Source organism: Methanosarcina sp. DH2 (genome assembly GCF_020804225.1).
Classification (GTDB): domain Archaea; phylum Halobacteriota; class Methanosarcinia; order Methanosarcinales; family Methanosarcinaceae; genus Methanosarcina.
Genome location: NZ_WJBI01000021.1, coordinates 1 through 57,671 on the forward strand (window position 1 = coordinate 1; position 57,671 = coordinate 57,671).

The window sequence follows — 57,671 nt, forward strand, 5'->3', positions numbered from 1 at the left end:
CTGTTGATGGAGCAAATCGTCACGATAAAAAGCTTGTAAAAGAGACTTTAGATGCCATTATTTTTGAAAGAACTTCTCCAGATGATGTTATTCAGAATATGTGTATGGATAAAGGATATGATTTTCCTGATATCAGAGAACTGGTTAAAGAATATGGTTACACTGCCCATATCAAAAGCCGTGGGGAGGAAAAAGTAAGAATAGAGATACCAGGTTTTAGGGCAAGGAGGTGGGTTGTCGAAAGGACACATTCCTGGATAAACAGATTCAGAAGACTGCTTATAAGATGGGAAAAGAAAATTGAGAATTACCTTGCTATGCTACATTTAGCATGCGCATGGATAACACTCAGAGCAGCAGGACTTTTCGGATAGGTTCTTAGTGCCTATCCGAAAAGTCAGTAATGCATGCTGGAAAGCCATAATAGGTCTATGATATCAGAGTACCAGTTGCGGTTTTGCATATTACCTAATGTAAAAGTTACAGCACGTAACCACTTTTCGGATAGGCTCTTAATCTACCATCTGGTTGATTTTGTTGTAAAAATCTACTATTAAATTTGCTGCCTCGCTTTCCGTGTTTAGCTGGAAAGTTCGGATTTGTTTTCCCAGTGGCTTTTCCAGGATAACGCCTGAACCGATCAAAGGTGTGATAACCCTTGATACGCTAGAATTAGACAATCCGGTTTCTTCGGCTATTCCTGAAAGGTAAGTTGGTTCACTTTGTTGTTCGATCAGGTTCTTAAGGACTGTCATCTGTGCGGTTTTTCCAAATATTTTTTCCATTGAATCCATTGGTATCATCTCAGAGGTGGCTATTCTCTATAAGTGGTTCTCAGTTACAATAACTACCTGCGGTTATAAACTTCTTTCCTTATTGGACAGAATAGATGATCTGTACAAAATCCCCTCAATATTTGGAGATTCTGTTCTATCGAGAATGTGTTTAATCCCTCTGACTTAGTCTCAAATGCGTAAGTCGTATATGTCATAACTTTTAACTCTCACAATGAAATTCTATGGAGATTTAACATGAGAAGCGATATCATCAAAAAGGGACCGGAACGAGCTCCCAACCGTTCACTCCTGAAAGCGACTGGCGTCACAGATTCGGAAATGAAAAAACCATTCATTGCAGTCGTCAATTCCTGGAACGATATAATTCCTGGCCATATGCACCTGAATAAACTTGCTGAGGCTGTAAAGGCTGGAATCAGGAATGCTGGAGGGGTTCCTTTTGAATTTCATACTGTAGGAGTTTGCGATGGGATCGCAATGGGACACGAAGGTATGAAATACTCTCTTCCTAGCAGGGAAATTATTGAAGACACAATCGAATTGATGGTCAGAGCCCACCAGTTTGACGGTATGGTCCTTATCCCCACATGTGACAAGATCGTGCCAGGACACCTTATGGCAGCAGGAAGGCTTGACATTCCTGCAATTGTTGTAACCGGAGGACCGATGCTCCCCGGATATGTTGATGACGATTACAGGGATTTGATTTCAGTTTCCGAAGGGGTGGGAGCTCATAGCGCAGGTAAAATTTCAGATGACGACCTTAACAGGCTTGAAAACTTTTCCTGTGCAGGAGCAGGGTCCTGTGCAGGAATGTTTACTGCGAATACCATGGCATGCATGACCGAAGCTCTCGGGCTGAGCCTTCCTGGCTGTGCAACTGCCCATGCGGTGGATGCAAAAAAGACGCGCATTGCCAAGGAATCAGGAGAGCGAATTGTGGAAATGGTCAGGGAGAACCTCACCCCGAAAAAGATTGTTACTCAAAGATCCTTTGAGAATGCCATAACGGTGGATATGGCAATCGGAGGGAGCACGAACAGTACTCTCCACCTTCCTGCTCTTGCCCATGAATTCGGACTAAAACTTCCTCTTGAAGCCTTTGACGAACTGAGCAGGACAACTCCCCATCTTATTTCCCTCAGGCCTGGCGGCCCTAATTTCATGCTGCACTTTGACAGGGCAGGCGGAGTTCAGGCAATTATGCAGAGACTTTCTCCTAAACTCCATCTGGAACAGCTTACTGTTAATGGCAACACTATCGGAGAAAACCTGAACGAGCTGGATCTTGTCAACCCGAAGCTCAATAAAGAGATTATTGCAACTCTTGAAAACCCAATTCATGCCCAGGGAGGAATTGCAGTCTTAAAAGGCAGCCTTGCACCTGATGGCTCGGTTGTAAAACAGGCTGCAGTTGATCCGGGGATGCATGTTCATACAGGTCCTGCCAGGGTTTATGACGGCGAAGAAGATGCTATGCAAAGTATTCTTGCAGGTGATGTGAAACCTGGAGACATTGTAATTGTAAGATACGAAGGTCCAAAAGGCGGCCCCGGAATGAGGGAAATGCTTGCAGCTACAGCCGCACTTGGAGGTATGGGACTTCTAGAATCGGTAGCCCTGATCACTGATGGACGCTTCTCCGGAGGGACTCGAGGGCCGTGCATAGGGCATGTTTCTCCTGAAGCCAGTGAAGGAGGGCCAATTGCTCTTGTAAAAGATGGTGATATGATCGAAATCAATATCCCTGAAAGAGCCCTGAACCTTAAGATTTCTGAAGGAGAACTTAAGCAGCGAAAAGCTGCATTTGTGCCTCCGAAAACAGAAATCACAGGTTACCTTGCCAGGTACCAGCGTTCTGTCCACTCCGCAAATACGGGCGGGATAGTGGACTAAGTTTTTATGGACTAAGTTTTTATGGACTAAGTTTTTATAGACAAGTTTTTATGGACAAAGTTTTTAGTAATTTGTTTTGAAGTCTGTATTTATGGAGGATTTTTCCTCTATTATTTTCTTTAATTTTATTCATTTCAAGCATTTTGGGGACTTTCATCCAGGATGTCGTCCAGAAATGTATCGAATTTAATGCCGAAGGCTAGAATAAGAATATGTATAACAATCCTAAAAGGCCTTCTAGCAAATTAGTCTCAAGGCTTGAAGTTAGGTCTTAAGTATCTGGACAAGCCTTCGTTCAGGATTGCGAAGAATGGCGCAGTGCGTATTTCTGCCAAAGCTTAGAAACGAAAGTATCCCAAATACAGGCAAACATTTTAAAAAGTAGATTAGGAAGTTGGAACTTCCCATGATTCTTATTATTCAGACTTAATCTACCTTGTTATTCAGACTTAATCTACTTTGTTATTCAGGTTTAATCTACCAGCTGGTTGATTTTATTGTAAAAATCTACTATTAAATTTGCTGCCTCGCTTTCCGTGTTTAGCTGGAAAGTTCGGATTTGTTTTCCGAGTGGTTTTTCCAGGATAACGCCTGACTCGACCAGGGGTGTGATAACCCTTGATACGCTGGAGTGAGACAAGCCGGTTGCTTCAGCTATTCCTGACAGGTAGGTTGGTTCGTTCTGATTTTCGATCAGGTTCTTAAGGACTGTCATCTGTGCGGTTTTTCCAAAAATTTTTTCAAGTGGATCCATTGATATCATCTCAGAGGTGGCTGTTATCTGTAAGTAAGTTCAGTCCCAATAACTGTCTACGGTTAATAAACTTATCTCTTTATTGAAATAGATAAGAGATATGTCTCTGCATAAATCATCGAAATCTTTTTATTTTTAACTTCTTGTGGTAGTATGAGATCTTTTTTCTCAGTTTTCCAGGCTATCTTAACTAGAAAGCTTACTACTTCGTGGCATCCTTGAGTGTTATTCTCTTGTTTGCGATTTTCACTAAATAACCCCAATTAGGCTTTATACTTACCCCTTTTTTGGATCAGCAGGTCTTCCCTTGTGCCCCTCAAAAAATCTGCAGTATTCATCAGGACACTGTTCCTCAGGGCACTCACGGATATACCGCATTATATCGTCCATTTTTGCACTGGCCAGGGATACGGATGTATCCGCGCCTCCGTAATAGATTCGAATTTCATCGTTCACCACGACCCAGCCACAGGGAAAAACAACATCATTAACGTCGCCGCTGCGTTCATACGTCTCGTGAGGTCCGAAAACCCATCCTTCTGACCTGCGGAGCACTTTCGTGGGATCTTTGAGATCAAGAAGAGCAAGCCCGAGCCGGTAACTTATTTTAGGCGTTGTCTGGCGTACTCCGTGATACATAATTAGCCAGCCCTCAGGTGTACGGATCGGCTGCGGGGATAAACCTATCTTGTGGGCATCCCACCATCCTCCCTCCCGGGCATACAGAAGGACCTCGTGCCATCCCCATGATTTCATATCTGTAGAAAAGGATATCCAGATATTTGCCTTCTTACTGTGGACAGTAGGCGCAGGCCTGTGTATCAGTGCCCATTTGCCATTAAATCTTGCAGGGAAGATAGCAGCATCTTTGTTATCAGGAGGCAGGGCAGGCCCTACTCTGTCAAACTTACGGAAATCCTCTGTAAGAGCAAGAGCTGGTAAGGGACCCGAATCCGAAAAAGCAGTATATGCTACAGCCCACTTTTCCAGCTCATCTATGTAAGTTATACGCGGATCTTCAATTCCATATATCTCTTCAGGATAGTTTACAGGTTCTGGAGTAAAGGTAGGTTCAGTGTCAATTTCCCAGCCATCGATTCCATTATTACTCCTGGCTACCGTAAAATGAGAAAAGCCTCTGTGATCTTCAACTCGCACCAGTAACAGAGTTTTACCATCAACTATCGCAGCTGCAGGGTTAAATACCGAATTAGCCTTATATGGCCAATCTCCTATGGTAAGTATAGGATTTCTTTTATATCTTACAAACAGTTCTCCATGGTTTTTCCAGGTCATATTGCTCCCTTACCCCCTTCTAAACTGTGTTTCCCTCATTCCCTTCCAGATAAATTATTCCCTCATCTACTTGTAGATAAGATTATTCTCTCATTGAACCCGTTTCAAAGGCCATATGTGTAATTTATAGTTTACACACAATTAGTTACAGTTTACACACAATTATTTACAATTTACACACAATTACTTTTTCAGGGCTTGATTCCAAGTACATCCTCTACGTATGCCCTGAGAATTTCCGCAACGCTCCATGCCTGGGCAATAGTACCGCCGGGAGAGTGAGGGTAGTCGCCATCAAACACCTCAGAAATGGTGCCTATGCCTGCGGTATCGAGATGTGAATCAAAGCCCTCGAGAAGGGCTCGCATATATTCAAGACTGCTGTTTGAATTACCATGGATTTTCAGGTAAGCTTTCACATAGGCTCCGAGGAGCCAGGGCCAGACTGTCCCGTTGTGATAGGCTGTATCCCTGTTCATGGCGTCTCCGCGATACTGTCCTTTATATAGGGGATGGTCACTCGAGAGACTTTTGAGTCCGAAGGGAGTTAGAAGATCTTTTTCAACCCTGTCTACAATCGCTTTTTCTTTTTCAGGAGAGAGCATAGTATAAGGGAGCGATACGGCAAAGATCTGGTTAGGACGGATTGCAGGATCTTTAACCTGGTTTCCTGCCTCATCCCGGTATATGAGGTCAAAGAGACAGTCAATTTCCGGGTTCCAGAAAGAATCCTCAAAATTCGAAGCTACCCCGGCTGCAAGAGTCTCATATGAGGAAATATCTTCGCCGAGAAGAGTACCCAGGTAAGAAGCTGTTTTCAGGGCATTATACCAGAGAGCATTTACCTCACAGGCTTTACCCGCTCTTGGGGTCACTGCCCATTCCCCGATTTTAGCGTCCATCCAGGTTAGCTGAGGGCCCTGCTGGATAAGATAATCAGAATCCATGCCGATTCCAAAATCCGTGCCCTGGCAGTAATTGTCTAGAATCTCACCTACGGTATCCCAGATATCCGAGAGGAAAAGGAAGTCCTGTGTATATGCAAAATAGCGGTCCAGGGCATGAATAAACCAGAGGGGAGCATCCACTGTATTGTAAACCGGGTCTCCTCCGAAAGCCGGGAAAGTATTGGGGATTAAGCCTCTACGGCAGTACCTGGCAAAATTGTTGAGAGCGGACCTTGCCTCCTCGAAACGGTAAGGAATTAAAAACAGACCAGGCAGAGAGATCATTGCATCCCTTCCCCAGTCAGAGTACCAGTGATATCCTGCAATCACTGTGTTTTCACCTGTAGAACGATTTTTCACTACAAAAGCGTCAGTCGCCCTGAGAAGCTTAAGAGCAAAAGGCTCGATAAGCTTTGAATCGAGAGCAAGAAGATTCTGGCGGTTTGCTTCCCTTATATAGAGCTTATCAACCTGCTCGAGAGTAAGGGAAGAAACATCTCCTGTTGAAGCAGCAATAAAAAAACGGGAAGTGCCCGGTTTGAGTTCACTTTCAAAATAACCTGGATTAAAGATATCTTCCTGGAAGTTAAGTCCCCTTTGCCTCTCAGTGTCATACTCCAGGTTATAGTGCCACACGGGCTCAGGGTGATACTGGAGATTAGATGAAAGTGAGAAAGTAAAACCGTTGGAGCTTGCCAGTTCCACTCCCGCCTGGCCAGCTTTCTGGAAAAAGGAAATGTACGCAGAGCGAGCAGTGAGATTAAAGTCTCTTGAGCTTACCAGAGGGAAAATCCTTAGCAAAGCCCCCTCTTTTCGGGATGTAATTTCATAGAGAACAAAGGTTGTGTTACTGTTATGAACCATGAAGACTTTTTTCTTTACGATAAAATCACCGGGTTGGTAAACCCAGTGAGGAAACGGGTTACGAACGAATTCAGAAAGGTAATTGAAGCCCGCAGGAGAAATAACTTCCGGATATTTATGGACCGCGAGTTTATAAATCTCTTCATTGACAGAGATTTCCTCATCAAGGGAAGAAAGCACCAGAAGCCTCCCCGGAGAATTCTCCGGAGCTGCTACAAGCAGTCCGTGGTAAGTCCTTGTTCCTGCCCCTATAACTGTGGAGGAAGCATATCCTCCAAGCCCGTTTCCTATAACCCACTCTCTTTTTATTCCTTCCTCATATGTTGAAAGAAAATCTGCTCCAAGACTAGCCCCACCCATATATATTTGATTAGGGTTGATTTATTAAATAGCTGTACGTTCGGAAAAAAACTATTATATCCGCAACTATTGGCTCATTTTGACATACTTGCGAATTATATATTCATCTTCGTATAAATTTAATTTATGAGATCTATACAGTGAGGAAAAAGCCACAAATTATGATCTGGCGATAGAAATCCTGAGATTTTCATTCACCACATCAACTGCATTGCAGGTTACAAATGTACTTCAGGTGCGTTTTCATGATACATTATGGCTAGCAGTGATATAACGATGAAGTTACCTTTGCAACTTGTGCAGGTCATTTTTCGAGAGATTTTGCCTCCTTTCTGAGAGAGATCCAGGTCGAAGCTGACCCGTCTTAATAATCGCTCACTCCTTGATGAAAGCGAGCAGGTCCTTATTGACCTGGTCCTTGAGAGTCGAGGACAGGCCGTGCGGTGCACCTGGATATATTTTGAGCGTGGAGCCTTTAATCATCTTGGACGAAGCCAGGGACGAAGCGCCGATCGGCACAATCTGGTCGTCGTCGCCGTGGATAATGAGCGTAGGAATGTCGAACTTCTTGAGATCTTCAGTGAAATCGGTCTCTGAGAAGGCTTTGATACAGTCGATGACGCCTTTGAAACCGGCCTGCATCCCCTGAAGCCAGAACGAGTCCCTCAGGCCTTGTGATACCCTCGCACCCGGCCTGTTGGCACCGTAGAACTGCGTGGGAAGGTCCTTGAAGAATTGCGAGCGGTCGGCGAGGACACTGGCACGGATACCGTCGAAGACCTCGATCGGCAAGCCGCCAGGGTTGGTAGCTGTTTTAAGCATCAGCGGCGGCACCGCGCCGATCAGCACGGCTTTGGCTATACGTTTCGTGCCGTGACGGCCTATATAGCGGGCAACTTCGCCACCTCCGGTGGAGTGACCGATAAGGATCACATTCTTCAGATCGAGCTTTTCGATCAGCGTCGCAAGGTCGTCGGCGTAAGTGTCCATGTCGTTGCCATTCCAGGGCTGGCTCGATCGGCCATGCCCGCGACGGTCATGGGCTATGCAGCGGTATCCGTGGGAAGCCAGAAAAACCATCTGGTCTTCCCATGCGTCCGCACTCAAAGGCCATCCATGGCTGAAGATTATTGGCTGTCCGTTCCCCCAGTCCTTATAATAGATTTTCGTGTCGTCTTTGGTCGTAATCGTAGTCATGTGATGTGCTCCTTTTTCCGGTTATCAATAGTGCACTCTTTTCCATCTGATTTGTTTATTTCTTCTACAAATGCTCTGGTTGCTGGTTCGAGAAGTCGATTGTTTGATTCATGGATAAGTCCTCCCAGATGGTAATCTGACAATCTGACAACCCAGACCACTGAAAACCCGAACCAGTTTCTATCCGGTTATTATATTACCTGATTGCTTAGAATTTTGCCGTGGTATTTGCAGCATCCGTTATCAGCCTGGAAATAATACATAGATTATTGAGAAAGATATAAATCAAGTAGAATAAAATGTCCTTATTACTAATAATTTTAGGAAGTGCAAATAATATAAATTAAAAAAATGTTTGCCCTTCTACTCTTATAATCTTTACGAGCTGCCTTCAGAAATTCTGTTCCGGAGCAAAACTTTAATAGCTGTCGGGAGAATCTTTTCCATTAATATTTTGCATTTTTAATAAAAATTTTGGGGAGATCTAAAAGGATTTTTCAAGGGGAATTGAAAAGCATGACAGAAAACAGGACATATACATATCTGAACCCGAAAGTGGCCCTTATGGGAGCTGGCTGCGTAAAAGAAATCGGCAGGCACGCAAAAGATTTTGGGGCTACAAAAGCCCTGATAGTTTCAGGCAAAAGCAGGCATGGGGAAGAGCTTGCACGAGACATCTATTATATCCTTGAAGATGCAGGCCTGGAAGCGACAATCTTTGCAGGAGCAGACCCGAACCCGACTGATACTTCAGTTATGGAAGGAGCAGACATTTACAGAAAAGAAGACTGTAATATGATAATTGCTGTCGGAGGGGGAAGCCCTATGGATTGTGCAAAGGCAGTTGGCATTGTAGTATATAATGGTGGAATGATTAATGATTACGAAGGCGTGGGGAAAGTTACGAAAGGGATTCCTCCGCTCATTACGGTAAACACGACTGCGGGTACTGCAAGTGAGATGACGAGTTTTACAATTATTACGGACACAGACAGACACATCAAAATGGCAATTGTTGACCCGCGAATTACACCCGATGTAGCAGTTAACGACCCTGAACTGATGGTTAGTATGCCACCAGCGCTGACAGCTGCAACAGGGATGGACGCTCTGACCCATGCGGTTGAAGCTTATGTTTCCACGATGGCTACCCCTACAACCGATGCGGCTGCTATCAAGGCAATCGAGCTTATCTCAAAATACTTGCCGGAAGCCGTCGCCCATGGGGAAGATATAAGAACAAGGGACATGATGGCACACGCCGAATATCTTGCAGGCATTGCTTTCAATAACGCAAGCCTCGGTTACGTGCACTCCATGGCTCACCAGCTCGGAGGCTTTTATAACCTTCCGCATGGAGTCTGCAACGCAATCCTCCTGCCATATGTGGAGATGTACAACAAGCAGGTCTGCCCCGAGCGTTTTTCTGATATCGCAAAGGCAATGGGGGAAAAAGTCGAGGGATTGAGCCCGGATACAGCCGCAGATAAAGCAATAGATGCCATCAAAAAGCTTGCATCAGACATTGGAATCCCCTCCGGCTTAAAAGAGCTGGGGGCAAGGGAAGAAGACCTTGAACTTCTGGCTGAAAATGCCATGCAGGACATTTGCCGCCTGACTAATCCCAGAGAGCTTTCAAAAGAGGATATCGTTGAGATTTACAGGAAAGCTATGTGAAAAATATCTGAAAAGAGCAACTGAAATCGAAAACTCAAATTGCTGATAGTGGATATCGTTGACAGCAGACATTAATATAAAGGCCAGTCTTTCAGCAGCCTGGTTCGTGATTTGTTTCCCCTTGATGAAAGGTGAACCATTATTAACTTTCCAGATTCTATGATAGGATTAATAAGCCATTTCTTCAAGGAAGGTATCAAGACTGCATAAACATAGGGAGTGATTTTTGATGAGATTATTTGGGGGCCGTGGGGGCCATGAGGAGGAGAAAGGACATGTCTATAAAATGCATGAAAAACTCGTTTCCATCGGAGACGATTACTGGATAGAAGACGAAACCGGAGAGCGAGCATTCCATGTTGATGGAAAGGCGCTCCGCATTCGCAACACTCTCATTTTCAAAGATCTGCGTGGAAATGACCTTTATAAAATTCAGGAAAAATTACTCAGGATCAGGGATACAATGGACATCAAAAAAGCAGATGATGGCCTGGCTGCAACAGTTAAAAAAGATCTCATTAATATTTTGCGGGATAAATGGAAAGTTGAAATTCCAGACGGGCCTGATATGGAAATCCGCGGCAATATTCTGGATCACGAGTATGAGATTGAGTCTGAAGGGAGGAAAATTGCAGACATCTCAAAAAAATGGTTCCGAATAAGAGATACCTATGGAGTGGAGATTGAGCCCGGACAGGACAATGCGCTTATCCTGGCAATTGCGGCTGCGCTTGATCAGATGGCACACGATTGAGTTAGTTCACCTTAGAAGAACATCACAGCAAAACACGAACTAAACTGGCTAAGACAGCCTGGAAAGAGACTGTACAAATATTGGCGAATAGCCGGGTGGCGAGTGTTAAGAGAAGCTTTATTTCCACACGAGCACTAGTAAACGGATCATAAAAAAATGATTAGGAAAGTACTATGAATACAAATAGTCATTCAACACCAGCCAGAATTCTGCTCTACGGTACCGCTGCGGTTATTCTAACTATCGGTATGCAGCAGATAGCAACTATACTCGTGCCCATTTTTTTCTCGATTTTCGCCTTTCTAATTTTTTCCCCTCTCGTCCACTGGCTCCAGAAAAAAGGGGTTCCTAGCACTGTTAGCGTCGGTCTGGCTATCCTTTTTTTCATTGTTGTTGCCATGGGCACCGGGTTTCTGGTTATAGGATCTTTACTTCAGCTCAGCAGCCGTATCCCAAACTATGAAACCCAGTTAATGGAAACTCTGGAAAACCTTTCAATATATCTACCATCCGTCGGATTCTCTGTAGAATCAATCCTGCGTAATGTGGGAGCATTTGCTTTCAGTCTTACAGCGGGAATTCTTACCGGAGTTTTAGATGCCGGGACAACAACCGGGCTTATCATTGTCACGACAACGTTTTTGCTACTGGATGCTGCCGGAGCCCCGAAAAAGGTGCAGAAGGAGGCTGAAAAACAGTCTCTCCTGCTATCGCAGACCACCGAATTTGGCAGAAGCCTTGTGAACTACATTGTCATACGGACTGAAACCAATCTGATAGGAGGTATCGGGACTGCCGTACTTCTCCTTATCGGGGGCATTGATTTTGCAATTCTCTGGGGTTTCCTGACATTCCTGCTCGGTTATATTCCCTACCTGGGTTTTATTCTGGCTGCTCTTCCTCCAATGCTCCTTGCACTTTTTAAATACGGAGTTCTAGGAGCACTGGCTGTCCTTGTCGGCATCTCGCTCGTCAACGCTCTTGTAGAAAATGTCCTTTTTCCCTCCCTTGCAGGAAAAGGCCTTAAGTTATCTCCGTCTGTCGTGTTTCTCTCTTTATTCTACTGGTCTTATGTGCTGGGAACTCCGGGGGCATTGATTGCGGTACCTCTTACAATGGTTGTGAAGATAATCCTGGAAAGTTTCGAAGAAACGCGCTGGCTGGCGAAACTGATGGAATCAAGTGGGAGTGAGGATAAGGATGAAAAAAAAGCGGGAGAAAACGCACTTTGAAAACCCCGGAAGATGCTCCAGCAGGACCGGTATGCAAATAAGTTGATTATCCGGCATCCCGTTCACAGACTATTTTTTTGAAAAAATGATCTGGATATAGGTAAAATTACAAGTTCGTTTAAATATGGTGGTGACCATTTATTATGTACCGATAGCCACGCCTCTTTTGCTCTCAGGGGTTACAATAAGCCCTGGAACACAGCACAAAGTATCTCATCCTGCTAATGCTTCTTCCACTGAAGCTCGTCCTGTTCATCCGGGCCAAGTACAAAGAAGTTGCCAGCGGGCTCCCTACTCTTGATGGCCCAGGCTGCCTTTCCTCGCTTGTCCTTTTTGTAGCTTTCTTTGTGGTCTACATTTCCGATCTCATAGGTGTTATCGGCAGTACCGCAATTATTGCGGCAGTAGTTCTCCTGCTGACTTCATGTTTCATCGCCTATTTTCTCGGAGAGTTTCAGTGCTGCTCTTTATATTCAGCCCTGCATCCCGAAATATCTCAGGTACTTGCCATTGCCTCTCTGATTTTTATGGCAGTCAGACTGATGCTCAGCCCTGAAGGGCTCGAGCCTGTTGGTTTCTCTCCAGACAATAGTCTCATTCTACTAACCGCTGAGCTGGATCTTGTCCGACTTTATTCTCGAATGCCTCAAAGATTGAGCTGCATACTCTGTTGAGTGAAGAAAAGATTCCAGGCCGACTCCTTATTCTTGGCACGCTGCTTACAATAGTTTTGAAGTTTGTCCTGAAGAGTTTTAGTAATATGAAATAGTTGATCAGATTAATGTATCCACCGGGAAACGGAGCACGAGGTTGAGAGAGCGGAAGACAGGAAGAAGGAAATTGAAATCCTGGCGGATGAGAAGCACTCTGGAGCTATAAAGTCTGGTAAAAAGTCGATTAACCCGATCCTCGTCTTTTTACCGGCTTAATCTTAATTTTACACATGCTCATTTATATATATTCTAAATTTTATATATATTCTATATAATAACGCTGTGACTGTTTTTTGATTGTAGAGTTTCGGATAGAAAGGGGAGGAAAGCTATCGGAAGCGCATGTGGATTCCGATCTCATTTATGCGACTACCGACCGCCTTTGAAGTGCAGTACAATAAAAATGGAAAAACAGAAGTAGAACTTCGAATGGGGGAATAAATGAATGGAGGAAGCAATATATGGACCGAGGCAACTCTTAGTCATCGTATTCGGTAATCCTAACTTCCACGGTCAGATCCGGCGTGAACTTGAAGCAGTCATGAATAAAGAAATGGTCAGGCTCATTGACCTGCTGTTCGTATGGAAAGACTAAGAAGGGAATATCAAGTATATGGAAACTACACAGCTGGATGAAGAAGAAAAAATGCTTTTTGGAGCCTTTATTGGAGGACTTATCGGGTATGGAGCCGGCGGCAAAGAAGGAGCGAGGGAAGGCATGGAGGCAGGAATCCTGGCAGCAACCCAGGAAAAATACGGAATTACAGAGGAAGATATTCTGGAGATAACCGAAGCCATTCCTGAAGGTACTGCTGCTGTTCTTATTATCGAACACCTCTGGGCAAAGAGCCTGAAACAGGCGGTCCGGGATGCAGGTGGTGTACTTGTGTCCCAGGGTATGTTTACATCTGAATTGCTTATTGCAGTTGGAGAAGAACTGGCAGAAGAGGTTAAATTTGCAGAGAAGAAAAAACCGGGATCCAGGGTTGAGTCTGCGTCTGAATGGCTGCTCACTCGAATTCCTATATAAAAAAGATTTAGTACCGGAAGCTTTGCTCCAAATTATTATAGAAGAAAGTTAGCAGTAAGAGAAAGATTGGGGGATGTAAATATGAATGCAAATACCAGTTCAACACCAGCCAAAATTCTAATTTACAGCACTGCTGCAGTTCTCCTTACACTTGGCATGAGGGCGATTTCAGATATACTGTTGCCGGTTTTTTTCGCTCTTTTTGCCTTTCTAATCTTTTCCCCTCTGGTTCACTGGCTCATGAAGAAAGGGGTTCCTGGAAAAGTTAGTGTTCTTCTGGTGATCCTTCTTTTCATATTTGTTTTTGTTGGAACCGCAATTCTGTTTGCAAGCTCTTTACTCCAGCTCAGTGGCAGGATGCCAAGCTATGAAAATCAGTTGCAGGGTGTTCTGAACAGTGTTTCAACATATTTGCCTGAAGCCGGAGTTTCCCTGGAATCGATCCTGAGCGATATTGCAGCATTTGCTTTCAGAGTGTCCGGGAGCATTGTTACGGGAGCCTTAAACGCCGGATCAACAATTGTGCTCATTTTTATCACGACAACGTTTTTACTTCTGGATGCTGCAGGTGCGCCAGAAAAAGTGCAGAGGGAAGTTGAAGATCAACCAGTCTATCTTTCGCGGTTTACCGAGTTAAGCAGAACCGTCGTAAATTACATGATCCTGAGGACTGAGACCAATCTGGTTGGAGGCATTGGAGTTGCCATACTTCTCTTTATTGGAGGCATAGATTTTGCTATTCTCTGGGGCCTCTTGTTCTTCATTTTTGGTTATATCCCTTATCTGGGCTTTTATCTGGCCGCTGTTCCACCTATACTCCTTGGTCTGTTCGAATACGGGCCTATAGGGGCAGTGGGTGTCCTTGTCGCCATCACTGTTGTCAATATGCTCGTAGAAAATATCATTTTCCCATCTCTTGCTGGAAAAGGCCTTAAATTATCTCCGACGATTGTATTTCTTTCTTTATTTTACTGGTCTTATGTGCTTGGGACAGCAGGTGCGCTGATTGCCGTACCACTTACACTAGTTGTAAAGATAATTCTGGAAAGTACCGAGGGGACACGCTTGATGGCTAAACTGATGGAATCAAGTGAGGATAGAGATCAGGATGAGGAAAAAGCAGGCGAAAATGTACTCTAAAATGACCCTGCATCGCGTCCGAGATAATCAGGTCCCTGTAAGTATACTCGATAAAATATACTAACCTGTATATAATAATATACATAAAAATGGCTGTATATTATAGCATTGTTTTATTTGAACCTGCATGTGGGGGCTTGCAGGCTCTGTAAAGGGTGAGAGGGAAATAATAATATCGAAATTATCGAATGGAAAGCTTGCATACCGCTTTCCGGCGTTCTCGGACAAATGTCTGGCAAACACCTGTCTATCTTTTGTCTATCTTATCTGATCTTGTGAGAAATCCTCTGGTTAGAAATCCTTGCATCACCCGAAGAAAAAACGTTCCTGCCCTTTCTAATTTAGCTGTCAGGCTGTTGCAGGCTGACATGAAAAATAACCAGTAAATTGAACCCGTAAGCAGAAAAGGAGATTCAAGGAATGGCAACATTAACCGTTTTGAAGTTTGAAACCGCAGAAGGTGCAGAAAAAGCACTTGAGGTGGTAAAGGACTTGAGCAAGCAACATTTGATAAACCTTCATGATGCAGCAATAGTCACATGGCCTGAGGGTAAAAAGAAGCCAAAAACGGAACAGTTAACTAATTTAACCGGTGCAGGTGCACTGAGCGGCGCTTTCTGGGGCATGCTATTTGGCCTGATTTTCTTTATTCCTATATTTGGCATGGTTGTTGGGGCCACAATGGGGGCAATGACCGGTTCCATGACCGATGTCGGCATTAATGATGAGTTCATCAAGTCGATCCGCGGCAAAGTGACTGAAGGTACCTCAGCTCTCTTCTTGATGACAAGTGATGCAGTGAAGGATAAAGTAGCGGAAGCTGCCAGGGGGATGAATTTTGAACTCATTGCCTCCAACCTGTCCAAGGAAGAAGAAGATAAGCTGCGTGCTGCCTTCGAAGACGAATATTCACAGCAGTAAAACCAGGCTTGACCAGGGAGTTTACTCTCTGGTATCATTTTAATTTTTCTGAATCAATAACAATGTAAAAAGAATCAATAACAATGTAAAAAAGTTAAGTTAGTAGGCCATAATGAAGTACCTGTGACGACTCCCTTTTATGCCGGGGCTGGCCAGTAGAGTCGCATGTGGCTCAGCCCACAGATTTTCGGTCATATCCGACTGCCAGCCGGCATCCCTTTGAGTTCATGGATACAATTACGTGTAACCGTGGATGTCAGCGACAAACTGATCGGGGATAAGGAAGTTGAGAACGCATGATCATGACCCGGCAGTAAATGATAACATAGCCTGAGCATCCGGCACTGCCAGTCCTATCACAGAGAGAGAAATCATAAGGATAAACAGCTTCGAAGCGACTTTGCCAGGAGCGCAATGCGCATTGAGCCTGGTCATTCTGTCGCAAGGAGGAAGTGTTGATGACAAAAAACTACCTGCCTTCCCGCATCCATGTACTGGCAAAACCTACCGGAGCTATTTGCAACCTTGCCTGCTCTTACTGCTTTTTTCTGGACAAGGAGTTGTTCTATCCGGGCAGCAGATTCCGCATGTCAGACGAAGTGCTGGAGAACTACATCCGGCAGCTTATCGCAGCCCACCGCAGCCCTCAGGTAACTGTTGCCTGGCAGGGAGGCGAGCCCACGCTTATGGGCATTGACTTTTACCGGCGTGCAATCGAGCTGCAGGAAAAGTACAGAAAGCCAGGCATGACTTTCGAAAATACAATGCAAACTAACGGCACGCTGCTGGACGACGAATGGTGCCAGTTATTTAAGGAAAACAATTTTCTAATAGGGATCAGCATCGACGGCCCTCGTAAACTGCACGACGCCTACAGGGTGGATAAAAAAGGGGAGGGGAGCTTTGAGAGGGTCATGAATGGGCTTCGCTTCCTGCAAAAACACGGTGTGGAATATAATGTCCTGACAACAGTAAACAGGGTCAATGCCGATTATCCGCTGGAAGTCTACCGTTTCCTGAGAGATGAAGCAAAAACAGACTGGATTCAGTTTATTCCGGTTATTGAGAGGATCAATGATGAAGGGCGTACCCTTTACCAGCAAGGAGACAGAGTCTCGGACCGTTCTGTGCAGCCCGAACAATTTGGAAGTTTCCTGAGCCGCATTTTCGACGAATGGGTGAGAAATGATGTCGGAAGGGTATTCGTGCAAACTTTTGAGGCTTCTGCGCGCAGATGGCTGGGGCTGCCTTCCGGCATGTGCGTTTTTGAGGAAACATGCGGGACGGGGCTTGCCCTGGAGCATAATGGGGACCTCTATTCATGCGATCATTTTGTGGAACCGGACTACCTGCTGGGCAATATCATGGAAACAGAGATAGGCGAGCTTGCCGCTTCGGAAAAGCAGTATAGGTTCGGGCAGGACAAATGCGACACTCTCCCGCAGGTATGCCATGAATGCGATGTGCTCTTTGCCTGCAGGGGAGAATGTCCTAAAAACCGCTTCCTGACAACTTCTACCGGAGAAACCGGCCTGAACTACCTGTGCGAAGGCTGGAAAGCTTTCTTCAGGCACATCGACTTTCCGATGCAGATCCTTGCAGGCCTGATACGCAGGGATTACCCTGCACAGGAGGTGATGAGGGTCCTGGCTCTGGAGGCGGCTTTTGAAAGGGCAGGACGAAATGACCCATGTCCCTGCGGCAGCGGGCTAAAATTCAAACGCTGCCACGGCCGCGAGAAAAAAGTACCTGAAAGGAAGGACCGGAAGCAGATAAAACACAGGATTCAGCTTCAGTCTTGACCTAGTATGCGATTTCGAAAAAAACAAAGTGGGGAGTTAAGAAGAAAAAAGCCATATTTTTTATATTCAGCACCGTAAGGCTTCTTAAAATTGCTGATCGAGATATTCATTAATCAACCATCAATCAACCAATTTATCCTGGGGAATTAAGAATGGCAGAAAAGAAACCAAACATACTGGTCATTTGGGGAGATGACATCGGGGTTAGCAACCTCAGTTGCTACAGCGACGGTCTGATGGGCTACAGAACACCCAACATTGATAGGATCGCTAACGAAGGTATCAGGTTTACGGACTCTTACGGGGAGCAGAGCTGTACAGCCGGCAGGGCATCTTTTATCACAGGGCAGAGTGCCTTCCGTACGGGGCTGAGCAAAGTGGGCATGCCAGGGGCTAAGATAGGAATCCAGTCCGAGGACCCTACAATTGCCGAACTTCTGAAACCGCTGGGTTATGCCACGGGCCAGTTTGGAAAGAACCATCTTGGAGACCGGGACGACCACCTTCCCACCAACCATGGTTTTGACGAGTTCTTTGGAAACCTCTACCATCTGAATGCGGAAGAGGAACCTGAAAACCCCGACTATCCACCTGAGGAGGATTTCCCAAATTTCCGTAGGAACTATGCTCCCAGGGGTGTAATCCACAGTTATGCCGACGGACGCATCGAGGACACAGGCCCGCTGACCAGGAAACGCATGGAGGCAGTGGATCTGGAGTTTCTAAATGCAGCCATCGATTTTATCAAACGCCAGCATGAGGTGGGCAAGCCATTTTTCGTCTGGTTCAATACCACCTGGATGCACTTCAGGGTCCACATTCCGGACAGGATAAGGGGGCAATCGGGACGCTGGCAATCGGAATATCACGATGGAATGATAGAACACGACCGGCAGGTGGGAATGCTTCTGAATTTGCTGGACGAACTTGGCATCGCAGAGGATACCATCGTTGCCTACAGCACGGACAACGGCCCGCACATGAACACCTGGCCCGATGCAGCCATGACCCCGTTCAGGAACGAGAAAAACTCCTGCTGGGAAGGAGCTTTCCGCGTTCCGGAGGTAGTACGCTGGCCTGGAAAGATCCCGGCAGGCATGATTTCTAACGAGATTGTAAGCCACCTTGATTGGCTGCCAACTTTCCTTGCAGCAGCTGGAGAGCCGGATATTAAGGAAAAACTCAAAAAAGGCTACAAAGAAGGGGACAGGACTTTCACCGTGCATCTTGACGGTTACAACCTGCTTCCCTACCTTACCGGGAAGGAGAAGAAATCCCCGCGCATCGAGTTCTTTTACTTCTCGGACGACGGAGACCTGGTAGCTCTGAGGTACGACAACTGGAAAATGGTCTTTATGGAGCAGCGTGCCATCGGCACATTACAGGTCTGGGCTGAACCTTTTGTCCCGCTGCGCGTACCAAAAATATTCAACCTGCGTACAGATCCTTATGAAAGAGCGGACCAGACCTCAAATACTTACTACGATTGGCTCCTCGACCATGCCTTCTTGCTTGTGCCTGCCCAGGGTGTCGTGGGAGACTTTATGTCAACGTTTAAAGAGTTTCCTCCGCGTCAGAAAGCGGCCAGCTTTACCGTCGATCAGGTAATGGACAAGCTTTTGCAGGGAATAGGAAGCACCTGATGGTGGAGGCGAGAAGAGAACTGGTCAGGAACTTCAGGGCTGAAACCTGTTCCCTTCCTGAGATGCAGTAGCCAAATTTAGAGAAAATGGGGAGAAATATATGAACGCTGAACAGTTACGTTTGATTGAAGCCAGGGACAAGAAGGTACCCTGGCGTATGTGGGGACCTTATCTCAGTAAAAGACAATGTGGAACAGTACGGGAGGACTACAGTAAATCAGGAGATGCCTGGAACTATTTTCCTCATGACCATGCGCGTTCCCAGAATGAGTTCGAATATGAGCTTCTCGATACTGGAATCTTTGATGACGACCGATACTTTGATGTATTTGTTGAGTATGCAAAAGCTACTCTGGAAGACCTGTTGATCCGGATTACCGTCTAGAACCGCGGACCTGAGGAGACAATGCTTCATATCCTGCCCACTGTCTGGTTCCTCAACACCTGGGCCTGGGCTGAGAATGTGTCAAAACCGCTCTTACAGACTGCAGAAAGTCCGGGTGGTATGTAAATTATCCGGGCATCCCATCCAGAACTGGGAGAACGTTTTTTCTGCGCTGAAGGAGGACCGGAACTCCTTTTCACCGAAGATGAGACAAACTGCAAGGCATTTTCGGCACCTCGAATGCCCTACGCTATGTGAAAGATGCATTTCACAAGTACCTTGTGAACGGACAGGCAGGTGCGGTAAACCTGGAAAGGCAGGGACGAAATCTGCAGCCCACTACACTCTGGCCATGGGAGCCGGCAAAAGCACCGTTTTCCGCCTGCGCCTGGGAAATTCGGTTTCGGGAAAAGACAGTTTTGGAGTACGGCAGTTTGAAATGAACAGTAAGTTGCAAATACACGCAGGCTGAAACATCAGCGAAATAAAATATATAAAAGTATTCTTATAAATATTGACGAGTAAATAGATTAGAGATCGAACCGTAGAACCGCGAGCCAGGGAGTTGTCTTGCAGGTTCTGAAAGAGTGGGAGATATAAAAACAGACAGTTATCGGCTCACAACCAGAGAAGGGAGATTCACATGAACTTAACTCGTCAATTCTTAGCAGAGTTTATAGGCACTTTCTGGCTGGTTCTTGGCGGCTGTGGCAGTGCAGTTCTGGCGGCTGGCTTCCCTGAGCTTGGTATCGGCTTTGCAGGTGTTGCCCTGGCATTCGGACTGACAGTCCTGACGATGGCTTACGCAATTGGTCACATCTCGGGCTGCCACCTCAACCCCGCTGTCACAATCGGCCTGTCTATAGGCGGTCGCTTTTCCTCAAAGGACATCGGCCCATACATCGTTGCACAGCTGGCAGGAGCCATCATTGCTGCGTTCGTGCTATCGCTGATCGCAAACGGTCAGCCCGGCTTCGATCTTGTCGAAAGCGGCTTTGCGGCCAACGGTTATGGGGAATACTCACCCGGAGGGTACTCATTGTTCGCAGCGCTGGTCTGCGAGCTTGTGATGACCTTCATGTTCCTCTTCATCATTCTTGGCTCGACTGATTACCGCGCTCCATCCGGTTTCGCACCGATAGCCATCGGTCTGGGGCTGACTCTGATTCACCTGATAAGCATTCCGGTGACAAATACTTCAGTAAATCCGGCCCGCAGCACATCGCAGGCACTATTCGTCGGCGGCTGGGCAATTCAACAGCTGTGGCTGTTCTGGGTAGCGCCGATTGTTGGAGCTATTCTGGCTGGCATCGCATATCGTGCGGTCGGCAGTGACAACGAATCAGGCTTGGCAGACCGTCACTCTCAGTGAGGGTTGCAGCTCGACCTCTCGGTAAGACCGATAAAAGAGTATAAAATTTAACTGAAATGGTTAATAAAACAGTAATTTAGCGTTGATTGGAGCGGTAGCTCTACCGAGTTCCCACCCGAAAAAACTTGATACAAGTAGATTCCGTGAACAGTAGTTTTTAATCAGCGATAACTTTTCAGTAGATTTTCCAGGAAAACCCAGACCTTCTCGATAGAGGGAATGAAAATTCTTTCAGCCGGAGAATGAGGGTCTTTGATTGTTGGCCCGAAAGAAATCATTTCAATGCACTCGCATTTTGAGCCAATTACCCCGCACTCAAGTCCGGCATGCACGACCCTTATTTCCGGCTCTTTCTCAAAGGTACCAGTATAAACCTGCCTGCACTTCATAAGTAACCCGGCCTGAAGGTCAGGTTCCCAGGCAGGATATCCGCATTCATGTTCAGCCTGTGCTCCTGCCAATTTTGCAACGGTTTCCACCTTTCCTGTGACTTCAGCCAGCCTTGACATAACAGAACTGCGCTGGCTCGAGAGAATTCTTACTTCATTTTCCTCTGTTCTTACTGTTGCCAGATTGTTTGAAGTCTCAACAAGTCCCGGGATTGTGTCCGAGAGCCTGTGAACCCCATGAGGCAGCCCGAGAAGGAGCCCGAGAAGCCTCTCTTCCGTTCCTGCCGAAAAGACCTTTCCCAAAGGCAATTCTTTTCTGGCGACCTTACCTCCGGCTGTCTCAAAAATAGCTCTATTCTCAACCTCTTTAAGATCAAGGACAATTTCAGGATCTGATTCTGCATACTCATCCCTGAGAGTCTGCATAAACCCTGAGACAAAGTCTTCTGCCCGCCCTTCTTTACTCCTCAGGAGTGCAATAAATGCCTCTGCACGGTTTGGAATCGCGTTATGGACGCTCCCTCCACTGAAAAAGACTAGTCTGAGGTTGTCAGATCCGATTTTCTCCTTCAAGCCTGCCAGAAGCCGGGCAAGCAACTGAATTCCATTTGCCCTCTGCCTGTGAATCTCAACTCCGGAGTGCCCTCCTTCAAGCCCTTCAACCGAGAGCCTGAAGAACCCGAACCCACCTTCCTTTCCGTAGTCAAACAGCTCCCATTCAACAGGCAGGGTAACCCGTGAATTCTGCCCTCCTGCGCACCCTACTATAAACATTCCTTCATCCTCAGAGTCCAGGTTCAGCAGGATTCTGCCTTCAAAAAAACCTTCTTCAAGCCCGCTGGCTCCTGTAAGTCCTGTTTCCTCGTCAACCGTAAAGAGCAGCTCGAGCGGCGGATGCTCTATCTCTCCTTTCTTTCCGGCTTCTGCCAGCACAAGCCCCATTGCAATTGCAATTCCGTTGTCCGCCCCGATAGAAGTCCCATCTCCTCGCAGCCACTCCCCATCATACACACACCTGATAGGGTCTTTCGAAAAATCGTGCTCTGACTCTTTGCACTTCTCGCAGACCATATCCATATGCCCCTGCAGCACAATCCCGGGAGAGTTTTCATACCCCGGAGTAGGAGGGACTTTGATCAGGACATTGTTTGTAGCATCGGTTTTTGCTTCAAAGTTGCGGTTTCCTGCCCATTCCAGTAGCCATAAGGCAAGTTTTTCTTCATTTTTAGAACGGCGTGGGATTTTATTGATTTCTTCGAAAGTTTTAAGGATCTGTCGGGTTTTCGGGTGCATGGGGGATCAACTCAAAGATATGTCAAGGTAAAAAAATTATTATAGCCAAGATCTATGCTTTAATTAGTATTCCTTTCAGAGTTCAGTTCTTGCACTCCTATTGTTAGAACAGAGATTTAAGTGTAGTTCCGGTTTCAGTTTTTTCAGTTAATCGATTGCTATTCTTCCTGTGTTTCCAGATAAGTCTGATACTATAAAAAATTTAGAGGGTTTTCTGCCTGGCTGAAAAGCATTTCCCCTGGCCATAGAAGCCTTTTTTGAGCTCAAGTTTCTCTGGAAATAAAGTATACAGGAAATGCAATTAAGACAGAATAAAATATTACTTAAAAAATGCTATTTTCCAGTTTATTTTATCGCTTTTTACCACTTCGTCAAGTCTCTTTTTTGGTCTTTTTTGGGCAGACCGCTCTCTTTTGTCGAGTGCAACAGAAATAACAGGTATAGCGAGTACGGCTGTACTGGTCAACACCCATTTTTGATCTTATAAAGCTTTAACCGATCTTTCAGCAGGCTTCATGGAGAATAGCTCGTCTGGTTAGAAAAATAGTTTTTTGTTCCCTCCAACTAATTTTTACTCTATAATATCGGACTTCTCCGCCAGCTTGTCTGGCGGCTCTTCCCAAAAAGAAGAAAGAAGCAGACAGCAGTATAGAGAAGGAAGAAAAGAATACAAAGAAAGCAAAAAGAAGAGCCTATGAAAAAATCAAAGTTGCGGTGGCGCACCCCACTGCAAGCAACAGGGTATGTTCACACCACCGCTCCAAATTCCGTTAAAGTAGACGATAGCCCTAAAAAATTTAGTTTGAGCAGAAATTAACAACCAAAAAATGGAATTGATAAATCGTACTATCATTAACGATTACCGAGGAAGTATTCCATCCTCGCAGCAAGCTAGCGGGATATTTAACTGAAATAAACCTGGACTTAAGAAAGGAGATCTCAGGTTCAGTTTCCGGATCTACTGAGAAAACAAAAATTTAATTGGCGCTGGATAGCGCCGTCGCCTGAACTAAAAAACCTTGCTTTAGATTCACATAGGTGGTGCTGGTCTTCCAGTCATAAGATCTTCTGTGCGCTTGGCTACCTGATTCTTAAACTGTTTGATGTCTTTAGCCTGGTCGCGCTGTGCCAGCTCGCTTTTAGCTTTGCCAACTACTTCTTCACTGGGCACACCTGCTTTATTCATCTTCCACTGGAACCTGAACGTGGACCATTCATCTGCAATCTCCCTGAATCTCAGGTACTCCATGTTCTGAGGCGTAAGGTCAAGCTGCTCTTCAATTACCCGATTTACATAATCCTTGTTCGACTCAAAAACCACCAGCGGCTCGATAACATCAGCCTGTACGATATTCCTGATATCACGGCCTTCATATTTTTCAAGAAGATTGGCACATGCCTCAAAGTGGGAGATTTCCATCCTCATAAAGTCCTCCCAGATAGCTCTTATCCTGGAATCGCTTTCAGTCTGCGCGCAGGAGAAATAAACATAAGCTTCACAGAGCTGCATGAGCGCTGACTTTTCAAGCATTGTCTCCCGAGGATCGCCGAGTAATCCATACTGGGTCACATGCTCTTCTTCAACGTCAGCAATCTCGGAATAAAGCTGCCGTGCAAGTTCATCAGAATACATGTTCCCATGAGTTTTATAGAAAAGCTCGGTCTGCTGCTCACCTGCAACAATGGTGAGGCAATTCATTTTGGTTTTGATATCAGCCGTATCTTTATTATAGTGTTTTCGCATGGTGTCGTCCGGGTGGCGGTGCTCGACACTTGTGGGTCTTCCGGGCTTCACCTCTGTTTTTCCCTGTACAACAGTATCATAGTCGCCTCCTTCCAGATAATCATAGAGGCAACTGTAGCGGTAGAGGTGATCGAAGTCCTCAAGAAGAGCGAAATCCAGAGTCTGTTTTACGTATGGATCGGACTCGTTCCTTGCAAGGTTAGCAGTGAGATCGACAGCCACCTGTTCGTACCCAAGTGTAGTCTCTATAATAGTCTGATTAGCCGGATTTAACCAGTCAACCGTTTGCTGCTGCATGGAGTCAATGCGCCGTATCAAAGCCATCTGACGCTTGATCTCTGGATCGACAGTCATTCGTTCCATGGCATGGGACATAAGAACTGAGGCATTCTCAATCCCATTCATGAGAATTACGCGTGTCCTTGTGTATGCATCTACAGAGTTTCTGTCATACGGAGCTTTGACTATTTCCTTCCAGTTCATGAACTGCTCTTCTATCGGTATACTATCCATATTAAAAGGTTTAAACTGTGCCATTCCCATATCCTCCAGAATTCTTTACCAGCAGGGCTCTCTGCAGGTGGCGGGTGGTCAGAACCGGTATAATTCCAGTTGCTAAATATAGAACCTGCCAAAGAGCAAAACCGTAACCTGTTGCCATAATTGCTTCGCAGAATGCCCCACACATCTGCAATAATTCCTGCCTTAAGCTTCAACCCCGGCCGCAGGCAAGGCAACTGGCATGTAACTGGTCTTTTTTAGTTATTTTAGTGTATATTAATCTTGCTTAAATCGATTAATAGGATATATGTATAAATTTGATCTATATAAAATCCATCGTATAATAATTCCAAAATGAGTAAAGGTTTCGAGATGAGTAAACTTCAAAATAAGTAAACTTCAAAATAAGTAAACTTCAAAATAAGCAAACTTCGAGATGAGTAATATAGTTTCGATATTAGTATAATAACGAAATACTATAAAATTAACTAAAGGTACTATAACAGCGTGTTCCAGCCGGTAATGGACATGAAAACTGGGTTCTCAGGGGAAAGTAGAGCCTAAAAGGGGGAAGCAAACTTACAATGGTAGATACTTCAGATATGGTGATTTTCTGGGCTGTAGTTATGGCCCGCTTCTTGATACCGCTCACCATTCCTCGTTACCCTCTCCCCGGCGTGCTGGCATGCCTGATCCTGGACGGTATCGACCAGACGATCTTCCAGCTGTTCACGAGCCTGCCTCTTGAAGGCTATCAGAGCTACGATAAATCCCTTGATGTCTATTACCTGACCATTACGTATCTTTCGACCCTGCGCAACTGGTCGAACCTCTATGCCTTCAAGCTAAACCGCTTCCTTTTCTATTACCGTCTGGTCGGCGTCGCTGTCTTCGAACTCACACAACTACGCCCTCTGCTGCTCGTTTTCCCTAACACTTTTGAGTACTTCTTTATCTTCTATGAAACCATCCGCCTGAAATGGGATCCGAAGGTGCTGACAAAAAGCAAATTGATAACTGCTGCAGCCCTTATCTGGATTTTCGTCAAGCTGCCTCAGGAATACTGGATACACGTCGCCCAGCTGGACACCACTGACTGGATCAGGGCAAATCCTTCAAACGCCATCATACTGATCGCCTACGCAGCGTTCCTGCTCGGTATGGCCTGGTGGTTGGTCCGGGACCTTCCTCCCACCCGCCCGGGCCTGGAAATTGCCGCCACCCCCGTGGTAGCTGCCCCGGCTGTCCCACCCACGCCTAAAATAGGGAATGAACAGCGGGAACGCCTCATCGATAACTCCGTGATCGAAAAAATCGTGCTGATCTCTCTCATTACCATCATTTTCGCCCAGATACTTCCGGGCGTGCGGGCAAGCAATCTCCAGCTCGCAACAGGCATGGCTGTCCTCATCATAATAAACACAGCATTGAGCCACTGGCTTGCCAGACGTGGAACTCACTGGAAATCAATCATGAGGGAATTTGTCGTGATGTCCGCAGTAAACCTCGGTATAGTGCTTGCTTTTAATTTTCTGCTGCCCAGGTACGACGGCTCAATCAACCTCTTCAACACTCTATTTTTTGTCCTCCTCCTGACCCTGAATATAACTCTCTATGACAGGTACAAGGTTTTACATGTCAGGAACCATAAGACAGAGATAGGCAGTTGATTTTGAGCCAAAATAATTGAGACGTCAGGCGGAGAAAATATGGTCAGACAGCGAACTCTTTCAAGGGAACTGAACTACAAATATTTCTTACCCGTGAAGCTTCATTCGCTACACTGAATAGTCCCTGTCACGCTCGAATAGGGCTTAGGGATCACAGGAAATCGGAGATTTTCTGGGAGTTGCACTGCAAGTGCAACAGTATGCTGTCCTTTTCGCTCCGCTTCGCTCAAGAGGACTAAATTACGATTTCTTTTATCTGTGCAGCTTCATTCACTATACTGAGTCGTTCTTGTCACGCTCGCCTGCGAGCGGCCTTTCCCGTAAAAAAGAAGAGAAAAGGTGGAAGGAAAAACAATTAAAACCAGAAAGTTAAACAGCCAAAAACCCTTTCTGGATGCAAATAAAAAAGAACTAAAAATTTCTAAAAATTACTTATTTTGCTTTTCTCATTAGTCTCAGTTTCCTTCTGCTTTTTTCTTTTGAAGACATTCCAGACTGGCTGGCTGAGGGCTTATATTTGCTGAACTGAAAAGAAATGGTCTCGGGGTTAAGGATGAAATTTGTCTGGCTGACAGGCGAGCCAGGAACCATTCAGCATGTGAAGAGGGAACTGAAAGCTTTTCTCCTTTGTTCCGAAACAGATTAAACAGGTAATCATAGACTACCAGTGCAGAGACTACCGGTGCAGAGACTACCAGTGGCAGGGAAAATTCGCAAAAACTGATTTAAACCCTGGAGGAAAATCAAGATATTGTGACACATCCGCAGGTAATATGTTAGTGTCGTGAGGGATAAAAATATCAAAATATAAAATTAAATAGAGAATAGTACAAATTAAGTAAAGAGATTTTAAGAGCCATTTTTCAGGCTGGACAAACTGGAAACAATAACAAACCCTTTCCGATTGGGTATTTAAGAAGGGAGGCAAACTTCATAATGGTAGCTACCTCGGATATGTTGATTTTCTGGGCTGTAGTCATGGCTCGTTTTTTTATACCGCTCTCTATTCCAAAGTACCCTCTTCCCGGAATAATAGCTTCTCTGCTCCTTGACGCTGTTGACCAGACAATTTTCCAATTGTTTACGGACCTGCCTCTTGAGGGCTATCAGGGCTATGACAAGGCTCTTGATGTCTATTACCTGGCTATCACATACCTTTCAACCATGCGGAACTGGTCAAATCACTTCGCTTTTGAGGTAAATCGTTTCCTTTTCTATTACAGGCTGGTAGGAGTTGCTCTCTTCGAGTTGACCAACCTTCGTTCACTGCTACTTATCTTTCCAAACACCTTCGAGTACTTCTTTATTTTTTACGAGGCAGTCCGCATGAAATGGGACCCTAGGGTGCTTACAAAAGACAAATTAATAATTACAGCAGCCCTGATATGGATTTTCGTCAAACTGCCGCAGGAATACTGGATACATATAGCGAAAATGGATACAACCGACTGGATCAGAGCCAATCCTTCAAATGTATTCATTTTGATTGGGTGGACTGCAGTCATGATCGGCATGGCGTGGTGGCTGCTCAGAGATTTTCCTCCCATGAGATCGGGCTTCTCGATTGCTGCTCATCATGCAACTTTCAGATTTGACAGTTTACGAGCTGCCCGTGTGAAGGATAATTACACGAGTAAGAGATTTTTTGATGATTTCATACACCACGAATTGATCGAGAAGATTGTGCTGGTCTCTCTTCTTAGCATAATCTTTGCACAGATTCTTCCCGAAGTCCGGGCAAACGACGTCCAGATTGCATTCGGTATGTCTATCCTTATCATAATAAACACCGAGTTAAGCCAGTGGCTTGCCAGACGCGGGACACAATGGAGATCAATTGTGAAGGAGTTCATCGTAATGTCTATTGTAAACCTCATCCTTGTCCTGCTCTTTGATTTCCTTCTGGCAAGGTACGAGGGTTCGATCGACCTTCTTAACACTCTATTCTTCGTTCTTCTCCTTACCCTGAACGTAACTCTCTATGACAGATATCGGCGCGTGCATCTCTGGAGTCACGCGACAATAACTGAGTTTGAAGAATCAAAAAAAGGGATTGAGATTAAAAATAATTGAGATCAAAAAGGATTGAAGTTCAAAGGGATTGAAGAGGAGACCGAATGTGAGAATCTGGCAGGCCAGTAAGGTTTTATGAGAAACGGAGATCACTTTTTAAGTATTTCAGTAAAATCTAGATATAAATCTGGTTTGGCCTTGAAATAAAACTGGGAAGTTATCTGTTAAAAGGAGAGAAAAAGGGAGGCAAACTTCAAAATGCCGGACGCGTCAGATATATTTATTTTCTGGGCTGTAGTTATGGCTCGCTTCTTAATACCACTCTCTATTCCGAAATATCCTCTCCCCGGAATAATAGCTTCCCTGGTCCTTGACGCTGTTGACAGGACAATTTTCCAACTTTTTACGGGCCTGCCTCTGGATGACTACCAGGGCTATGATAAAGCCCTTGACATTTATTATCTGACCATTACATACCTTTCAACCCTTAGAGACTGGTCGAACCTTTTTGCCTTCAGATTGAGCCGTTTCCTTTTCTACTACAGGTTGGTCGGCGCAGCCCTTTTCGGGATAACACATCTGCGAGCACTGCTGTTTATCTTCCCGAATGTCTTTGAATATTTCTTCATTTTTTATGAGGCAGTCCGCCTAAAATGGAACCCGCTGGTGCTTACAAAAAATAAATTGATTATCACGGCAGCTCTGATATGGATTTTCGTCAAAGTACCGCAGGAATACTGGATACATATCGCTGAAATGAGCACAACCGATTGGGTCATGGAAAATCCCGCAAACACACTCTTCTTGATTGCCTGGGATTCGGTCCTGCTTTTTATGGTTTGGTGGCTCTTGAAGGACCTACCCCCTGCCCGGCCGGGTTTTTCATTTGCTGCAGACCCTATCCCCTCCTTCCTGTCTGACGGTGCTGAAAGTGCCAGAACAAGGGAGGAGCATAAGCAGATGAAAATAGTCAATAAACTGTTATCCGAAAAGCTCGTAACCCGTGAACTCGCCGAGAAGATCATACTTATCTCTCTCCTGAGCATCATTTTTGCCGAGGTGCTCCCAGGCGTTCGGGCAAACAGCCTCCAGGTGGCAGCCGGTGTATCTATTCTCATAGTGATTAACACCGCATTGAGCCAGTGGCTTGTCAGGCGCGGGAGGCAATGGAGGTCTATTATTCAGGAATTTGTTGTAATGTCAGTTGTAAACTTCGGTCTTGTCCTGTTCTTTGACCTCGTGCTACCCTTACTTAATGGTTCGATTGACCTTTCTAATACCTTATTTTTTGTCCTTCTCCTTACCCTGAACGTTACACTCTATGACAGGTACAGGCGCACGCATATCTGGAGCTATAACAACAAAAGGTGATTTTGCAGGTGTCAAAGACAAACAAATGAAAAATAATTTTAACTCTTGTAATGTTAGGGTACAATGGTGCAGGTGATGGTCAATCAAGAAAAAATCCATAAAAAAAGTTATAGTAATGATCCGAAAGAACGCGGCGGAGCGGTAGAACAACTGAGAAGAAGTTTTAGTTCCTTGCCAGACAAACACGCTGCCTGGGAGATCTGAACAGGCTGGCCCCGGATTAAAACATAACCTTTTACTTACTATCCCTTTCTTTCAGCTCATAATATCTATCCAGTATTTTGAGCGTATTCTCAGAAACCCGCACCTCCATATCCCTTCCGGGCCTGAAATACGCAAAATGGTGAATCTCCATTCCCGGCTCTGGATCCCCTTTCGCCCGAATCCTGAAAACCTTTGACGCATGAAACTTGAAAAGGTACCTGACATCATAAGCCCGAAGCCCGGTCTCTTCCCTGAGCTCCCGGATTGCAGCTTCGATGCTCGCTTCCCCCTTTTCCGGTTTTCCTCCGGGAAGCCTGAAGTAAGACCCCGAACTGCTCACAAGCAGGACCCCTTTTTCGGTTTCAACAATTGCCGAGCCTCTGCGGTTGTCGTATGCGCTTGGAATATTTTTGCCCCCGCTAAATAGTTGTATTTTACAGGTTTGCTACTTATGGATTGGTTTTATTTCTGAAATTATTTAAAGCTTCAATGAGGCTGGTTGTTTCCTTTCTCCTTTGTTTCCTTTCTCCTATTTTTTATCACGCCTTGACCGCTATTCATGTCCCTAATAAAATCAACACGGATTCCTATAAAATATTTTTTCGACATTTTAGCAACATATTTATGTTAATTCAGTGATGAGAACTAAAAACAAGTTCAAAAGATGATAAAAAATGGCAGGCAACAATAACGAAACTGAAAAAAGGTTATGGGACGTGGCTAACGAACTCCGGGCAAATTCCGGCTTGAAAGCCTCGGAATACTCCGTCCCTGTACTCGGGTTAATTTTTTTAAGATACGCTGAGTTCAAATTCGCTCAGGCAGAACAGGAATTAAAACTGGAGCTGGAAAACAACTCATCCAGCCGGAGAAGGAAAAACGAAATCTCAAAAGTGGATTTTCAGGCAAAAGGAGTCCTTTACCTTTCTGAAAAAGCCAGATACTCTTATTTACTGGACCTGCCGGAAAGTGAAAACACAGGAAAAGCTGTCAATGAAGCAATGGAAGCAATTGAAGCCGAAAATCCTGAACTGACCAACATCCTGCCAAAAAACTACACATCTTTTGAAAATGACCTGCTCGTTGCCCTTTTAAAAGCCTTCAAACTGCCCACGGACATCCAGGGAGATGCCTTCGGCAAGATCTACGAGTATTTCCTCGGCAAATTCGCAATGGCTGAAGGCCAGAAAGGCGGGGAGTTCTTCACCCCCATATCCCTTGTCAAATTGATTGTAGAAGTCATCGAGCCCTACCACGGAAAAATCCTTGATCCTGCCTGCGGGTCAGGCGGCATGTTTGTCCAGAGCGCCCATTTTGTTGAAAACCACCACCGAAAAGCCAGTTCCGAAATCTCTGTCTACGGCCAGGAAAAAGTAGCCGATACCGTCCGGCTCTGCAAAATGAACCTTGCAGTCCACGGGCTATCAGGGGATATTAAAGAAGGCAACACCTATTATGAAAACATTCACAATTCGGTCGATACTTTCGATTTCGTAATGGCAAATCCCCCCTTCAACGTGAAAAAAGTCGATTTTGAAAAGGTCAAAGGCGACAAAAGGCTCCCACTCGGCACCCCTTCAACTGATAACGCAAACTACCTCTGGATCCAGCACTTCTGGTCAGCCTTAAACGAAAAAGGCAGAGCCGGTTTCGTCATGGCAAACTCCGCCTCCGATGCCAGAGGCACAGAAGCTGAAATAAGAAAACAGCTCATCGAAAGTAGTGCAGTTGACGTAATGGTCTCCATCGGCTCAAACTTTTTCTACACTGTCACCCTCCCCTGCACCCTCTGGTTCCTGGACAAAGGTAAAGCCGGAACCGGCCGAAAAGATAAGATTCTCTTCATTGACGCCAGGGAGATTTTCACGCAGGTCGACCGGGCGCACAGGGAGTTTACCGCAGAGCAGATCGAAAAAATCGCAGGAATCGTCAGGAGCTACCGCGAAGAAGAAGGAAGCGAACCTTACGAGGATGTCAAGGGTTTGTGTAAGGTTGTAACTCTTGATGAGGTCAGAGAGCAGGGATATTCTCTAAATCCGGGCCGGTATGTAGGGGTTGCCGAGGCCATTGAAGAGGATTTTAATTTTACGGAGCGGTTGCAAGAGTTAAATGAAGAACTTGAAGGGCTGAATCTCGAAGCAAGGGAGCTGGAAGAAGAGATTGGTGAAAATATAGAGAAACTATTGGGGAAGAAAGTATGAGAACGTCGGAATGGAAAAGTGTAAAGTTAGGAGATGTGATAACATTCCAAAGAGGTTTTGATCTTCCAAAAGGCAAAAGAGAGAAGGGAACCATTCCAATAATATCATCTTCAGGAACTGATGGCTTTCACAACGAGTCAAAAGTTAAAGGACCCGGCGTAGTTACAGGTCGATATGGAACTTTAGGGAAGGTATTTTTTGTTGAAGAGGACTTTTGGCCACTTAATACAACTCTATATGTAAGAGACTTCAAAGAAAATGATCCAAAATTCGTAAGTTATTTTTTATCCACTCTAAACCTTGCCAATCAAAATACAGCAGGTGCGGTTCCAGGATTGAATCGTAATGCTCTCCACCTCATAAATGTAGAAGTACCAGTTATCGGAATTCAAAAAAAAATCGCTTCCATCCTCTCCAGCTACGATGACCTTATAGAAAACAACAAACGGAGAATAGAAATCCTTGAACATATGGCAAAGCTAATTTATGAGGAATGGTTCGTTAAGTTCAGGTTTCCGGGGCATGAAAATGTAAAAATGATTTCTTCTGAATTGAGGGAGATCCCAGAGGGATGGAAAATTTGTAGGGTTGGAAGCTTACTAAGTTCTCTAGAATCTGGAAGTCGACCAAAAGGTGGTGTTGGAGATCTAGGTGAAGGGATTCCAAGTATAGGGGCAGAAAATATTATTGGTCTAGGAATTTATGATTTTTCTAAAGAGAAATATGTATCTTCCGAATTTTTCAATAAAATGAAAAAAGGAATTGTAAAACATAAAGACGTACTTTTGTATAAAGATGGCGCAAAAATTGGTAGAAAAACGATGTTTTGTGATAATTTTCCTCATGGAAAATGTTGTATAAATGAGCACGTTTTTATCCTAAGGTCAAAAGATCAGAAATGTCAAAATTATCTTTATTTTTGGTTAGATCTGGATTTTATGACAGAAAACATAAAAAATCTAAATTCAAATGCAGCTCAACCTGGTATTAATCAAGAAGATGTTAAATCCTTACCAATTTTAATCCCACCCATTGAAATTATAGAGGAAATCAATAAAATACTGGAACCTATTTTGAACCAGATATTTATTCTAGCCAAAAAGAATCAAAATCTCCGCAAAACCCGCGACCTTCTTCTCCCCAAACTGATCTCAGGGGAAATAGATGTTTCTGATCTGGATATTCACATAAGAAACGAGTTTCAGGAATCATAATTCAACCTTCGAAGCCGTAGTATGCAACATGGTCTGGATTTAAGGTGGTTTGACTTAAAAAAGACTCTGCAGAATGCAGACAAAAAAGAGCTTATCAATATTATCCAGAATCTTTACAGGCTTTCCGAAGAAAACAGATGGTGTTTGCTTGCAGGAAGCATGGAGCCAGAAGCTGAGCCAGGAGTACTGGAAGCTTACCGGGAAATAATAAAAAATGAGTTTTTCCCGGAAAAGGGGCATGGGACGCTCAGGTATTCTGTAGCTGAAAAGGAGATAGACAGTTATTCAAAGGCATCAGGGGATTTTGAAGGGAAATTGGAGCTAATGCTTTTCTATGTTGAAAACGGGGTGGATTTTACCAACGAATATGGGGACATAGATGAGAAATTCTACAACAAAATTGTTGACATGCTCGAAAAGTTCTGTAATCTCTTAAAAACACCTGAAGGAAAACCCCTTTACCCCCGGTTTAAGAAGAGGCTTTTTGAAATTAGAAAAAAGTCAGAAGGGATAGGCTGGGGATTTGAGGATGACGTAGAGTTACTTGTAACAGATATCGAGGATTTTTTTGATAATCCCGCAAGAAGCCTTCATAGCCACGTATAAATATTTCCAGACCCAAAATAACCATGAGGGAATATGATCGAGACGGAGCTGCTAAAGAAAATATCGGATGACCTGGATTTCCTGAAAACAAAAATTCTCGAAATCGAGGAAAGCCTTGAGCTAATTGACAGCGAACTGCACCCTGTAAGAGAAGAATACCTTGAGAGGCTGGACGAGATCAAAAAAGAGGGAACTATTTCAGGAAGCGAATTTGAAAAGAAATTCGGGGTAAAGCTTTGAGATATTCGTATGAAATCAGCAGGCACCTTGAAAGAGATCTGGAAAAAATCCAGAAAAAAGACAAAGAGCGTTTTGAAATCCTGCTGAACAAAATGAGTGAAATCCTTGACAACCCTCACCGTTTCAAACCTTTAAGGCACGATATGAAAGGTTTGAGGCGAGTACATATTGATAAGTCATTTGTTCTCGTTTTTGAGATTGTTGAACCGGAAAATAAGGTAATATTCTGGGATTTTGCGCATCATGACGGCGTTTACAGAACGTCCTGATATTACAAAAAATCTCCTCCAGCTCATTGACGTATTTTTTGAAGAAGCACAGAGTTGCTAAACATAATTTTTTAACTTATTTTATACGTTGATTATAAGCCTTTTGTACTTGTTTTTATAATTACGGAGAATTTGTTCCAGCAGATTCTTTGTGTTCTCATTTTTAGCCAGGAAGAAGAATATAATCTCATTGTCCGAAATATATAGTGGCAAACCTGCTGTTAATTCTTTTAACTCCTGAGACCGCGTAGATAGATAATCACGATGCTTTATTCTCGGGAAATGCTGGTATATCATTATAATGGAATTCTGATCCATGCGGTTGTAAAGGCTCTTTGCCTCGCTGTACAGCAGATGTTTCTCTCTGGAACGCTGAACTTCCAATCCGATATCTGGATCTATGAAAATTAAAGATTTGATTAGCGATTCGTCAGGTATCCCACTAAAATACTTTTTTCGGACTTGTTGCTCAAAATATAGGCCTTTCTGCCCGTTGTAAATAGAAATTTTGTGGCCTGCTGAGTTAAAGTGAGACTCAATGTAACCTATACTTCTTTCATCAACTGTTACATCTTTATATTGTTCAAGGAATTTCACGAGTTCTCCATTGCCAGTGCCGGGGGAATTGCAACTCTTCGCATTACAGAAATCCCTCTTGTTTCCTTCATTGAGAGAATCATTTTTGGTCAGCATAGGGATGAAAGTTAGCTGTTGCAAATCTATCCGGTCTAGGATGTGGAGGATCAAATCGTACTTGAATAGGTCTCTCAGGTCTCCAAAGTACTGATTTTTCATAATAGGTTTTCGATGTCAAAGAAATATAAGTTTTTAGAAATTGACGCTCAAAAATAACATTAAATCAATATAATTTAAATAAACGAGTAATCTTAACAAAGGATAAGAATTTTGGAAAAGCCAGGGGAAAAATAGAAGTCGTGTTAAAAATGGTTGCCGAAATAAAAAGCAATGAGGAATTGTTGAGAAATAAATCATCAAGAGAGGAAAACGTTCCGGATGATAATGATTATAGTGAAAACTCTCTTGTAGAAAAGTCCGCAATCCTGGAATTCAAAAAGCTGGGCTACACTCCCTTAAACTGTTTCCATGAAAAGTTCGGGCTCGATGGGAAAGGGACTCTGGGGAGAAAAATACAATCAGAAGTGATTCTTTTCCGGAAACTGAGCGAGGCAATAAAAAAACTTAATCCTGACATCTGCGACGAGGCTGAAGAGCTGGCAATCCAGGAACTGGCAAAGGATAGGAGCAGGCTTAGCCCTGTAAAAGCAAATCAGGAAGTTTATTTGCTAATCAAAAACGGAGTCAAGGTCAAAGTCAGGAATGAAAAAGGGGAAATTGAAGACCAGACCGTAAAAGTTATCGACTTTGACAGTCCCGAAAACAACGACTTATTTTTAGCCTCCCAGTTCTGGATTACCGGAGAAATGAGTCCCAGACGAACTGACCTTTTAGGCTTTATAAACGGAATTCCTCTCATCTTTATCGAGCTAAAAGCTACTGGCAGACGGGTCAAAGAAGCTTTTGACGATAACCTTACGGACTATAAAGAAGCAATTCCCCAGCTTTTCTGGTACAACGCTTTCATAATCCTTTCCAACGGCAGGGAATCAAAAATCGGGACCATTACAAGTGGGTTTGAGCACTTTGGCGAATGGAAACGGGTCAACGACGAAAATGAAGCCGGAGACACTTTGCTGGACACAATGATAAAGGGCAGCTGTGAACCAAGTCGCTTCCTTGATATTCTGGAAAATTTCACTCTTTTTTCAAGCAGCGAAGGGCACCCTGTAAAGATAATTGCCAAAAATCACCAGTACCTTGGGGTCAATAACGCCATAGAATCCTTTAAGAAACAAAGAGAAAACGAAGGGAAAATAGGAGTCTTCTGGCACACTCAAGGTTCGGGAAAAAGCTATTCCATGATCTTTTTTGCACAAAAAATCATGCGGAAATTTCCGGGCAACTATACCTTTGTGGTTGTGACCGACAGGGAAGAACTGGACGAGCAGATCTACCAGAACTTCCAGAACGCAGGCGCAATAAGCGAGGTCGGTGTACAGGCCAGAAGCGGGGAACATCTCAAACAGCTGCTCACCGAAGACCACAGGCTTGTCTTTACTCTTATCCACAAATTCGGGACCAGGAAAGGCGTAAAACATCCTTTGCTTTCGGACAGGGATGACATCATAATAATTGCGGACGAAGCCCACAGGACTCAGTATGATACCCTCGCCCAGAATATGAAGGATGCCCTGCCGAATGCGGGCTTTATCGGCTTTACTGGCACGCCGTTAATAGTGGAAGAAGAAAAGACAAGAGCCACATTCGGAGATTATGTTAGCATCTACAACTTCATGCACTCCATAGAAGACGGGGCAACTGTCCCTCTTTATTATGAAAACCGTATGCCTGAAGTCCAGTTGAAAAACGATAACCTCAATGATGATATTTACCGGGAAATTGAAGAAGCCAGCCTTGATGATGACGAAGAGTCCAAGCTTGCCATAGAGTTTTCAAAAGAGTATCATATCATCGTAAGAGAGGACCGCCTTGAAACAATTGCAAAAGATATTGTGGAGCACTATGTTACACGGGGTTATACCGGAAAAGCTCTTGTCGTATCTATAGATAAGCTCACAACAGTAAAAATGTACGATAAGGTCCGGAAGTACTGGAACCAGTATATTAGTGAACTAAAGGAGCAGAAAAGAGCCACATCCAGAAGTGAAGAAGCCAAAGCTCTGGAAAAATTGATCTCCGAATTTGAAAGCGTGGACATGGCTGTCGTTGTCAGCGAAGGGCAGAATGAGATAAAAAAGTTTGAGAAAAAAGGGCTGGATATAAGGCCTCACAGAAAAAGAATGAATGAGGAAGATCTGGAAAAGATTTTCAAGGACTCAAAGAGCAAGCTCAAAATTGTTTTCGTATGCAGCAAATGGAGAGAGGGCTTCGATGTCCCCTCGCTTTCAACAATTTACCTTGACAGGCCCATGAGAGGTCACAGCCTCATGCAAACAATTGCCAGAGCTAACAGAGTCTTTGGGGAAAAGGCCGGAGGTTTTATTGTTGATTATGTCGGTATATTCGGAAACCTTGAACAGGCCCTAAAAATATACGCCTCACCCAAGTCCGAAGGAATTGAAGCCCCTATAAAGCCGAAAGAAAAACTTCTGGAAGCTCTTGAACAGAAGGTCAAAGAGATAAATAAATTCCTGTCCGGACTCTCTGTAGACTCACAAAAAATTATTAAGACAAAGTCGGGTTTTGAGAAAATAAGACTCTTGAAAAATGCCACTGATGCCATCCTCAAGAACGAGTCAACAAAAAAGAAGTTTTTAACTGAAGCTGGGACCGCCCTAAAAATATACAAATCCTTATTGCCTCACAAAAGGGCTTCAGAGTTTCTTTCACAGATGACTCTTTACGAGGAGCTGGTAAAAGAAATTCGTTCTCTAGATCCTGAAGTTGACATTTCAAGAGTGATCGACAGGATACAGGGAGTTCTTGATAAATCAATCGGGTCCAAAGAATACATTATAGAGGAGTCAAAGAAAGGTAGAATAGTTGCTCTTAAAGATATCAATTTTGATGCTCTGGCAGACAGATTTGACAAACAGCACAAGAACACTGAATTTGAATGGTTGAAAAATCTTGTCTCTTACAAACTAAGAGAAATGATTAAATTAAATAGCATCCGCCTTGATTACCAGAAGAAATTCGAAACCCTGATCGAAGAGTATAATTCAGGTTCTGCAAATGTAGACCAGTCTTACAAAGAACTGATAGAATTTGCTAAAGCGTTGAAAAAGGAAGATGAGAGGGCAATTATGGAAAATTTAACTGAAGAAGAACTCTCTCTCTTCGACAAGCTGAGAAAACCTGACCTGAACGAAAAAGAGAAGAGCCAGGTAAGGAAAGTTGCAAAAGAGCTCCTTGCTACCTTAAAAGCTGAGAAACTGGTTCTGGACTGGAGAAAAAAGCAACAGGCAGTTGCCGCAGTCAAAAAAGAAATCGAAGATGAACTGGATAGAGGGTTGCCCGAATCATATGATTTAATGACTTATGAAGAGAAATGCAGCATGGTTTTCCAGCATATCTATGATTCTTATGCAGGTGATAACCACAGTATCTATGAAGCAGTAGCCTGAGACCCGATTTTCGAATAATCTTCCGTCCATAGCCGCTATAAGTATTGATCCGATCATGAAAACTGGACGATTTGAGCCTCTTTAAACCTTTAAAGCTCGATATGAAAGGCTTGAGGCGCTTACACATTGATAAATCATTTATCTTTATTTTTGACAGAGCAAACCAGAAAATAAAATTATTATCCTGAGTTTTGTTTATCATGATGCATTAATAAAATACCTTAATCCTCTTAACCGCCCCAGGCTTTGCAATAAAAATATTACTGTTTGCAGATAATATCACTCGTGATAATTCATAAATACGGGCTTTTTATAAACTTGTTCGTCTATTAAAGGTTACTCAGTTCAACAATCTCACCTTTCGACTATGAAAAACACATTTCTGGAAAGAGCGGAAAGTATCTAAGAAAGTATTCTATCATAAACCACAAGACGACTGAAAGTCTGTAAACAGAGAAAAAAAATTAAATATGAAAAAAGCGTTTGTAAGTACATGGAGACAAAATTCAGGAATAATCTACTCTCAGCTATTGGATGGTTTATTATCTGGCTTGTTGTCAGGATGTATTTGAATATTTAAGTTCCTTAACTTATTCTACAGCACAAAAAAATCCAGAAGAGATCCGGAAGATGCGGAGCTTTAGACTCATTTATTCAATGATTCAATAATTCAATAATTCAATAATTCAATATATTAAAGAGAAGACTCTGATAAAAGGATTATAAAACAGGGTTCTGATAAGTTCACTCCAAAGAACAATGCTGTTCTGAAAAGTCATTTTTGAAATATCATCTGAAAATTCTCTAGAATAGAATTTTTCGTACTGTAAAAAGAAACCTTTGGTCTCTTTCAACAGTAATATAATAGAAATTCAACAGCAAAATAACAGAAATTACAACAATTTATTATATTCAAAATCCGATTCACCCCTCATGGCTACCTCCTGGTTTCTATCCCACAGCCTTAGAACAAAAAGTTACCTGAAACCAGAGCCTTTTTTTACTGACTCTTCATCCCTTACAAGCGACACTGCAATATCTTCTTCAATTCGGTCAAGAGTAATTTAGAAGCTTCCCACTTTCATCTCGCCAGTGTAGAGACCAGCTTTCCACTCTCATTATAGAAATATGCTGCGTCTCCGTCATTATTCCGGATGGAGCTATCCGATCTCTAATAAAGTATAGTAGCTGAGTTTGTGCATTTTTCAGTATGTGTCGCTACGGTAGTTCCAGGATCCAGCGTGTAATGGCGGAAAAGGTACCAGGTACACTCTTATAGTTTCAGATAATGGAGCTGGTATTCACGAAAAAATTGATCTGAAAAATCCAGATACAAATCCAGATCGCTCGGTCTGTAGCTTGTAAGCATTCTTGTTGATCAATTAGACGGTAAGATCGGACTAAAAGGAATGGGACTGAATTTATTATAGAGTTTGATGTAGAAGAAAAAGAAAATTAATAAAACTCCCTTTACTTTTGATATTTCCCTCCGTACAAATTATTACTCTAATCAATCTTGAGCCTGAACTATTTTTGAACCTCTGAATTTACGATAAATCCGGGTAAAGGGAAATTATATCAGATAATCAAGGATCTCTTTTTAAGGAATTTTCAACATTTATTTTGCCGGGATATATAAGCTTGATTGAATATTTTTACTTTTTGTATTATAGATAAAACATAGATTACTTATTGCAAATGATTTTCAGATTACTAGCTTAAAAATTAATATATGATAAGTTTCATAAAATATGCCTAAAAGCAAATTAACGATTGCCAGAAAGACAAAATTGCTTGGAGAGAATTCTGGCATGATATTGTTGGGGATTTGCCTGGATCATATTTACGTGAATTATGTCTTACGTGAATTCTGTCTTACGTGAATTCGGTCAGGCAAAAAGATCAGACAAAAGAGGATTTAATTGAGGTATTAATGCCTTCTTTTAAGGCAGGGTTGGGGACTTATGATTGATTATGAACGACTGAGTGCCGAAGAACTGGAAGTTCGAGTGCAGAAACGGATAGCTGAACTGAAACAAGCCAATCAAGCTTTACGCGCCGAGATCCTCGAAAGCGCATGCTCCGAAGAAGCCGTACGCAAATCGGAAGAAAAATACCGCACGTTGTTCAATTCTATTGACGAGGGCTTCTTCCTTATAGAGATAATCTTCGACGACAACGGAAAGTCGGTAGACTACCGAATTCTTGAGGCTGACCAGTCGCATGAAATGATAATAGGACTCCGTAATGTGGTAAACAAGCATGCTCATGAGCCTGTTTCTGATACAGAGGATAATTGGATCAAGAGTTTCGGCCAGGTCGCTTTAACTGGCGAGTCAGTCCGGTTCGAATATCTGGCGGAAGGTATAGACAGATTGTTTGATATTTATGCCTCGCGCATTGAGGGTGAGTACAGCCGAAAAGTCGCTGTCCTTTTCAGAGACATTACCGAGCGCAAGAAAGCCGAAAAATCATTGATAAGAAGTGAGAATGAATTCCGTACATTGGCTGAAAATTCTCCTGATGTGATTGCTCGTTTTGATAGGCAATACCGCCATTTATATGCCAATCATGCAGCTGCGGATACTTGTGATTGTTCTCAAGAAGAAATTATCGGGAAAACTCACGCTGAGATGGGCATGGACCCTGAGGAGGCAGAGTTCTGGGAAGAAAACAATAAAAAACTTTTCACTACAAGCAAACCCGAAACAATGGAATACCGGTACGTATCGCCTCAGGGAAAAGAATACTGCTTTAATACACAGGTAGTACCCAGGTTTATTGACGGCGAAGTTGCCTCTATTTTTGCTATTTCCCGTGACATTACAGACATAAAAGAAGCAGAAATTAAGCTGAAAGAAACACTCGATAATTTAGAAGAACTGGTTGAAGACCGGACTTCTCAGCTTGAAAAGGCTTACGGATCATTAAAAGAAAGTGAAAAAGGTCTTGCCGAAGCTCAAAAAATAGCACATCTTGGAAACTGGAACTGGAACATTGTAACCAATGAATTATACTGGTCTGATGAAATCTATCGTATTTTCGGGCTCAGTCCTCAGGAATTTGGGGCAACTTACGATGCATTTTTGAGTTATGTGCATTCGAAAGATCGAGATTATGTGAACAATGCCGTAAACGGAGCTTTCGATGGAAAACCTTACAGCATTGATCACAGGATTATCCTGGCAAGTGGAGAAGAACGGGTAGTCCATGAACAGGGTGAAGTTATTTTTGACGGGAATATCCCTGTCCGGATGATGGGAATCGTTCAGGACATTACCGGGAGGAAAAAAACTGAAAAAGCACTGGAGTTCGCTAATACATATAATCGCAGTCTGATTGAAGCCAGTCTGGATCCGCTGGTTACTATAGGTCCTGACGGGAAGATAACCGATGTAAATAAAGCTACCGAACTGGTTACAGGTTATAACAGAAGCGAATTGATTGGAACTGATTTTTCGGATTACTTTACGGAGCCTGAAAAAGCCAGGGAAGGATATAAGCATGTATTCCAGGAAGGATCAATTCTTGATTATGCTCTTGAAATCCAGCACAGGAGTAGAAAAACGATCCCTGTTCTGTATAATGCTTCTGTTTATCGGGGTGAAAATGGAGAAGTTATCGGTATTTTTGCTGCAGCCCGCGATGTCACCGAACTTAAAAAAGCAGAAAAGGAACTTCAACTTGCCAGCAAGTACAACCGCAGCCTGATTGAAGCCAGTCTGGACCCTCTGGTTACCATTGGTCCTGATGGAAAAATTACCGATGTAAATAAAGCTACGGAGTCTGTCACCGGATATTCCCGGAAAGAACTTATTGGCACTGACTTTTCGGACTATTTTACCGAATCTGAAAAAGCTAAGGAAGGATATAAACAGGTATTCAGGGAAGGACTGGTAAGGGATTACGCTCTGGAAATCCAGCATCGGGATGGACATACTATACCTGTTTTATATAACGCATCCGTCTATCGGGATGAAGACGGTGAGGTTATTGGGATCTTTGCTGCAGCCCGTGATATTACTGCACTTAAAAAAGCAGAAGAGAAGATTCAGACACTTGCGAATGTTGTTGAATCATCGAACGATGCTATTATAACCGAATCTCTTGATGGTATTATTACCAGCTGGAATAAAGGGGCAGAGCAGGTTTATGGTTATTTAGCTGAAGAAGTTCGGGGAAAAAACATGTCTATACTTGAACCAGACAATCTTAAAGGGGAAATAAAGCAATTATCTGACAGGATTAAACAGGGAAAAAAAGTCAAGCATCATGAAACTTTAAGGTTGAAGAAAGATGGTACAATATTAAATATTTCAGTAACTCTTTCTCCGGTTTTTGATGTATCTGGAAAACTTGTTGCTATCAGTAATATTGCAGGAGATATTACGGAAAAGAAAATCACAGAAAATCTGCTTCATGAAAAACAAATGGTTGAAGTCGCAAACCGTACCAAGAACGATTTTCTTGCAAATATGAGCCATGAGCTCAGGACCCCACTCAACTCAATAATAGGGTTCTCTGACATGCTTTATGAACAGGCATATGGAGAATTGAATAAAATACAACTGAGAGCCGTAGGAAATATTTCTAACAGCGGGAAGCATCTTCTGAACCTGATCAATGGCATCCTGGATCTTTCTAAAATAGAAGCAAACAAAATGGAGCTTAATTATAGAGAATTTGAGCTTGCTACTAAGCTTGATCTGATACGAAACGTCCTATATCCCATAGCAGATAAAAAAAATATCGAAATTAAAATCGATATGGATAGCAAGCTTACGAGAATCCGTGCAGATGAGGATAAATTTACCCGGATAATGTATAACCTTGTAGACAACGCTATAAAGTTCTCTTATGAAAATAGCCTTGTAAAAATAGGAGCAAGAAAAAAGGGAGATCTGGTTGAAATAACGGTTAAGGATACGGGAATAGGAATAAAAGCTGAAGACCAGCACAAACTTTTCAAGCCCTTCAGCCAGGTTAACTCATTCTCTTCAAAAAAATTCCAGGGCACCGGGCTTGGTCTCTCACTGGTTAAGCAGATTGTTAACCTGCATGGGGGTTATGTCTGGTTCAGGAGCGATCAGGGGAAAGGGAGCACCTTTGCTTTCGCAATTCCGATAACAACAAAGGTGAAAGTATTCGCCTGCTGTCATTAAAAGAGTAATTAGATGTCCGTATTCGGGGTGATAACGATTGGATAGCTATGCCGTTTCGAACTTTATTACTTAAAAACAGATTTTGAAGCCGAGTCTTAAAGTTTGGAATGGAAAATAATTATACATTATCTTTTAGGCACGAATTCACGTACGTTTTCTACTTTCGAACTTTCCATAAAATTGATGAGATAGCGACCGTTAATTGAATAAAATGTAAATGAATTTGCTTTTATAATTTGCTTTTATATACTCCGTATTTTTTATCGTTAAAGGTTTCTTAAATGACCATAATCGTTGCGTATTTCCTTTTATTTGTGTTGAAGATTTATCCAGAAAACTATGATATATTGCTCATCTGGACCAATATATGCTGGAATTGTTTCTGCTAACTTTTTTAAAACTTTTTCGGCGTTTTCAGGCATTCCGTACTCAAAAGTATATGGTTTTGAGTGGTACGTGTTAAAACTATGCAGTATAACTCCTATTTGCTTCTGTGAATACTTTACATCATATTTTTCCTTTATTAGCTCCAGAACTTCTCTTCTAGTCAAGTAATCCTTTTTTCTAATAATGTTCTTAATTCTTTTATTTGCTCATTGGCAAGCTTGAACTTTCTTCCTCCACTTAAATTTGGTATTAAGGCTGCATAGTCGCCTTTAGTTCAGCAATCCTGCCGGTAATATCCTGTTTTTAGTCACTCCAACTTTAGTAGCTGCTTCTTCGAGAGAATCTCTTAAACACCTAAATTTAACAAAATTTTCAAACCTCTTCCTTTTACTTATTTCCTCCTTATACTTTTATTGGAAAATGCCGCCAGACAAGCTGAGAATGCATTTGTTTACCTATGGATTAAAAAAAGGTTTTCAAGGTAAAAAAAACATTTCTGGTTCCGAAATTAAGGATTATACACATTTCCAACTATTTTTTCTGCAAGATCCCCTATTATCGGCAGTCTATATCTCATTCCCTTATATGCTGTATACATCAGGAAAAGCCAGAGCAAAAATGGAATCAGGCTTAGAACCAGCAGGCCATCTATCAACTGGTCATAAATTGCGACAGGATTGTGAAGGAAAAGGTAAGGAAGCAGTGGCGGGTTGAGATTAATCAGGAAATAATCGATAAATTTATCAACCCCGAAAAAGGTTTGCAGGGCACTGAGCACTATTGAGAGAATCGTAAAGGTCAGAAAAGATTGCATTGCATGAAATCTAACGAATCTATTTTTAGTCTCAAGTACAAAGAAAATCAGGCCTGTTAACCAGGTAAGAGTATAACATAAAAACCCTTCTATATTTTCTTTTAAACCCAGAGATGTCCTGGAAGATGTAATCTCACTTCCAATTTCACTTTCCGGTTCAGTTTTCAATACTAGACCCCCCATAACTGAAATTTTTCCAATAAATACGATTTACTGTGGATGTAGTTCGCAAATCATCTTACAATTCTTAAATTAAGTATTTTTAACCATTAATTATTTATTATAATTCTAATTATACAAAAATCGTTCTTATAAAAATTAATTTTATCAATTGCGGGACAGTATAAAATGACGGGACAGTATAAAATGAGAAAGCCGGAAAGCCAGCAGAGTAATTTGTACAATCGAAGAGGCAGTAAAAGGAAGGTAGACAGAAGAAGGAATTGCCAGTAAAAACCCTTACTATCAATTCAACGGTACATGCGACTCAGAGGTTCTATTGTAATCACTACAAGGGTTAATTTTTCATAGTCTATTCTATAAAGCAGCCTTAAATGCCTGGACCGAAATCGGAATATTTTTTCCTGGCTTTCGATTATTCTTTTTGCGCCCTGTGGGACTGGATCAAAAGAAAGCTCTTCAAGTACTTCCTTGACACGGGAATGCGTACTCTCATCTGCCTTCTTCATAAAATCCTGTGCAGGAAGATCAAAAAAAACTTCGAACATTTCAGAGCCTCATTTCTTCAAGCTTCTTTAATGGTACAAGCCTTCCTCTTGCCTCATTTTCAAAACTTCTGAAAACAAGCTCTTTTTCTTCTGCGGTGAGCAGGGCATCTATATCTACCATATGCTCTTTTATTTCTGCAAGCTGCTTCTTTATGAAATTAAGCTCTTCAAAGATTTTTCTATCAATTTTTTCCCCGGTCATAAGAATCACTGCCTTTGCTTATATAACTTGGAAACTATTATCTGCTACTCAGGGCTTACAAGCAGCATCAAGGAGTTATCCTGTAATATAGAGTCCCCCATAATATAGAGTCCGATCTATAGAGTCACATGATACAGAGCCGTCACATGATATAGAGCGTCTCCTGATAGAGAGTTATCTTCTTACTTCTTCATCAAAGTATCGTGAACTAAGACTTTATGGGAAACTTTAAATTCAGGATGTCCAGATTCAGGATATTCAGTTACATAATTTAAATTTTATATTTCGACTTTAAGATAAACAAATACAAAAAATACAAATACAAAAAATCAGCAAAATTCAAAAGGTAAATATTATAAGAATGACAAAATTATATGCAAAACCTGGAGATCTGTAAAAGGGCGGGAGAAAAAATGGTAAACGAAAACCTCGGGTTTTTCATCTATGTGTTCTCATCCATTTTTGTGGTTGTAAGCCCTATCAGCGGAGTTGTAACTTTTATCTCCCTGACAAGCAAGATGACACGGAAAGAAAAAAATGATGTCGCAAAAAAAGCAGTGGTGCTTGCGTGTATAATTGCCCTATCTTTTGCAATTACCGGAAGCATGATACTCAAGTTATTCAGCATCAGTGTAGACTCACTTCGGGTTGCCGGAGGACTCCTGCTTTTTAGTATTGCATTTGACATGATGCATGCAAAAGTCTCAAGGGAGAGCATTACTGAAGAAGAAATCAGTCAGTCCCAGGAACGGGAAGATATCTGGGTCTTTCCGATCGGCCTTCCGCTCCTTACAGGGCCGGGTACGATCAGCACAGTAATTGTCCTTATGGGGGTGGCAGACGGCGTTCAACAAAAAGCAATCGTTCTCATATCGATTATATCTACATTCATACTTTGCCTGTTTATCTTCCTCTTCTCAAGGAGGATCCACAAGTTTATAGGATATAACGGAATGCTTGTCTTTACAAGGCTTATGGGGCTTCTACTTGCGGCTCTTGCAGTGGACTTGACTGCTACGGGAATAATAAATATATTCGGGCGGGTAATTTGAAGCCTTCAGGTTTGAGAGTTCAAAACTCTTAAACCTTTCCAAATTCCGGCGCATGCAAGTTAAGCAGGCAGGACTATCAGAAAGGATTACTAGCAGGATATCAGCGGATTATAAGGCGAGTTGATTAAGCCTTTCCGTTATACCGTCTGTTCACGTATTCTATCAGTTTACTACCTGTGAGCCTTTCGCTTGATGGACCTATACGGATATAGAACTCTTCGTCATTTCGGTCCGGTTTGAGGAAAACAGCTTCATCGCTTTTTTTGCAGTCGATTTCCAGAATTTTTTTGCCGTTTACAGGCACAAGAGTATACTCTATCATTGAAGCGTAATTGAGGCCTATGTGCTGCTTTATGAGCTGTTTGAAATGCAGGAGGAACCTGTCCTCGTTCGGGAAACCATCATTTTTTATTCCCAGGACTTCCCCGCTGTTAGAGACGCCGACGAGAAGAATGCCGCCATCGGTGTTCAGGTAAGCAACAATTGTCTTCATGACGGCATGTTCTATATTCCAGTCAGGCTTTCCGGTGATAAGGTTCATTCGCAGTGTGGATTTGAACTCAAGTTTTTTGCTCTCCCCCCGCCGGATCAGCTCCAGAATGTAGTCGGAATCATTTGCAAGCTTCACTGCCTCCCGGATAAGTTCGAGCTTTTTGCGAATATGTGTTATGCTCTTGGGATAGGTTGAAAGCCTGCACTCGAACACACCTAGCTGGGAAATAAGTTCCTTTGTAAGAGCTTTGATTTTAAGGACCTCAAGCTGGACCTGCAGGTCAGGAAGATAGAGTTTGCTATGTGTAAGAGAATCGAGGTCCACATTCGGAAGAGATAAAACTCCGGGAAAGAAAGGAACAGCTGCACCTGAAAGTACAGAAGCGCTCTCACCGTTTTCCTCACACATATTCTCAACCGAAGCCTTGCTTTCAAATGCGATTTCACCTGCCGTAAGGGAGGAGACTTCTGCGAATCCAGACCCTCCTGAAAAATGAGCGGATGAGGCTGTACCGTTCAGGGAATTTACCACAGAGGGCACCGAAACCGGCGCTTCAGGTTCCCGGGTTTCGGGTCTCAGGATAAAGCCTCTCGCTTCCCAGGCCTTCCGGATTTTCAGGCCGAGAGGATTGTTGAAAAAGTCCGCAAGGTACTCAGAACTTACCTTATCGGGGTCGAGAACAAGCTGGATGTAAACCCGAAAATCACCTTCTCCGGGGAAAGAACTGGCTGCACTCAGTTCCTGGTAAAGAGGGAGATAAAGGGAATTTTCTTCTCCGGTAAAGCCGTACTCCAAGTCCGGGTCGGGAAAATTGACCTTTAACGTAAGGTCCGAGAGATTTGTCGGCTTCAGGCCATACTGACTGCATAAAGAGTCTATTTCTTTTTCAACCATGGGGATCAAACAGAGAGGGTTTCTGGTATTAATGCTGCTTTCAGGTTTATGCAATTTTTGAGGTTAATGCTGCTTATTGAATTTAAAACTCATATACCTTTTTCTTTTCAAGTTGCTCAAAATTTAATTCTCCGATTAGAAACCAGAAAAACAGGAGGGAAAAAGTTAGAAAATAAAGAGTAAAATAAAGAGTAAAGTAAAGAGTAAAATAAAGAGTAAAATAAAAAGAAAGAGCCGAAAAACCTTCTCCGACTGCGCGATTATATTCCGGAATCCAAACTGTGCCAATGCAGTCAGTTTGTGTTTTGCTTTTCACTATGTGCAGGCAGGCTTAAGCGGCACACAGAATATGGAAAGAAAAAACGCAGGATCTTACCGGGTGTTTTCGGAATAATACTGGCAAGTAAACCCGGGAGTACCTGGAAAAATAAATAAACTCAAAAATATGGACCCGGCCCTAAATTCATATAGCGATTAGATCAGAGCCAGGTTTGCCTGAGATTTGTTTTAAGATTCACAGTTCAGATATCAACTATCTCTACATTATCTTCCGCCTGCAGGTACGTTGATATCCGTTTAGCCTTGAAAATCAGTTATTCGCTTAATATTGACTTAAATGTGGGCTATTTCCTGAACTGCAGATTGAGCGGATGCATTAACAGATGTAACCGAAGATGTAACTGAGGATGTAACTGAGGATGTAACTGAGGATGTGGACCCGCATTTTCTGCAGTAGTAAAAATTATTCGAGCCGATTACCTGTTTTTTAAGGGTTGTGCCGCACCTGACACATTTTGAAGGGAAATCAAACATATCTAAACTCACTCCAGAATCATCAGCGGTTCAAGCCTTGCAGTTTCTTTTCTTGTCCAGTATCCGCACACGGTACAGTATTGAAAACCTCTGAAAAGATCGTTTTCGAGTTCGGAATGACATTCAGGACATCTTTTTAAAAAAAGCGTATGGCCTGGCTCTTTTTTATCCCCTATATTTTGTGTTCTGTTTATTTTCTCCATAATTAATTGCTTCCTTTAAATTTTTCACACTCAATATGTATATTTACTGCATTACATATATAGATTTTCCAGCAGTATGATATTTTCGATGCAGGTATAGTTATATTCTGCAAACACGTACAGAGATTCACAGGCAGCCGCAGATAAACCGCAACTGCCAATTCCCGGTTGAAATTTGGCCAGCCTCATAAAAAAGGAGTTGACAGGCCCCCAGGAAGTTATTTCAGCGCCTTCTGAGCTCTTTTTCAGTTTCGAGGACCTTAAGGGTGATTTTCATAACAGAGTCCGGATTAAGGGAAATTGAATCGATTCCCTCTCTTACCAGAAATTCTGCAATCTCAGGGAAATCACTTGGAGCCTGACCGCAGATCCCGCTGTGCCTTCCGTTACGTTTTGCCCCCTGCACTGCCATTGACATAATTTTCATGACTCCCGGATCTCGCTCATCGAATTCTGCGGCAAGCAGTTCGGAATCACGATCAACCCCGAGGGTCAGCTGAGTCAGATCATTTGAGCCTATGGAAAAGCCATCAAAGAATTTACTGAACTCATCGACAAGCAGGACGTTATTCGGAATTTCGCACATAACGTAGACTTGAAGCCCATTTTCTCCGCGCCTGAGCCCGTTTTGTTCCATCTCGACAATGACTTTCTTCGCTTCCTCAACGGTCCGGCAGAAGGGGATCATAAGAATGAGGTTTGTAAGTCCCATTTCCCCCCTGACCTTTTTCATAGCCCTGCACTCAAGGGCAAAGCCCTCCCTGTAACGCTCATCAAAGTAGCGGGAAGCCCCTCTGAACCCTATCATGGGATTGTTTTCTTCCATTTCAAAATAGCTGCCCCCAACAAGGCTTGCATATTCATTGGTTTTGAAATCGCTCATCCTGACCACGACAGGTTTAGGGTAAAAAGCTGCAGCAATCATCCCGACGCCTCTGGCAAGCTGTTCGACAAAATAATCTTCCTTTTTCGCATACCCCCGTGTCAGTTTTTCGATCTCCCGGATCTCTCCCGGAGCTTTGACCTTTTCCGGGTGCACAAGCGCCATTGGATGAACTTTGATATAGCTTGTGATAATGAACTCGAGCCTTGCAAGCCCTATCCCGTCATTAGGGATCATGGAAAAAGCAAAAGCGCTGTCCGGGTTTCCAAGGTTCATCATAATCTCGGTTTCGGGGCGTTCAAGGTCTTTCAGGCTCAGGGTATCTTTATGGAAGGGGAGGATGCCTGCGTATACAAGCCCGTCTTCTCCCTCGGCACAGCTCACAGTAATTTCCCTGCCTGTCTCAAGGACTTCAGTCGCATTTTCAGCTCCGACAACTGCAGGGATTCCGAGTTCCCGGCTGACAATAGCCGCATGACAGGTCCGACCTCCCTTGTTTGTGACAATTGCAGCCGCAGTTTTCATAACCGGCTCCCAGTCGGGCGTGGTTGTATCAGCAATCAGGATCTCACCGGGCCTGAAAGAGGGCAGGTCAGAGACATCAGGGATCACACGGGCTTTTCCTGAAGCGATCTTATCTCCAACGCTCCTGCCTTTTGCAAGGACTTCTGACTTCTCTTCAAGGACATAGGTTTCCAGAACATCCTTTTCTCTCTGGGACTGGACGGTTTCGGGCCTTGCCTGCACTATGAAGATTTCCCCTGTTATGCCGTCCTTTGCCCATTCGATGTCCATGGGCCTGGATTCCCTATACTTGTTAGAATAATGGTCTTCGATGTCGATTGCATACCCGGCAAGTTTGAGCACTTCTTCATCATTAATACAGAAGCGCTGCCTGTCAGCCTCAGGGACCTCCACATTTCGCGTGAGTACTTTTGAGTCACCCCTGCCATAGATCATCTTGATTTCTTTGCTTCCGATCTTCTTCTGGATAATTGGTTTATACCCTGCCCGGAAAGCAGGCTTGAAAACATAGAACTCATCAGGGTTGACCTGCCCCTGCACGATATTCTCTCCAAGCCCGTATGCCCCGGTAATGAAAACGACATCTCTGAAGCCTGTTTCCGTATCAAGAGTAAAAATCACACCGCTTGAAGCCAGGTCAGACCTGATCATCTTCATGATTCCTATGGAAAGGGCTACTTTGAAGTGGTCAAACTTGTTAGTTACGCGGTAGGAGATGGCCCTATCCGTAAAAAGAGAAGCGAAACAGCGTATACAGGCATCCCGGAGCCCAGGATAACCCCTTATATTGAGATAAGTCTCCTGCTGCCCCGCAAAGGAAGCAGTTGGCAGGTCCTCAGCCGTTGCCGAGCTCCTTACAGCTACGTCCGTATCCTCTCCGTACTGCTCGCAGAGGCGGTCATAAGCATCTTTAATCTCCTCCCACAGGTCGTCAGGAATTCCCGCACCAAGAATCAGGTCTCTTGCAGCCTTTCCCCTCTTTGAAAGCTCGGATACATCCGAAGTATCAAGCCCTTCCATTGTTTTTTTAAGCTTTTCCAGAACCCCTCCTTCCTTCAGCATGTGCCAGTAAGCATCAGAAGTAACTGAAAAGCCGTTAGGGATTTTCACCCCTTTTGAAGTGAGTTCCCTGTACATCTCCCCTATGGAAGCATTCTTCCCGCCAACCAGCGGGACATCCTCGATCGTAGTCTCTTCAAACCAGCGGATGTATTTGTTTTTATCTCCAGGCATATTCCCCGAAACCCCTCATAAGATTTTGTCTGAACTAAATAAGTACTGCAACACATTTAAAGTTTAATGCTGTTGTGAGAAAGTTATCCAGAAGCGCATAAGATATGTACCAAAACAGAAACTTTCCCAAATTAAATTTAATACCCCATTTAATAGTTACGTTCTAATGAAAGAAATGAGTTTGCCTACTTATAAAAAATTAAGATAAAGCCCCCATACGAAATGAAAAACAAGAGAAAATAGGGTTCAAATGAGGTTTTATCCATAAGGCTTTTTATATCAAGTAAATTTTCGTATTGATCTAAAAAGAGAAGTTAAGCCCGTTTTTATGTTCAGACAGGCTCAGTATTCCACCTTATTCTCAGATTCTTCCCATGCCCTGAAAGCTTCAAGGGCTTCTTCCCGCAGAAGCTGTTTGAACTCGATTTTTCGTTCCTGAAGAGGGCGTGAAATTTCCTCGTATATGAAGGAATCATCAAAGCCGATATTTTCAGCATCAGACCTTGTGTTGGCAAAGAAAACTTTATCTATCCTTGCCCAGTAGATGGCCCCAAAGCACATAGGACAGGGCTCGCAGGAAATATAGATATTACATCCGCTAAGATCAAAGGTATTCAGTTTCCGGGCTGCCTGTCTTATAGCACCTATTTCGGCATGGGCAGTCGGATCATTAAGTACGGTAACCTGGTTGCAGCTTTCCGAAACTATGTCCCCGTTTTTCGTTATCACGGCACCAAAAGGCCCTCCCCCTCTTTTTATACTTTCTAAGGAAAGTTCAATGGCGCGTCTTATAAACAAAGAGTCTTTTTCTGACATGTGTCGCTCTCTGATTTATGTATTCATCTAGATGATAAATATAATGATAGGATATGTCCTTTAACGGCAGGATATGCTTTTTATGAAAAAATAAAATCATTTTGTGAAATGAAAATTAAAAAACGGACATTTTGCAGGACAAAACTTAAGTACAAAACATATCAAACCATTAACTGGAGTGATAATGTTGACAACCAAAAGTTTTACCGCTGAAGAAGCAAAGGCAGTCGGGGAAAAACTGGGACTAACCTGGGATAAGTTCGATGTTGACCAGTTCCGCAGAGGCATGGACGTGGAGCTTGAACACGGGACAAGAGACCCCGCTACAAACGTTACAAACGACGACCCCATAATGACAGGAAAGATTGCCCTGGCTCATCTTAACGAATTTCCGGACTATTACGACAGGCTGGAAGAAATGGAAGAGGAAGCTGAGGAATACTGGGAAAAAACTGAAAACTGAACTTAAAAAACAGAATCTCATTTTTTTAATTTTCATTTCAATTTTCGCTTCCCGCGTTTCGCTGCCCGAGTTTCGTTTCGGGATCACAGGAAATCGAAGATTTTCTGGGAGTTGCACTGCAAGTGCAACAGCACGATGTCTTCTTCGCCCCGAATTGCGCCTCGCCCGAATTGCTCCTCGGGAGTACGCGGTCATTTTCGCTACGCTTCTCTTCGCTCAAGAGAACTAAATTATAAGTGTAACAATAATCTGAGCTCAAGTAGAAAGATTAAAAATACCAATAGATGGCGGAGACGCTTGTATTTATCGGAAATCGAAAGACGGGTCCGAGGGATAGGAAAACTATTGTTTCGGTCTGAGGATATTCTTTCGTGTTTTGTCTCTCATAATTGTGAGGTTGGTTTGCCGATTATTTGTGATCTGGCTGACGACCGGTCTAAGACCAGTGCGGCGTGGGGAGAGAACTAAAAGATTTCCTGCGGGACCCCGGCATGCATCAACCAATTGGTAAGGAATCACCCATTTTTTGAATTCACCTTAGATTCCTTTTAATCTCGAAATTTTTACCCATTTTAACTTAATCCAGCCTTCAGTCTCAATCAGGCCTATTTCAGGCAAACAGTCTTAAATAAATTTTAATAAAGAAGAGAATAAGATGTAAAATCATCACACTACAGAAAAAAATATTATAATTAGTTTGCATTGACTTTCCTGACTGATTCCGGAAAAATAGTTCATGAAACCTTAAGAAAGAGCAACAGGAAAAAAGGAATTTAGAGTTTATAACATATGATTTTTCACTTAAGAAAAATAAAAGGGGTAAAAAAAAGCCGATGAAAATAGGTTCTCACTGAAAACTCCTTAATTTTTTGCAGGAAAAGAAATTATATAAGTTAAAGATCATACATATAGTAAATCTATATAAGATTTTCCCATTAGTTGCAAAAACCATGAAAAATGGTATTCAAGATGATCGAATTGTACGCTTCCGATAAACCAAAAGTTCTCATAATTGATGACGAGAGAGATCAGGTAGAACTACTATGTTTACAGCTCGAGGATGAATATATTCCGATTCCTGCATATACCGGAAAAGAAGCCATTGAACTGGTGAAAACTAAGCTCCCTGATTTAATTTTATTAGACCTGATGCTGCCTGAATGCGACGGGTATGAAATATGCAGCATACTCAAAAGTAATCCAGGCTCCAGGTTCATACCTATAATCATAATTTCCGGATTTTTTGAGAAGCCGAACAAAATAAAAGCAACTCAATGCGGAGCTGATGATTTTATTCACAAACCGATAGATAGGTTTGAGCTTAAGACAAGGATAAAATCTCTAATCAGGATAAAAAAGAATTACGAAGCTCTGCATGAAAGCGAGAATCGGTATAAACAGCTTTTTAATAACAGTCCGGCTGTCACACTTCTCGTAGATCCGCTCAATTACCATATTGTCGATGCAAACGAACCTGCATGTACTTACTACGGGTACACTTATGAAGAGATGACTGCAAAAAAAATCACTGATATTGATACGTTTTCTCAGGAAAGGAATAGAGAAATCAGCCAGCAGGTTTTTTCCGAAAAGAAAGGCCATTTCTATTCCTGCCATAAACTTGCCAGTGGAGAAATAAGGCATGTAGAGATGTATATTAATACAATTAATATCAGAGGTCAGGAACTTCTTTTTACAAACGTCTATGATGCTACTGCCAGCAAGAAGACAGAAAGGGAACTTGCAGAATCGGAAGAAAAATTCAAACAGGTAGTAGAACTTTCAATTGATGCCATAGTCATAGGATCAAGTAGTGGAAAGATTGTTGACTGTAATAGGGCAGCCTGCAAAATTTTCGGGTACGATAAAGAAGAAATGCTGGGTCTGAAAATAGTTGATCTCCTTCATGAGGGCTTCAGAAGTAACTTCCCAGATGAAACACCCAATAAAGAAATAATAGAGGGCAAAAACGTAGAGATAATAAACAAAAGAAAGGACGGTACGCTCTTCATAGCTGAAACTGCAACCAGAACATTCAAACTGGGAGATAAAGAAAGGCTGATAGTGTATGTCCGGGATGTTACAGAGCGTAAAAGAGCTGAAGAGGCATTGAAATCAAGTGAACAGAATTTCCGCACTCTTGTTAACAATACTCTCGATGGACTACTTATACTTGATTTTGAAGGAAGGATTCTAGCTGCAAACGCTGCCGTTGGAAAAATGTTTGATCTCGAGCTCGAAGAAGTAACAGGTATGAGCATTGCAAAATACCTCGCTCCCGAGTCAGTGCCCATTGCAATTCAAGACCAGATAAATGTCCTCAATGACAGGGGAGGCTACCTCAGTGTTTACAAAGCAGTTTCTTCCAGAGGAGAGCCGTTATGGATTGAAGGTCTTGGTACTAAAATAATTTACCAGAATCAGCCGGCAAATATTGTGGTTATAAGGGATATAACCGTTAGAAAAAAAGCAGAAGAGGCTTTAATAAATGCAAAAACAGCTGCAGAAACCGCAAACCGGACAAAAAGCGAGTTTTTAACCAACATGAGTCACGAACTGAAAACCCCTTTAAACTCCATAATAGGGTTTTCGGACCTGCTAAAAGAAGGAATTGCAGGGTCCTTGAATGAAAAGCAATCCAGATATGTTCAGTTCATTTCGTCAAGCGGAAAAAACCTACTCGAGATTATCAATGACATACTAGATTTATCAAAAGCAGAAGCTGGAAATGAAGATCTCAACATCGAAGAATTTTCTATCAATGAATCTATCAATAAAGTTATCTCAATAATTCTCCCACAAGCCCAGGAGAAGAATATTAAATTAAATTACAATTCAGAAAATAGAACATTATGGATCGCTGCTGATGAAAGTAAGTTTCAACAGATCATGGGCAACTTATTAAGTAATGCTCTAAAGTTCACACCTGCAGACGGCTCAATTAATGTAACCTTAAAACAGGAAAGAGACCGTGTAATTATTACGGTAAAAGATACGGGAATAGGAATCGCTGAAGATAGCCTTGAGAAAATTTTTAAGCCATTTATCCAGGTAGATTCTTCTTTAAGCCGGACTTTCGAAGGTACGGGACTGGGGCTAACCCTTGTAAAAAAGTATGTTGAAATGCACGGCGGCAACATATATGTTGAAAGCAAAATAGGAGAAGGTTCGTCTTTTAGATTTGAACTGCCAGTAACCCGACAGAGAACAGGTGAACCCGTTCTGAAAGTACTGGAGAAACAAAAAGTCGATAGCTGAAACTCTGTAGCTGAAAAATATCATCTGAGGAATCATCAGCTAAAAAATATCAGTTGAGGGATTATTAGCTGAGAAATTATTGTATGGATTTTGTCGAGTGTATCGGTTACCGACTGACTGCTCTTTTTGTTATTCTGTATTATTCGTCTCTGAGGCACAGGTTATGGAAACAAAGTTTCCTGTGTGAAGTGTCCTGATTTGAAGATATCCTTATATCCTTACCCCATCATAGCACAGCTCAATGGCAAGCTACAAAGTTCTGGTAAGGGATGTTATAAAAAAAGCTGATGTCCTTCTTGAGGTCATAGACGCCCGGTTTCCGGAAGAGACCCGAAACAGTGAGGTTGAAAAGGATATTATTCGTTTAAAGAAGCCTTTCATAATAGTCATTAATAAGTGCGACCTCGTATCAAAAGAGAAACTTGAGAAAACCAAATCCATCCTCTCCAAAATTGCCCCTACGATTTTTATATCCAGCAAGGACAGATCCGGAACAACCATGTTAAGGCACCAGATACTTGCATCCGCCTGCTATATAAAAGATCGTGATATCCTTGTCGGCACCCTCGGCTATCCCAATGTAGGCAAGTCCTCCGTAATCAATGGCGTTACTGGCAGGCACAGGGCGGGCACCTCTCCCATATCCGGCCACACAAAAGGAGTGCAGCACGTGGGCGCAGGTTCGCGTATCATGTTTATTGATACACCGGGAGTCATCCCTTTCGATGAAAACGATGAATATGTTCAGGGCTTGCTCGGGATAAAGGATGTAACTCACCTGCGGGATCCACTCGGTGTTGCCCTTAAGATAATAGAAAAACTGCTCGCCGAAAACAAAACTTCCATAGAGTCATTTTACAATATCACAATCGAAGACCAGAAATCTTACCCTGTAATTGAACTGATAGGCAAACAGTGCAATTTCTTGCAAAAGAAAGGCGAGATAGATGAAATGAGAACAGCTACCAGAATAATCAATGACTGGCAAAACGGGCTGCTCTTGATATAAAAAAATTGAGAAACCTTAGGGTTCAGGAATAAAATATGGACAAGATCCGGGTTACGGTTTTCCCGGATAAAAAGG

Annotated in this window: 53 protein-coding genes and 1 pseudogene; 31 read left to right on the forward strand and 23 right to left on the reverse strand. The window is 43.0% G+C overall.

Annotation, left to right across the window (positions count from 1 at the left end; genetic code table 11):
• On the forward strand, positions 1-374 hold a 374-nt coding region (locus FXV91_RS17690; RefSeq protein WP_229392070.1), incomplete at its 5' end, for a transposase.
• 138 nt (positions 375-512) lie between these two features.
• On the opposite strand, the gene FXV91_RS17695 is transcribed toward FXV91_RS17690, so the two are convergent.
• Positions 513-794, reverse strand: a complete 282-nt coding sequence (locus FXV91_RS17695) for a MarR family transcriptional regulator (RefSeq protein ID WP_229392071.1) — start codon at positions 792-794, stop codon at positions 513-515.
• A 237-nt stretch (positions 795-1,031) separates the two neighbouring features.
• Here FXV91_RS17695 and ilvD point away from each other — a divergent pair, with 237 nt between their 5' ends.
• A complete protein-coding gene (gene ilvD / locus FXV91_RS17700; RefSeq protein WP_229392073.1) occupies positions 1,032-2,693 on the forward strand; it encodes a dihydroxy-acid dehydratase in 1,662 nt (553 codons plus the stop codon).
• 472 nt (positions 2,694-3,165) lie between these two features.
• Here ilvD and FXV91_RS17705 read toward each other — a convergent pair whose 3' ends face one another.
• From FXV91_RS17705 to FXV91_RS17725, 5 genes are all read right to left on the reverse strand, one after another.
• Positions 3,166-3,447 carry a MarR family transcriptional regulator gene (locus FXV91_RS17705; RefSeq protein WP_229392177.1) on the reverse strand — a complete coding sequence of 94 codons (282 nt, stop codon included), beginning with the start codon at positions 3,445-3,447 and terminating at the stop codon, positions 3,166-3,168.
• A gap of 276 nt (positions 3,448-3,723) precedes the next feature.
• Complete coding sequence (locus FXV91_RS17710) at positions 3,724-4,743, reverse strand: glycosidase (RefSeq protein ID WP_229392075.1); 1,020 nt, start codon at positions 4,741-4,743, stop codon at positions 3,724-3,726.
• 191 nt (positions 4,744-4,934) lie between these two features.
• Complete coding sequence (locus tag FXV91_RS17715; protein WP_229392076.1) at positions 4,935-6,914, reverse strand: amylo-alpha-1,6-glucosidase; 1,980 nt, start codon at positions 6,912-6,914, stop codon at positions 4,935-4,937.
• A gap of 375 nt (positions 6,915-7,289) precedes the next feature.
• On the reverse strand, positions 7,290-8,111 hold the full coding sequence (locus FXV91_RS17720) for an alpha/beta hydrolase (protein WP_229392077.1): 822 nt from the start codon (positions 8,109-8,111) through the stop codon (positions 7,290-7,292).
• Positions 8,108-8,254: a hypothetical protein gene (locus FXV91_RS17725; RefSeq protein WP_229392079.1), complete on the reverse strand. Its 147-nt coding sequence runs from the start codon at positions 8,252-8,254 to the stop codon at positions 8,108-8,110. Before FXV91_RS17725 ends, FXV91_RS17720 begins: the two co-directional genes overlap by 4 nt.
• A gap of 373 nt (positions 8,255-8,627) precedes the next feature.
• Between FXV91_RS17725 and FXV91_RS17730 the strand changes: the two genes are divergently transcribed.
• The 9 genes from FXV91_RS17730 to FXV91_RS20055 all read left to right on the forward strand — a co-directional run bounded on the left by FXV91_RS17730 (position 8,628) and on the right by FXV91_RS20055 (position 15,878).
• Entirely contained in the window at positions 8,628-9,788 is a 1,161-nt protein-coding gene (locus tag FXV91_RS17730) for an iron-containing alcohol dehydrogenase (RefSeq protein ID WP_229392080.1), read from the forward strand.
• A gap of 229 nt (positions 9,789-10,017) precedes the next feature.
• Positions 10,018-10,542 (forward strand): LURP-one-related family protein, encoded by a 525-nt coding sequence (locus FXV91_RS17735; protein ID WP_229392090.1) that lies wholly within the window; start codon positions 10,018-10,020, stop codon positions 10,540-10,542.
• A gap of 173 nt (positions 10,543-10,715) precedes the next feature.
• Positions 10,716-11,774, forward strand: a complete 1,059-nt coding sequence (locus FXV91_RS17740; RefSeq protein ID WP_229392092.1) for an AI-2E family transporter — start codon at positions 10,716-10,718, stop codon at positions 11,772-11,774.
• Positions 11,775-11,998: 224 nt separating this feature from the next.
• A complete protein-coding gene (locus tag FXV91_RS17745) occupies positions 11,999-12,448 on the forward strand; it encodes a hypothetical protein (RefSeq protein WP_229392094.1) in 450 nt (149 codons plus the stop codon).
• 484 nt (positions 12,449-12,932) lie between these two features.
• Positions 12,933-13,082 (forward strand): hypothetical protein, encoded by a 150-nt coding sequence (locus FXV91_RS17750; protein WP_229392096.1) that lies wholly within the window; start codon positions 12,933-12,935, stop codon positions 13,080-13,082.
• A gap of 18 nt (positions 13,083-13,100) precedes the next feature.
• Entirely contained in the window at positions 13,101-13,517 is a 417-nt protein-coding gene (locus tag FXV91_RS17755) for a DUF1269 domain-containing protein (protein ID WP_229392097.1), read from the forward strand.
• Between the two features lie 81 nt (positions 13,518-13,598).
• Positions 13,599-14,657 carry an AI-2E family transporter gene (locus FXV91_RS17760; protein ID WP_229392108.1) on the forward strand — a complete coding sequence of 353 codons (1,059 nt, stop codon included), beginning with the start codon at positions 13,599-13,601 and terminating at the stop codon, positions 14,655-14,657.
• A gap of 420 nt (positions 14,658-15,077) precedes the next feature.
• A complete protein-coding gene (locus tag FXV91_RS17765) occupies positions 15,078-15,578 on the forward strand; it encodes a DUF1269 domain-containing protein (RefSeq protein ID WP_229392110.1) in 501 nt (166 codons plus the stop codon).
• A gap of 165 nt (positions 15,579-15,743) precedes the next feature.
• Positions 15,744-15,878, forward strand: coding sequence for a hypothetical protein (locus FXV91_RS20055; protein ID WP_255680699.1), 135 nt, complete (start codon positions 15,744-15,746; stop codon positions 15,876-15,878).
• Here FXV91_RS20055 and FXV91_RS17770 read toward each other — a convergent pair whose 3' ends face one another.
• Positions 15,879-16,043 carry a hypothetical protein gene (locus FXV91_RS17770; RefSeq protein ID WP_229392112.1) on the reverse strand — a complete coding sequence of 55 codons (165 nt, stop codon included), beginning with the start codon at positions 16,041-16,043 and terminating at the stop codon, positions 15,879-15,881. It lies immediately after the preceding gene.
• Between FXV91_RS17770 and FXV91_RS17775 the strand changes: the two genes are divergently transcribed.
• The 3 genes from FXV91_RS17775 to FXV91_RS17785 all read left to right on the forward strand — a co-directional run bounded on the left by FXV91_RS17775 (position 16,037) and on the right by FXV91_RS17785 (position 19,408).
• Positions 16,037-17,380 (forward strand): anaerobic sulfatase maturase, encoded by a 1,344-nt coding sequence (locus FXV91_RS17775; protein ID WP_229392114.1) that lies wholly within the window; start codon positions 16,037-16,039, stop codon positions 17,378-17,380. The two genes, FXV91_RS17770 and FXV91_RS17775, sit on opposite strands and share 7 nt — an antisense overlap.
• Positions 17,381-17,532: 152 nt before the next feature.
• A complete protein-coding gene (locus FXV91_RS17780; RefSeq protein WP_229392116.1) occupies positions 17,533-19,023 on the forward strand; it encodes an arylsulfatase in 1,491 nt (496 codons plus the stop codon).
• Positions 19,024-19,123: 100 nt separating this feature from the next.
• Entirely contained in the window at positions 19,124-19,408 is a 285-nt protein-coding gene (locus FXV91_RS17785) for a hypothetical protein (RefSeq protein WP_229392118.1), read from the forward strand.
• Positions 19,409-19,434: 26 nt separating this feature from the next.
• Here the strand turns inward: FXV91_RS17785 and FXV91_RS17790 are convergent, their stop codons facing one another.
• On the reverse strand, positions 19,435-19,608 hold the full coding sequence (locus FXV91_RS17790) for a hypothetical protein (protein ID WP_229392120.1): 174 nt from the start codon (positions 19,606-19,608) through the stop codon (positions 19,435-19,437).
• Positions 19,609-19,613: 5 nt separating this feature from the next.
• Here FXV91_RS17790 and FXV91_RS17795 point away from each other — a divergent pair, with 5 nt between their 5' ends.
• Positions 19,614-19,880 carry a hypothetical protein gene (locus tag FXV91_RS17795; protein WP_229392121.1) on the forward strand — a complete coding sequence of 89 codons (267 nt, stop codon included), beginning with the start codon at positions 19,614-19,616 and terminating at the stop codon, positions 19,878-19,880.
• 171 nt (positions 19,881-20,051) lie between these two features.
• Entirely contained in the window at positions 20,052-20,780 is a 729-nt protein-coding gene (aqpZ, locus tag FXV91_RS17800; RefSeq protein WP_229392122.1) for an aquaporin Z, read from the forward strand.
• A 161-nt stretch (positions 20,781-20,941) separates the two neighbouring features.
• On the opposite strand, the gene pepD is transcribed toward aqpZ, so the two are convergent.
• The 3 genes from pepD to FXV91_RS17815 form a co-directional block, all read right to left on the reverse strand.
• Positions 20,942-22,462: a beta-Ala-His dipeptidase gene (gene pepD / locus FXV91_RS17805; protein WP_229392123.1), complete on the reverse strand. Its 1,521-nt coding sequence runs from the start codon at positions 22,460-22,462 to the stop codon at positions 20,942-20,944.
• 1,030 nt (positions 22,463-23,492) lie between these two features.
• Positions 23,493-24,743 (reverse strand): hypothetical protein, encoded by a 1,251-nt coding sequence (locus tag FXV91_RS17810; RefSeq protein ID WP_229392124.1) that lies wholly within the window; start codon positions 24,741-24,743, stop codon positions 23,493-23,495.
• Positions 24,730-24,894, reverse strand: coding sequence for a hypothetical protein (locus FXV91_RS17815; protein WP_229392125.1), 165 nt, complete (start codon positions 24,892-24,894; stop codon positions 24,730-24,732). Before FXV91_RS17815 ends, FXV91_RS17810 begins: the two co-directional genes overlap by 14 nt.
• Before the next feature lie 397 nt (positions 24,895-25,291).
• Between FXV91_RS17815 and FXV91_RS17820 the strand changes: the two genes are divergently transcribed.
• The 4 genes from FXV91_RS17820 to FXV91_RS17835 all read left to right on the forward strand — a co-directional run bounded on the left by FXV91_RS17820 (position 25,292) and on the right by FXV91_RS17835 (position 29,965).
• A complete protein-coding gene (locus tag FXV91_RS17820) occupies positions 25,292-26,377 on the forward strand; it encodes a hypothetical protein (protein ID WP_229392126.1) in 1,086 nt (361 codons plus the stop codon).
• A gap of 936 nt (positions 26,378-27,313) precedes the next feature.
• Positions 27,314-28,450: a hypothetical protein gene (locus FXV91_RS17825; protein WP_229392127.1), complete on the forward strand. Its 1,137-nt coding sequence runs from the start codon at positions 27,314-27,316 to the stop codon at positions 28,448-28,450.
• Between the two features lie 198 nt (positions 28,451-28,648).
• On the forward strand, positions 28,649-29,761 hold the full coding sequence (locus tag FXV91_RS17830; RefSeq protein WP_229392128.1) for a hypothetical protein: 1,113 nt from the start codon (positions 28,649-28,651) through the stop codon (positions 29,759-29,761).
• Between the two features lie 63 nt (positions 29,762-29,824).
• Positions 29,825-29,965 carry a hypothetical protein gene (locus FXV91_RS17835; RefSeq protein WP_229392130.1) on the forward strand — a complete coding sequence of 47 codons (141 nt, stop codon included), beginning with the start codon at positions 29,825-29,827 and terminating at the stop codon, positions 29,963-29,965.
• A 31-nt stretch (positions 29,966-29,996) separates the two neighbouring features.
• Here the strand turns inward: FXV91_RS17835 and FXV91_RS17840 are convergent, their stop codons facing one another.
• Entirely contained in the window at positions 29,997-30,398 is a 402-nt protein-coding gene (locus FXV91_RS17840) for an NUDIX domain-containing protein (protein ID WP_345945539.1), read from the reverse strand.
• A 241-nt stretch (positions 30,399-30,639) separates the two neighbouring features.
• On the opposite strand from FXV91_RS17840, the gene FXV91_RS17845 reads away from it, so the two are divergent.
• From FXV91_RS17845 to FXV91_RS17865, 5 genes are read left to right on the forward strand one after another with little or no spacing between them, the layout of a single operon-like run.
• Positions 30,640-32,166 (forward strand): class I SAM-dependent DNA methyltransferase, encoded by a 1,527-nt coding sequence (locus tag FXV91_RS17845; protein WP_229392134.1) that lies wholly within the window; start codon positions 30,640-30,642, stop codon positions 32,164-32,166.
• A complete protein-coding gene (locus tag FXV91_RS17850) occupies positions 32,163-33,380 on the forward strand; it encodes a restriction endonuclease subunit S (protein WP_229392136.1) in 1,218 nt (405 codons plus the stop codon). The genes FXV91_RS17845 and FXV91_RS17850 overlap by 4 nt, the downstream gene beginning before the upstream one ends.
• Positions 33,381-33,401: 21 nt before the next feature.
• Complete coding sequence (locus tag FXV91_RS17855) at positions 33,402-33,986, forward strand: DUF6155 family protein (protein ID WP_229392138.1); 585 nt, start codon at positions 33,402-33,404, stop codon at positions 33,984-33,986.
• A gap of 33 nt (positions 33,987-34,019) precedes the next feature.
• Positions 34,020-34,226 (forward strand): hypothetical protein, encoded by a 207-nt coding sequence (locus tag FXV91_RS17860; RefSeq protein ID WP_229392140.1) that lies wholly within the window; start codon positions 34,020-34,022, stop codon positions 34,224-34,226.
• Positions 34,223-34,495, forward strand: coding sequence for a type II toxin-antitoxin system mRNA interferase toxin, RelE/StbE family (locus FXV91_RS17865; RefSeq protein ID WP_229392141.1), 273 nt, complete (start codon positions 34,223-34,225; stop codon positions 34,493-34,495). The genes FXV91_RS17860 and FXV91_RS17865 overlap by 4 nt, the downstream gene beginning before the upstream one ends.
• 81 nt (positions 34,496-34,576) lie before the next feature.
• Here the strand turns inward: FXV91_RS17865 and FXV91_RS17870 are convergent, their stop codons facing one another.
• Positions 34,577-35,290, reverse strand: coding sequence for a hypothetical protein (locus FXV91_RS17870; protein ID WP_229392142.1), 714 nt, complete (start codon positions 35,288-35,290; stop codon positions 34,577-34,579).
• 149 nt (positions 35,291-35,439) lie between these two features.
• Here FXV91_RS17870 and FXV91_RS17875 point away from each other — a divergent pair, with 149 nt between their 5' ends.
• Together FXV91_RS17875 and FXV91_RS20305 are read left to right on the forward strand one after the other, a co-directional pair.
• Complete coding sequence (locus FXV91_RS17875) at positions 35,440-38,661, forward strand: type I restriction endonuclease subunit R (RefSeq protein WP_229392144.1); 3,222 nt, start codon at positions 35,440-35,442, stop codon at positions 38,659-38,661.
• 1,964 nt (positions 38,662-40,625) lie between these two features.
• Positions 40,626-43,823, forward strand: coding sequence for a PAS domain S-box protein (locus FXV91_RS20305; protein ID WP_345945538.1), 3,198 nt, complete (start codon positions 40,626-40,628; stop codon positions 43,821-43,823).
• 131 nt (positions 43,824-43,954) lie between these two features.
• Here FXV91_RS20305 and FXV91_RS17890 read toward each other — a convergent pair.
• From FXV91_RS17890 to FXV91_RS17905, 4 genes and pseudogenes are all read right to left on the reverse strand, one after another.
• Positions 43,955-44,578, reverse strand: a pseudogene (locus FXV91_RS17890) (IS630 family transposase); the annotation flags it as partial.
• A 140-nt stretch (positions 44,579-44,718) separates the two neighbouring features.
• A complete protein-coding gene (locus FXV91_RS17895; protein WP_229392146.1) occupies positions 44,719-45,192 on the reverse strand; it encodes a hypothetical protein in 474 nt (157 codons plus the stop codon).
• Positions 45,193-45,494: 302 nt separating this feature from the next.
• On the reverse strand, positions 45,495-45,752 hold the full coding sequence (locus tag FXV91_RS17900; RefSeq protein ID WP_229392151.1) for a type II toxin-antitoxin system RelE/ParE family toxin: 258 nt from the start codon (positions 45,750-45,752) through the stop codon (positions 45,495-45,497).
• A gap of 1 nt (position 45,753) precedes the next feature.
• Positions 45,754-45,954, reverse strand: coding sequence for a hypothetical protein (locus FXV91_RS17905; RefSeq protein ID WP_229392152.1), 201 nt, complete (start codon positions 45,952-45,954; stop codon positions 45,754-45,756).
• A gap of 413 nt (positions 45,955-46,367) precedes the next feature.
• Between FXV91_RS17905 and FXV91_RS17910 the strand changes: the two genes are divergently transcribed.
• On the forward strand, positions 46,368-47,006 hold the full coding sequence (locus FXV91_RS17910) for a MarC family protein (protein WP_229392153.1): 639 nt from the start codon (positions 46,368-46,370) through the stop codon (positions 47,004-47,006).
• Between the two features lie 124 nt (positions 47,007-47,130).
• Here FXV91_RS17910 and FXV91_RS17915 read toward each other — a convergent pair whose 3' ends face one another.
• The 5 genes from FXV91_RS17915 to FXV91_RS17935 all read right to left on the reverse strand — a co-directional run bounded on the left by FXV91_RS17915 (position 47,131) and on the right by FXV91_RS17935 (position 52,866).
• Positions 47,131-48,393, reverse strand: a complete 1,263-nt coding sequence (locus FXV91_RS17915; RefSeq protein WP_229392154.1) for an ATP-binding protein — start codon at positions 48,391-48,393, stop codon at positions 47,131-47,133.
• Between the two features lie 612 nt (positions 48,394-49,005).
• Positions 49,006-49,206 (reverse strand): zinc finger domain-containing protein, encoded by a 201-nt coding sequence (locus FXV91_RS17920; RefSeq protein ID WP_229392155.1) that lies wholly within the window; start codon positions 49,204-49,206, stop codon positions 49,006-49,008.
• Positions 49,207-49,214: 8 nt separating this feature from the next.
• A complete protein-coding gene (locus tag FXV91_RS17925) occupies positions 49,215-49,409 on the reverse strand; it encodes a hypothetical protein (protein ID WP_229392180.1) in 195 nt (64 codons plus the stop codon).
• 223 nt (positions 49,410-49,632) lie between these two features.
• On the reverse strand, positions 49,633-52,050 hold the full coding sequence (gene ppsA / locus FXV91_RS17930; protein ID WP_229392156.1) for a phosphoenolpyruvate synthase: 2,418 nt from the start codon (positions 52,048-52,050) through the stop codon (positions 49,633-49,635).
• Between the two features lie 342 nt (positions 52,051-52,392).
• Positions 52,393-52,866 (reverse strand): nucleoside deaminase, encoded by a 474-nt coding sequence (locus tag FXV91_RS17935; protein ID WP_229392157.1) that lies wholly within the window; start codon positions 52,864-52,866, stop codon positions 52,393-52,395.
• A 184-nt stretch (positions 52,867-53,050) separates the two neighbouring features.
• On the opposite strand from FXV91_RS17935, the gene FXV91_RS17940 reads away from it, so the two are divergent.
• On the forward strand, positions 53,051-53,329 hold the full coding sequence (locus FXV91_RS17940) for a DUF5661 family protein (RefSeq protein WP_229392158.1): 279 nt from the start codon (positions 53,051-53,053) through the stop codon (positions 53,327-53,329).
• A gap of 37 nt (positions 53,330-53,366) precedes the next feature.
• Here the strand turns inward: FXV91_RS17940 and FXV91_RS17945 are convergent, their stop codons facing one another.
• Entirely contained in the window at positions 53,367-53,549 is a 183-nt protein-coding gene (locus FXV91_RS17945; protein WP_229392159.1) for a hypothetical protein, read from the reverse strand.
• 737 nt (positions 53,550-54,286) lie between these two features.
• On the opposite strand from FXV91_RS17945, the gene FXV91_RS17950 reads away from it, so the two are divergent.
• Both FXV91_RS17950 and FXV91_RS17955 read left to right on the forward strand, forming a co-directional pair.
• Positions 54,287-56,587: a PAS domain S-box protein gene (locus FXV91_RS17950; protein ID WP_229392160.1), complete on the forward strand. Its 2,301-nt coding sequence runs from the start codon at positions 54,287-54,289 to the stop codon at positions 56,585-56,587.
• A 241-nt stretch (positions 56,588-56,828) separates the two neighbouring features.
• Positions 56,829-57,596: a GTPase gene (locus FXV91_RS17955; protein ID WP_229392161.1), complete on the forward strand. Its 768-nt coding sequence runs from the start codon at positions 56,829-56,831 to the stop codon at positions 57,594-57,596.
• Positions 57,597-57,671: the final 75 nt, after the last annotated feature.

Excerpts from the sequence above, each read along its gene's own strand:
- FXV91_RS17935 (WP_229392157.1), bottom strand. The coding sequence starts at position 52,866 with ATGTCAGAAAAAGACTCTTTGTTTATAAGACGCGCCATTGAACTTTCC.
- FXV91_RS17720 (WP_229392077.1), bottom strand. The coding sequence starts at position 8,111 with ATGACTACGATTACGACCAAAGACGACACGAAAATCTATTATAAGGAC.
- FXV91_RS17710 (WP_229392075.1), bottom strand. The coding sequence starts at position 4,743 with ATGACCTGGAAAAACCATGGAGAACTGTTTGTAAGATATAAAAGAAAT.
- FXV91_RS17920 (WP_229392155.1), bottom strand. The coding sequence starts at position 49,206 with ATGTTTGATTTCCCTTCAAAATGTGTCAGGTGCGGCACAACCCTTAAA.
- aqpZ (WP_229392122.1), top strand. The coding sequence starts at position 20,052 with ATGAACTTAACTCGTCAATTCTTAGCAGAGTTTATAGGCACTTTCTGG.
- FXV91_RS17835 (WP_229392130.1), top strand. The coding sequence starts at position 29,825 with ATGGTGCAGGTGATGGTCAATCAAGAAAAAATCCATAAAAAAAGTTAT.
- FXV91_RS17745 (WP_229392094.1), top strand. The coding sequence starts at position 11,999 with ATGCTTCTTCCACTGAAGCTCGTCCTGTTCATCCGGGCCAAGTACAAA.
- FXV91_RS20055 (WP_255680699.1), top strand. The coding sequence starts at position 15,744 with ATGTGGCTCAGCCCACAGATTTTCGGTCATATCCGACTGCCAGCCGGC.
- FXV91_RS17695 (WP_229392071.1), bottom strand. The coding sequence starts at position 794 with ATGGATTCAATGGAAAAAATATTTGGAAAAACCGCACAGATGACAGTC.
- FXV91_RS17795 (WP_229392121.1), top strand. The coding sequence starts at position 19,614 with ATGAGACAAACTGCAAGGCATTTTCGGCACCTCGAATGCCCTACGCTA.
- FXV91_RS17955 (WP_229392161.1), top strand. The coding sequence starts at position 56,829 with ATGGCAAGCTACAAAGTTCTGGTAAGGGATGTTATAAAAAAAGCTGAT.
- FXV91_RS17760 (WP_229392108.1), top strand. The coding sequence starts at position 13,599 with ATGAATGCAAATACCAGTTCAACACCAGCCAAAATTCTAATTTACAGC.
- FXV91_RS17820 (WP_229392126.1), top strand. The coding sequence starts at position 25,292 with ATGGTAGATACTTCAGATATGGTGATTTTCTGGGCTGTAGTTATGGCC.
- FXV91_RS17780 (WP_229392116.1), top strand. The coding sequence starts at position 17,533 with ATGGCAGAAAAGAAACCAAACATACTGGTCATTTGGGGAGATGACATC.
- FXV91_RS17855 (WP_229392138.1), top strand. The coding sequence starts at position 33,402 with ATGCAACATGGTCTGGATTTAAGGTGGTTTGACTTAAAAAAGACTCTG.
- FXV91_RS17870 (WP_229392142.1), bottom strand. The coding sequence starts at position 35,290 with ATGAAAAATCAGTACTTTGGAGACCTGAGAGACCTATTCAAGTACGAT.
- FXV91_RS17850 (WP_229392136.1), top strand. The coding sequence starts at position 32,163 with ATGAGAACGTCGGAATGGAAAAGTGTAAAGTTAGGAGATGTGATAACA.
- FXV91_RS17785 (WP_229392118.1), top strand. The coding sequence starts at position 19,124 with ATGAACGCTGAACAGTTACGTTTGATTGAAGCCAGGGACAAGAAGGTA.
- pepD (WP_229392123.1), bottom strand. The coding sequence starts at position 22,462 with ATGCACCCGAAAACCCGACAGATCCTTAAAACTTTCGAAGAAATCAAT.
- FXV91_RS17925 (WP_229392180.1), bottom strand. The coding sequence starts at position 49,409 with ATGGAGAAAATAAACAGAACACAAAATATAGGGGATAAAAAAGAGCCA.
- FXV91_RS17830 (WP_229392128.1), top strand. The coding sequence starts at position 28,649 with ATGCCGGACGCGTCAGATATATTTATTTTCTGGGCTGTAGTTATGGCT.
- FXV91_RS17860 (WP_229392140.1), top strand. The coding sequence starts at position 34,020 with ATGATCGAGACGGAGCTGCTAAAGAAAATATCGGATGACCTGGATTTC.
- FXV91_RS17715 (WP_229392076.1), bottom strand. The coding sequence starts at position 6,914 with ATGGGTGGGGCTAGTCTTGGAGCAGATTTTCTTTCAACATATGAGGAA.
- FXV91_RS17740 (WP_229392092.1), top strand. The coding sequence starts at position 10,716 with ATGAATACAAATAGTCATTCAACACCAGCCAGAATTCTGCTCTACGGT.
- FXV91_RS17775 (WP_229392114.1), top strand. The coding sequence starts at position 16,037 with ATGACAAAAAACTACCTGCCTTCCCGCATCCATGTACTGGCAAAACCT.
- FXV91_RS17950 (WP_229392160.1), top strand. The coding sequence starts at position 54,287 with ATGGTATTCAAGATGATCGAATTGTACGCTTCCGATAAACCAAAAGTT.
- FXV91_RS17825 (WP_229392127.1), top strand. The coding sequence starts at position 27,314 with ATGGTAGCTACCTCGGATATGTTGATTTTCTGGGCTGTAGTCATGGCT.
- FXV91_RS17755 (WP_229392097.1), top strand. The coding sequence starts at position 13,101 with ATGGAAACTACACAGCTGGATGAAGAAGAAAAAATGCTTTTTGGAGCC.
- FXV91_RS17910 (WP_229392153.1), top strand. The coding sequence starts at position 46,368 with ATGGTAAACGAAAACCTCGGGTTTTTCATCTATGTGTTCTCATCCATT.
- FXV91_RS17750 (WP_229392096.1), top strand. The coding sequence starts at position 12,933 with ATGGAGGAAGCAATATATGGACCGAGGCAACTCTTAGTCATCGTATTC.
- FXV91_RS17940 (WP_229392158.1), top strand. The coding sequence starts at position 53,051 with ATGTTGACAACCAAAAGTTTTACCGCTGAAGAAGCAAAGGCAGTCGGG.
- FXV91_RS17875 (WP_229392144.1), top strand. The coding sequence starts at position 35,440 with ATGGTTGCCGAAATAAAAAGCAATGAGGAATTGTTGAGAAATAAATCA.
- ppsA (WP_229392156.1), bottom strand. The coding sequence starts at position 52,050 with ATGCCTGGAGATAAAAACAAATACATCCGCTGGTTTGAAGAGACTACG.
- FXV91_RS17900 (WP_229392151.1), bottom strand. The coding sequence starts at position 45,752 with ATGTTCGAAGTTTTTTTTGATCTTCCTGCACAGGATTTTATGAAGAAG.
- FXV91_RS17915 (WP_229392154.1), bottom strand. The coding sequence starts at position 48,393 with ATGGTTGAAAAAGAAATAGACTCTTTATGCAGTCAGTATGGCCTGAAG.
- FXV91_RS20305 (WP_345945538.1), top strand. The coding sequence starts at position 40,626 with ATGATTGATTATGAACGACTGAGTGCCGAAGAACTGGAAGTTCGAGTG.
- ilvD (WP_229392073.1), top strand. The coding sequence starts at position 1,032 with ATGAGAAGCGATATCATCAAAAAGGGACCGGAACGAGCTCCCAACCGT.
- FXV91_RS17705 (WP_229392177.1), bottom strand. The coding sequence starts at position 3,447 with ATGGATCCACTTGAAAAAATTTTTGGAAAAACCGCACAGATGACAGTC.
- FXV91_RS17810 (WP_229392124.1), bottom strand. The coding sequence starts at position 24,743 with ATGGCACAGTTTAAACCTTTTAATATGGATAGTATACCGATAGAAGAG.
- FXV91_RS17735 (WP_229392090.1), top strand. The coding sequence starts at position 10,018 with ATGAGATTATTTGGGGGCCGTGGGGGCCATGAGGAGGAGAAAGGACAT.
- FXV91_RS17765 (WP_229392110.1), top strand. The coding sequence starts at position 15,078 with ATGGCAACATTAACCGTTTTGAAGTTTGAAACCGCAGAAGGTGCAGAA.
- FXV91_RS17815 (WP_229392125.1), bottom strand. The coding sequence starts at position 24,894 with ATGTGTGGGGCATTCTGCGAAGCAATTATGGCAACAGGTTACGGTTTT.
- FXV91_RS17905 (WP_229392152.1), bottom strand. The coding sequence starts at position 45,954 with ATGACCGGGGAAAAAATTGATAGAAAAATCTTTGAAGAGCTTAATTTC.
- FXV91_RS17730 (WP_229392080.1), top strand. The coding sequence starts at position 8,628 with ATGACAGAAAACAGGACATATACATATCTGAACCCGAAAGTGGCCCTT.
- FXV91_RS17845 (WP_229392134.1), top strand. The coding sequence starts at position 30,640 with ATGGCAGGCAACAATAACGAAACTGAAAAAAGGTTATGGGACGTGGCT.